Here is a 55,366-nt window from a genome sequence, read left to right as displayed (position 1 = left end):
CGGTACCGCCGGCCAGCCGGGCCGGCCTGCCGGCCAGTTCGGCGACGGGCAGGTGCATCGGCACATCGTCGACGTTGAGGGCGACGATCAATGCCTCGTCGCCACATCGGGTTTCGTATGCGTAGCAACGGTTTTCCAGGTGCAGCGCCCGGGTCGCCGCCTCGTGCAACCACGGGTTGCGGCGGCGCAGCCCGATCAGGAACTGGTGCAGAGTGAGCGCTGCGCGGCCGTCGTCGTCGAGATCTGCCGGGGGCGAGCCGAATTCGGGGCGCACCGCGTCGTCGCCGCCGGCCCGCTCTTCCTTGACCCCGCGGTATCCGAACTCGTCGCCCGCGTAGATCGTCGGCACCCCGCCGGTGGTGAACAGCAAGACCAGAGCGTGCGCGACGTGCTCGGCACGGTCGAGTTGGCTGGCGATACGGGTCACGTCGTGATTGCCGACGAACGTCTGGGGTGTGAATCGGGCCAGGAAGTCGTTGTGGCGCTGCAGCGCCCAGTCCAGTTCGTGAAAGTTGCCGTCGTTGAGGCTGCTCCAGACGGCCTTCCACAACTCGTACTGGGTCACCGAGTCCACCCCGGATCCCTCGACGAACCCGACGTAGTCGCCGTGGATGACCTCGGCGACGAACCATGCGTCGGCGTGGCGTTGCCGAACCCGCGGCAGTACCTCGGCCCAGAACGACTCCGGCACCGCGTACGCCGCGTCCAGGCGCCATCCGTCGGCGCCGCGGTCGAGCCAGTGGTTCATCACGTCCGCGACGTAGTCGACCACGTCCGGACTGTGGTGGTTGAGCGTGATGAGCTCGCCGTGGCCTTCGAAGGTGTGGAAGCGCCCAGGACGTCCGCGAAACCAGCCCGCCGCGCCGGCGTCGCCGTCCTCGGCCGAGCGGTAACGCTCGAAATCGGTTCCGACGTGGTTGAACACGCCGTCGAGTAGCACCCGCAGCCCACGCTGGTGAGATTGCGCGATCAGCTCGTCGAAGTCACCGTCGTCACCCAGACGCGGGTCGATGCGGTAATGGTCGGTGGTGTCATAGCCGTGGGTGCGCGATGCGAAGACAGGGCCGAGCGCGATACCCGACGTACCGAGTTCCACTGCGTGGTCAAGCCAGTCGATGAGGCGGCGCAGCCGGTGCTCGCCGGGTCCGGGTGGGGTGTCGGCTGGGAAGGCGCCGACGAATCCGAGCGGATAGACGTGCCACCAGATCGCGTGGCGAACCCAGGACGATGCGCTCATGGCCGAAACCTCGCGGCGTAGAGCGCCATCATCTCGTCGCGGTACTGCGGTGCGGGCCCGTCGGCGACGAGATCGGGGGCCACCGCGGTGACGGGTAGCGGCGCGACCGGGGGCGGCGGCGCCTTCCACTCGACGAGCCACTGGGCCAGTTGAGCGCCGGAGACGGCAAACACGATGCGGCCCAATCCAACCCAGGCGTGGGCGGCCGCACACATCGGGCAGTGCTCACCGGAGGTGTAGACGGTTGCGGCGGCGCGCTGCTCCGGTGAGAGGTGCTGCGCCGACCAGCGGGCGATCGCGAACTCGGGGTGGGCGGTGGCGTCCCCGCCGGCGACGTGGTTGTGGTCTTCGAGCAGCGCCGCGCCGTCGTCACCGACCAGGACCGAGCCGAACGGTTCGTCGCCGGCCTCCAGCGCGGTGCGGGCCAGTTCGACGCAACGGCCGAGCCATTTGGTGTCCTCGTCGCTGAGCGCCACGCTGTCTCACTCTACGCAGCAGCCCGGCGCCGGGAGCGGGTCAACGGGTAGAGCGCCAACCCGATCAGCAGTGCGGTCAGGTGACCGACCGTGGTGAAGGTGGCATGAACGACGACCGGCGCGACGAAGCAGCCGAGAGCGAGCAGCAGATAGACCCACCGCCAGGGCCTGGCAATGCAGTAGGTGAGGATGCCGATGATGCCCGCCACCACATAGCTGACTCCGACGTCGCGCGCGTTGAGATATCGCGGTGAGACCATCGACTCCTGGATCTGCCAGTACAGGAATCCCTCGCTGACGTAGGTGGCGACGATGTGGGCGATAAGCCCGGCGACCACGAACCGCAGCGAACCCAGCCGATGCTCCGCCGGCGCCAGGAACACGCAGAACACCGCCAGGTAGAGCCACCACCAGGCGGCGCCGTCGAGCCACAGCAGGCTGGTGATCAGCACCCGGACCGGGTCGGATGCCAGGTGATGCAGGTTGGTGGAGTCCTTGCGCAGCAGCACGATCAGATGCCAGCGCGGCAACAGATGCTGGGCGACGGTGGTCATCAGGAGCAGCGCCAGCCAGCTGAAGGTCACCGGCGCACCGCCCACGAACCGCGCCAGGCGGTGCCTAAGCTCGTCGACCACTCGTCGACGATACGTGGGCCTCAGCCGCAGCAGCTCTTCTCGAAGACCTCCATGCGGCAGGCGCACGAGGCCAGGATCGGCACGTCGGCACGCGCCTTGGCCAGTTCGAGCTGGCGGCCGATGATGACCGCTTCCTCGGTGCGGCCCAGCCGCTGCAGGCATTCGTGGTAGCCGTGCAGGCTCCACACGTTGCCCGGGTGCTGACACGACCGGCTCAATGTTGGGTCCAGACCAAGGTCGGCGGCATACACCTGGGCGGCCTCTGAGACGTGGCCCTGCTCGAGCAGCAGCGCACCGTAGGCGTGCCGGGTCGGCTGCATCCAGCCCCACGGCTCGTCGTAGGGCAGCGCGTCATCGAGGTCGATGGCTCGCCGCAGGTGGGCGTAAGCCTCGTCGTAGTTGCCCTCGCGGTAGCTGATTTCGCCGTCGAGCATGGCAGCGCCGACCGCCAGGATGTCGCGGCTGGTGTTGTTGAACAGATACCGGGACTCCGGGATGCGGGCGTACGCCGCCGTGAAGGCCTCACGTTCGGCCACGGCCGCGGCCAGCTGACCCTTGGCCGCGTGTGCCACTCCGCGACCGTAATGAATGGTTGCGGTTGTGCTGCAATACAACTCGGGATCGTCGGGCAACGGCAACGCGATCAGGTCGTCCCAGCGGCCGAACCGGATCAGCACGTGCACCCGCAGCGGCACGAACGCTTCCAGCCAGTCCGCCATCGGCGGCGAGGAGATGGACAGCAGTTCGGGGGTCAGCTGCTCAGCCAGTTCGTCGGCGGCCAGCAGGGCGGTCCGGGACTGTCCGGAGAACATCGCCGAATACACGACGAAGTGAAGGTCGTGCGCGCGGTAGAGGGAGTAGAAGTTCAGCGGGCCCTGGCGCTCGACGAACAGCCGATCGGCGCGCACCGCGGACTGGTTGGCCAGCACCGAGGATCGGTACTCACCGCACAGCACGTCGATGTGCGACGGCATGTGTTCGAGGTGACCGGCATCGGGCACCAGCCCGCGCAGCAGGTCCGCGGCCGGCAGCGCGTCCTCGGGGTGTGCCGACATCTCCATCGCGTGGATGTAGAGGTGCAGCACGCCGGGATGAGTCCGCCCGGCCTCGGTGGTCAGCGCACGGTCGAGCAGACTCTTGGCCGCCACGACGCGCGATCCCGGCGCCGGTTCGCCGGTTCGGCTGTCCCACAACGCCCATGCGGTCACATTGACCAGTGCGTCGGCCGCCAGCGCCAGCACGTCGACGTCATCAGGGTGGGCGGCCGCCACCTTGGCCATCGCGTCGGCGTAGGCGATGTGCCCGGCCGCCAGCGCCTCGGCGTCGTCGGGGTCGTCGGTGGGGAAGCGGGCGGCCAGGGCCGCGATCAAGGCCTGCTCGACGACGCCGGCCCGGCCGTCGGCGGCCAGCCGCAACTCGGTGCGGGCCCGGGCCAGGGATGCGGCGAGATCGACGGGGTCGAACGCGTCCCACGCCTTGTTGTAGTTCGGCCCGATCGCGTACGCGATGCCCCACCGGGCCAGCGCCAGGTCAGGATCCAGGGCCAGCGCACGCTCGAAGCACGCGATCGCTTCCTCGTGGTTGAAGGCGTAGGCCCACACCAGGCCGCGGTCGAACCACACCTGTGCCTGCGCGGAGGGGGTGTCGACGGTCCGGTGATAGGAGCCGAGGTCGTAGTACGGCTCGGCATCAACGAGGTGGACCGTCATGGCGCTGAGGATAGGTCAGCCGCGTCGATCCCGATACCGTTGCAACCTGGCAGAACGAAAGGATTCGAGCATGATTCGCTGCGTGCGTCTGTTCACCGGCGCTGACGATCAGTCTCACGTCCAGATCGGCCGGCTTGATCTGGCCCCGGGCCGCAACGACGATCTGGTCTCGGCGGCGATGGCCGCCGCCCGCGTGACGGCCGAGGAGACGGTCAGCGGTGGCACGCTGGCCTGGCACACCGCCCCGGTGCGTCAGCTCGTGATCACGCTCGCCGGGACGTTGGTGTTCACCACCCGCGACAACGAGGAGTTCACCCTGCATCCCGGTGACATCCTGCTCGCCGAGGACACCGTCGGTTCCGGGCATCAGTGGCGCCTCGTCGGCACCGACCCGTGGTGCCGGCTGTACGTCGTGCTGGCCGATGGCGCGCAGGTTCCCTTCGTCGCTGATCGAAGTCCCGGCGCCGCGCCTACACCGTGATTGGGTTGCTGAGCCGGATACCCAGCGCGGTGAGAACCGCCGAAAGCCACTGCGGCACCGCCGGAGTGGTGGGCGTGTTCGGTGTGTCGATGATCTCGTACGAACCGAAGTTGGCCTTCGTGTCCGGGCTGTCGAACTGCACACCGGTCAGCGTGAACGTGGTGTCGTCGACGACCACGGTGAACGTTCCGGTCACCCGGAAGACGGGCTGTCGAGCGGTGATAGTGGTCGTGTACCCGGGCGGCGTCGTCACCTCGATGTCTTCCTCAAACGTCTTGGTGTTGGTCCACGTATGCCCGTATGCGGTGCTGATCTCGGCGTTGATGGTCTTCGTCAGATTGCTGAACGATGCCTTCGCGGTGATGTTGAGGCTGTCGGTCTGGCTCACGACATCGATCAACTTGAGTGTCCGCTTGATGGGGTTCACGCCCCGATTGATGATGGGGCTGGCCACGTTGCGTGGCTCGCTGAGCGCCCTGGTTTCACTCTCGGGCTTGAAGTCGCAGCTGGCCTTGCCGCCGTCCTTACACAGTGCCTCGATGATTCTGGCCTGCGTCTGAGCTTGATCCGGCCCGATAACGGTGTTTCCTCCAGCCGCCTGCAACACGACGACCGACTTGCCCTCCGCCGAGCAGCGGTCACTTCCGCCGACAGCGCCGCATGTAGAGGAAGCGCCGTTGAGGGGGCCGACAGTGAGGTCGGCGGTGACGATCGTGCCATTGGGCCCGGTGGTGAGCACGGGTTCGACGGTGGTTGATTGGAAGAAGTTGTAGATCACTTCGATTCGTGCCGTGCCTCCCACGGGAATCACCGTGCCGGGTTTGGGCAGACCGTTCTCTGGGAGTTCCGATGTGCCGTAGCCCGCCACCGTGAGCGGCTTGTTGGTGAGGTTGTAGACGGTGTAGCCCTGAGTCGTTGTTCCCAGTAACCCGCCCACGATGCCGAGGAGTCGATCACCAAAGGATGTCGATGTGGTGTCCACGGCGTCGAACAGACCTGCGAGATTCGTCGCCGGCGCGTTCACGAACCTGATGTTCTTCTTATCCGCGACGCATCGCTGACCGCCGCCGGTAGTCGCACAGGTGGACGAGGCTTCGTTGAACGGTCCGACGGTGAGGTTCGACGTGAAGATCGTCGCACCCGCGTCCGTGGTGAACAGCGCCTGCACTCTTGTCGTCTTGAAGAAGTTGTAGATCACCTCGAACCTGAGGGTCTGGTTCGGGGCGACGACGGTGTCAGGTGCGGGTCCGCCGCCGTCCGGACGTTCCGTTGTCCCATATCCCACGAATGTGACAGGCTGGCTGCTTTCGTTCCTGAAGACAAATCCTTGGGTTGTCGTTCCCAGTAGGGGCCGAAAGAGCGCCCGCACCAATACTTCCAGTGGCCGCGGTTCAGTCGGCGACGTCGGGGTCCCGGACAGCGCGAGGAGACCCGAAACCATGCCCACGAGTGGGTCGCCAGGCGCCGCTGCCGAAGACATTGCCGACGCTGCTCCGGAAGTGCTTACGGCAGAGGGTGATACCGGCGCCAGCGACGTGGAACGGGCGACTTCGGCTACCGGCGCGTCGGTCTTCACCGGGCCGCTCGGCGAAGTCGTCGGGGTCACAGCGGCGTCGAGGCCTGTCACGGAGCTGGCCGTTGGCGCCGAGATCCGCTCGTTCTCAACAGGTTCTGTCGGCGAAACCGGACGGGCCGATGGCGAGAGCGAGATCTTGACGAGACGCTTCGTCGATGCCGCATCTGACGTTACGGCCGCGCCACTGCGACCGCTTCTCGCAGCGTGGGCCGTCACGCTCGCCGGTGATTCCGTCTTGCGGGCAGGACCAGCCTTGGCGGCCGAGTGCGCCGCCGACGGAGATTCAGACGAGTTCGCGCCGTCCGACTCGGCCGCCGCAGACCACGGACAGGCCGCAATCGCCAGGCCAACTCCGCTGGCGAAGACGGCTGATGTGAGACGGGCTCTGGTAGCTGATTGCACGGCGCACCTTCCGGGCATGCGAGGCGTATTGGCAACAGCGTAAATTCGCGCACCGTTTCCTGCGCTCTGCCGGCCGGTCCGTCGATGATCATTCACCGACCGGACACGCCGTCGTCAATCTGTCGCCTCAGGTCGGCCCATCGAGGACCGTCGATTCCCGCAGACTTAATGCCCGGCGACGATATCGGCCTCGTCGACGGTCACCGGCTCGTTGGCCCCCGGCAGGAACGAGTACGCCACGCACACCACCGCGAAGAACAGATACCCAAGGGCCACTTGCGGATTTGCGGCCCAGGAGATCTCCGGTGCGTGAATCAGCCCGATGAAGGACAGCGCCGCGGCGACGACCGCGGCAAGCGCGGCGAAGCGGAACTTCTTGTCCAGGATGAACGTCACCATGGTGCCCAGCAGCAGGCCGACGAGAATCGCACCCTCGCCCAGGGTCTGCAGTCCGTCGTAGACCACGCCCGCACCGCCGAGTGCGTCCATCCCCACCTTGCTCGCCGAGGTTCCGGCCGCGTTCAGGGCGTTGTCGATCAGTCCGCTGGCCCACTGCGCCAGGTTGGGCAGCAGGGCGGCGACGACGGCCACAGCGTGCAGGCGCGGCACCGCCTGGAAGGCCTGTGCTCCGATCAGCAACCCGATGTAGAGCAGGATCGGCACGATCGCCGGCACCGGGAGCAGCGCGGCCAGCACACCGAAGAGGCCCAGGAAGCACAGAACTCCGATCACCACACCACTGGCCAGTGAGTAGCCGACCCGACCACCGGCGTCCTTCCAGCCCGGGTGGCCGATGTAGACCGCGGGCGGGAACGGTGAGCCGAACGCCGAGCCGATCACCGCGCCTGCGCCGTCGGCGATCAGCACGCTGCGCAGGTTGTAGTTGTCACCGGCAGCCGCGGCGCTCTCGACGTTGCTCATGGCCTCGGTGAAGTTGTAGACACCCAACGGAATCGCGGTCCCCAGCAGCGGCGCCAGGTGCGACAGCCCGGAGAACAACAGGTCGATGCGCAGGTCGGGGATACCGATGGCGATGTCGGAGACGGCTTGGCTGACGTCCGGTGCCGACATGAAGCCGCCGGCCCAGCCGATCGCGGTACCGACCAGCAGCGCGACGAGGCCGACCGGGATGTTGCCGGGCAGCTTCACGTCGGTGAAGAAGCCGATCAGGATGATGGCCAGCACCGGCAGGCCGATCCAGGCCGCCTCCCACATCTGCGCAGCCGGTCGCATCGAGATGAACGTGATCGAGATGCCGGCCAGCGTTCCCAGCATCGCCGCGCGCGGGGTGAGCTTGCGGATATAGGGCCCGACGAAGCCACCGATGATGACGATCACGCCGATCATGAATGCCCAGGCCAGGCCTGACTTCCACGCCTCGATGGGGTCCTTGGTGGCCAGATACACCGGCAGCATGACGACGAAGACGACGATGAACATGTGCGGGACGCTCGGCCCGTACGGCAGCGCGGTGACATCGCTGCGGTTCTCGCGCTGCGCGAGCCGTCGCGCCAGGAACGTGTAGTAGAGGTTGCCCAGCACGAGTGCCACACCGAGTGCCGGCAGGACGGTGCCGAGCACGTCGTCGGCGGGCAGCTTGATCACGCCGATCATCAGCGTGGTGAGCGTCAAGACGTTGACCAGGATGTTGAAGCCCAGGCCGAAGAAGGCGTTGAGATCGCCGCGGGTCCACCACGCGATTTTGACGTCGTCGGGTGACGCTGCGGGCTGATCGGTCACGTCAGTGCTCATCCATGGTCTCCTGGGCGCGTGTAGGGCTACCTGCAGATTCTCGACGAACAGATTCCGAACACGGTACGGCTGTGTGTCAATCGTGTTATTCGCTGACGGGAGTGCCAGTTAGACACCCGCGGTAGAACCGTGTTCTAGTGCAGGGGTGCTGGAATTTACCGTCGAGGACATCCCCGCCGAGGAGGTCGCTCGGCTGCGCGCGATCTACGAACCGCTGACCGAATCCGTGCGTGAGCTGGTCGACGCCACTATCCGCACCGAGGCCGACGCCGAGACCGTCGCCGCGGTCAAGGCCGACGTCGACGCGGCCGTCGCGCGGCTGCGCAGCCGGCAGATCGACGGGGCCTTCGGCGTGCGCCGCACCGCTGACGGGGAGAGCATGGGCTGGGGCAACGCCGTCATCGGCGTCCGCAATGCCCTGGCCCCGCCCCTGGCGGTGCACCGCGAACCGGACGGGCGGCGGTGGGCGGACTTCCACCTCGGCGCGGCCTACGAGGGCCCGCCCGGACATGTTCACGGCGGGGTGTCGGCGCTGATCCTCGACCACGTTCTCGGCGAGGCCGCCAGCCCGGACCGCAAGCCGCGGTTCACCGGCAGCATCACCATGCGCTACGTGCGGGCCACCCCGCTGGGGCCGCTGCACGCCGAGGCGGCCATCACCCGCACCGACGGGGTCAAGACCTTCTGCGCCGGTTTCATCTCCGACGCCGAGGGCATCACCGTCGAGGCCGAAGGCGTCTTCATCATCCCGCGCTGGCTCAGGGATTGAGCTACTGCTTGCCCATCGCCAGCTTCAGCCGATCCTTGGCGGTGATCAGGTGGTCGTGGCTGTCGTCGCCCAGGTCGATCTGGACCCAGTCGATCGTGCCGGTGAACTCGTTGTGGCTGGGCCCGTAGTCCGGTGACGCCGGCGAGCCGGTGTCGCGCCCGACATCGCAGGCCTCGTCGGCGGAGAAGCCCATCGGGATGGTGATCTCGACTCGGCCCGATCCCACCGGCTTGCCGTCGTGGAAGAGGGTGACGGTGCCGCCCTTGGCCAATCCGCCTCCGTCATAGGCGAATTCCATCCGCACCTGGTGCTTTCCGGCAGGCAGCGGCGTATCGGCGGTGACGATGAAGTGCTGGATGCCGAAGAAGTTGTAGCAGTACTTCAGCTTTCCGTCGTGGACGTAGAGCGACCAGCCGCCCACCTGGCCGCCCTGGGTGGCGATGACGCCGGAGGCGCCGTCGTCGGGTACGACGAGGTCAGCGGTCACCGAGTGCGACTTGTTCTTGATGTTGACCACGCAGCTCTCACTGACCCGCATGCCGGAGAACAGCAACTGGCTGGTGCCCCGGATGAGCTGGGGCCGGCCCGCGATGTCGGGGTTGATCCGCTCGAAGGACCGGTCGTCGAGCGGGACCACGTTGTACTTCACCGCTTCGATGAGCCACAGACGTTGCAGCTCAGCCAGTTTCTCCGGATTCTCGGCCACCAGGTTGCGGGATTGGGTCCAGTCGTCGGGCCCGTACAGCTCCCAGACGTCGGCGTCGAAGGCCGGCGGCTGGTCGACCTTCCACGGGGTGCGGTGCTTGGTGCAGGCGGTCCAGCCGTTGTGGTAGATGCCGCGGTTACCCATGATCTCGAAGTACTGGACCACATGGGTCTCGGGTGCGGCGACGTCCCGCAACGTCCCCAGCATACTGACTCCTTCCAGCGGTGCCTGCTGGATTCCGTTGACGCTGAACGGAGCCGGGATACCGGCAGCCTCCAGGATGGTGGGGGCGACGTCGATGACGGAATGGAACTGGTTGCGGGCGCCGCCCTTGTCGGCCAGCCCGCGGGGCCAGTGCACGATGGTGCCGTTGCGGGTGCCGCCCCAGTGCGAGGCCACCTGCTTGGTCCACTGGTAGGGCGTGCACAGGGCGTGCGCCCAGCCCACCGCGTAGTGGTTGTAGGCGTCCGGGGTGCCGAAGTCATCGATCTTGGACAGCAGAAACTCTTCTGTCTCCACACCGCCCATCCCGTTGAGCACCGTCATCTCGTTGAAGCAGCCCTGGGGCGTGCCCTCGGCGGAGGCGCCGTTGTCGCCGATGATGTAGTAAACCAGCGTGTCCTCGAGTACCCCGAGATCCTCGATGGCGTCGATCACCCGGCCGACCTCGTAGTCGGTCTGCTCCAGGAATCCGGCGTAGATCTCCATCTGGCGGGCCAGCACCGGCTTGAGTTCGTCGGACATGTCGTCCCAGGCCGGAATCTCGTCGTGCCGCTTGGTCAGTTCGGCGTCGGCCGGGATGACCCCGAGCTTCTTCTGCTCCTCGAAGATCTTCTCCCGCAACACATCCCAGCCCGCGTCGAACTTGCCGCGGTACTTGTCCGACCATTCGGCGGGCACATGGTGTGGCGCGTGGGTGGCACCCGGGGCGAAGTACATGAAGAACGGCTTGTCGGCCATCAGCGCCTTCTGCTGACGGACCCAGGTGATGGCGTGGTCGGCGAGGTCCTCGGTCAGGGTGTAACCCTCTTCCGGGGTGCGCGGCGGCTCGACCGGGGTGGTGCCCTCATAGAGACCGGGGTAGTACTGGTTGGCCTCGCCGCCGATGAAGCCGTAGAAATACTCGAATCCCGATCCGGTGGGCCACTGATGGAACGGGCCGACGGGGGAGACCTCCCACACCGGAACCTCGTGACACTTGCCGAACTGGGCCGTCGAATAGCCGTTGAGCTTCAGCGTCTCGGCGATCGGTGCCTTGTTCTTGGGCCGAATACTGCTGTTGCCCGGCGCGGAAGTGGCCATCTCGGTGATCGCACCCATCCCGACCGAATGGTGATTGCGCCCGGTCAACAGCGCCTGGCGGGTCGGGGAGCACAGTGCGGTGGTGTGAAAGCGGTTCAGCTTCAACCCTTCCCCGGCCAGCCGCTCGGCCACCGGGGTGTTGCACGGTCCGCCGAAGGCCGACGAGGCGGCGAAGCCGACATCGTCGATCAGCACGATCAGGACGTTGGGGGCGCCCTTCGGGGGCCGAAGTGTGGTGATCGGCGGGTAGCTGGTGTCGGGATCCTTGGCGTCGTACGTCGTCAAACCGACATGCTGGGTGTCGGGGATGGGCAGGACATCACGGCGGACGGCGTCATGATCCGGCATTGCTTCTCCTTGACCTGTGACTGTGGCGAAAGTGCCGCCAGAGTACGCCGCAGACCTATGGAATCAGCCGGATTGGCGCGCCTCAGTGGACGTCGTCGCCGACGGCGTACGCGTAGCTCAGATGTCCTGTCACGCGTTCGGCCAGCTGACCGAGTGTGAGAGCGTGCCGGGTGATCGCCTCGATCTGGGTGAGGAATCGCGCCACCCGATCGTCGCCGGCGAGCGCCGCACCCTCGAGTCGCAGCCCTTCGGCGGCACACCCGAGCCAGGCTGCATCCAGTCGCCACGGCACACCGGCGCCCACCAGGGCGGTCACGTACTCGTCGGCGGCAGCACCGAGCATTCCCGCCAGCCCATCCCCGCCGGACGTGACGTCGGAGTCCAGCACCGCGATCGCGACGGCCAACGCGGCTGCCTCACGGCGGGCCGTGTCGAGCAGCTCGGCGGTCTCGGCGGTGGTCACGCGGGTGGAGTCGGCGGCGTTGTCGAAAACCCGCCGCGCCGCGGTGGCCCGCCGGCGAAGCTCATCGCGTTCGGCGGTCATGCCCGGCGCTGCGGACACGAATGCGCTGACGTGGGCAGCCGCATATTCCAGGTGCGCGCGCAGCATCTCGCTGATGCCGCGGTACAGCTTTGCCTTCGCCGGGTCCGGCAGCAGTGCATACATCCACACCGCGATCGCCGCACCCAGGGCGGCGGCGAACAGTCTGTGCCCCAGCAGATCTGCCGCCGCAGTCGGCGCCTGCATCAGGATCGCCAGCGCGCCGACGACAACCGTCGAGATGCCCCACGGCCCGCGCGCCCGCACCGCCCAGCCGGCGGCCAGGAACACGACCGCAAGGAGCGCGATCAGCGGCGGGATCGGATGCCAGAGCACGGTGATCGCGGTGGCCGCCGTCAATCCCACGGCCGCGCCCGCGATCCGCTCCAGCGATCGCATATAGGTCCGCGGACATCCCGGGCGCAGCACCACCAGGGTGATCAGTGGTATCCACACACCTTCGGGCACAACGCGAACCGAGATCAACACCAGCGCCGCACCCACCCCGATGGCCAGGCGCACGGCGTGGCGGAACACCGGCGAACTCCACCGGATCTCGCGCCGCAACATGTCGAGGACGCGGGGCTGCCGCCGCGCGCGCGGGTCGTCGACACCGAACCGGGTGGCCACGGCCTGGTGTAGCTGACCGCGCAGCCGGCACGACGCCGCCGTCGCGTTCGACAGCGCGACGCTGTCGAGCGCGCTCAGCGCCTCGACCGCATGGGCGCAGCCCTGCCGGCGTGGGTCGCCCAACGCGGTCAGGACGTCGACGGCCGCGCGTAAGGACATCAGGCAGTCCGGACAGTCAGGGCAGGCGCTCACCGACATCACGCGCAGCGTCGCCACGATCCGGTCGGCGAGCCCGCCGCGGGCGGCCGGGCCTGGATCGGGGGCGGCAGGCAGAGTCCCCGGTGCGGCGATCACGGCGCGGGCGAAGTCCGCCACGGCACGATAGTGGGCGGCCGCGGCGCGTTCAGTGGCCCGCTCATGGGGGCGCCAGCGGGGGACGAGCAACAGGTGTGCCAGACCGAACCCGAACACCATCGCACCGGTGGCGATCGTCGCCGGTGCGGAGGCCTCGACGGTGCCCGCGGTCAGAACAACCACCACCAGGCCCACACCGACCAAGCCTGCACCGCCGCCGAGCGTCCACATCAGGCCGGCGGCAAGGCAAACAAACATTGCGAGAACTATCAGTGCCGGCGGATAAGCGCCAGAGGGTACTGCGAGCAGCACGACTCCGGTCAATATCGCCAGGAAAACTGCTCCCGACCGTCGAGGATTCGGCGCCCCGGGGTCACTGAGCGCCGCACCCAGGGTCGCCATGGCGGCGCCGACAGGCACCACCGCGTTCGCGGGACCCCACGTCAATACCACCCAGATGGTCGTGAATAGCACGGCCAGGCCGCGAAAGGCCGGACCGGCGCCGCCCGACAGGCGGTGACCCCCGCGCCAGATCATCGGCCAATTGTGGACTGCGGAATTGAAAAGCGAAAGTGGTATGAATTCATTGTTGGCAAATTCGTTATCCGGCCGCCGGTATACCTGCCAGCGAATGCGCAGCGCAATTCGCTGGCAGCGCGTGACTTTGATCGCGCCATTTCGAATACCAGCTGAGTGAGACTGCACGCCGACAACGCCGCGGCGCCCGCTAAATTCGGGCCAATGGAAAAGGTGATCGTCACGCTGCGGACCGGTACTGCCGACAACGAATGGGCCCGGCGCCTCAGGGGGCCGATCGCCGATGAACTGCTCGGTCTGGGGGTGGCCGGTCTGACGGTCAACGTGCGCGACGCCGAGGTGCGGGACGCGCTGATGACGCTGACCACGTTGGACCCGCCTGTGCAGGGCTTCGTCACGCTGTGGACCCAGCAGTACTACGGCGCCGCGGTGAGCGCCGCCCTCGAACTGCTGGCCGAGCACGCCGAGGTCGTGGCGGCCTATCTGGTCACCGAGTCGGCGCCGATGCCGCCACCCCGCACGCTGCCGGGCGAGCGGACCGCGGCACTGGCCAACATCGCCCTGCTGCGCCGCCCGGCCGACATGGACGAGCAGACGTGGCTGACCCGATGGCACGGCAACCACACCCAGGTCGCCATCGACACCCAGTCGACATTCGGGTATGTCCAGAATTACGTGGTGCGCGCACTGACCCCGGACGCACCCGTCATCAACGCGATCGTCGAGGAGCTGTTCCCCAACGACGCGGTGACCAGCCTGCACGCTTTCTTCGGCGCCGCCGACGACGATGAACTGCGCAACCGGATGGAGCAGATGGTCGCCAGCACAGCTGCTTTCGGCGCCAACGTCAACATCGACGCCGTACCCACCAGTCGGTACGTGTTCCGCGAACCGTTTGGAGACTGACGATCATGCCCACTCTCGACGAGGCCGTCGCGCTGGCCCGATCCGACAACGGGTTGGCTGTCGTGTCGACCCTGCGTGCCGATCACACCATCCAGTCCACGCTCATCAACGCCGGAATCCTGACGCACCCGGCCACCGCAGAACCGGTGCTCGGCTTCGTCACCTACGGCCCGGTGAAGCTGGCCAATCTGCGGTCGCGACCCGCAGTGACATTCACCTTCCGCGACGGGTGGAAGTGGGCGACGGTGGAGGGCCGCGCCGAGCTGGCGGGCCCCGACGACGTACCGGACTGGCTCGGTGGAGCCGACCGGTTACGGCTGCTGCTGCGTGAGATCTTCACTGCTTGCGGTGGCACACATGACAATTGGGACGAGTACGACCGGACGATGGCCGAACAGGGCCGCGCCGCCGTCCTGGTCTCACCGACTCGCATCTACTCCAACCGTTAGGCTCCTGCCCGTGACGCTGCTCATCGACGACGAGAACCGGGTCCGCACCCTCACCCTCAACCGGCCGGACGCACTCAACGCCTTCAACGAGGCGCTCTACGACGCCACCACCGAAGCGCTTCTGGCGGCGGCCGATGACCCGGAGGTCGCGGTCGTGCTCATCACCGGAGCCGGGCGGGCGTTCAGCGCCGGCCAGGACCTCGGCGACATGCAAGCCCGCATCACCGATCCCGACTTCCCGTCGGGTAAGCACGGTTTCCCCGGATTGATCAACGCGCTCACGGACTTTCCCAAGCCACTGATCTGTGCGGTCAACGGCGTCGGCCTGGGTATCGGCGCCACCATCCTCGGGTTCGCCGACCTGGCGTTCATGTCGAGCACCGCGCGGATCAAGTGCCCGTTCACCAGTCTGGGTGTGGCCCCCGAGGCCGCATCGTCATATCTGTTGCCGCAGTTGATGGGACGGCAGAATGCGGCCTGGCTGCTGATGTCCTCGGAGTGGGTCCATGCCGACGAAGCGTTGCGCATGGGACTGGTCTGGCGGGTCAGCGAGCCCGACGAACTGCTCGCCGATGCCCGCAAGCACGCCGATGTCCTTGCCTCCCGGCCGATTCCGAGCCTCATCGCGGTCAAGAAGACGATCACCGAGCCCATTCGCTCTGAGATCACGGCGGCCACCGCCCGCGAATACGCCTACTTCGAGAAGCTCATGGGCGCGGCGGCCAACACCGAGGCGCTGGCCGACTTCCACCGCGGCCGCTCCACCTAGGTCAGCGCAGGCCGGCACCCACCAGTGCCGCAGCACACGAACCGCAATCGGAGACCTCGGCCCGGCCACGGTGCGCGGCGATGATCGCCTGCACAGACTTGCGGCAACGCCCGCAGTCGCGGCCGGCGCCGCAGGCCGCGGCGACCTGTTTGGAGGTGCAGGCTCCGGCGGCGACCGCGTCGTTGACGGCCTGACTGGTGGCACCCGTGCACAGGCAGACGTACATCAGCACCCGCCTCCTCGTGTCGATGTCGGTCGCACGCCGCCATGTTAGCGCAGGCTTACTTAAGTTAGGTAGCCCTACAACACTCCGCTGCCAAACACAGCGTCCGTTACGACGGCTGCACTAGATTGGGATGGCACAGCCAGCCACTCGAAATAAGCCCAGAACCAGCCCAGGAGACATGCCATGCAGGGTGACCCCGAAGTACTGCGACTGCTCAACGAGCAGCTCACCAGCGAGCTGACCGCCATCAACCAGTACTTCCTGCACTCCAAGATGCAGGACAACTGGGGCTTCACCGAGCTGGCCAAGCACACCCGCGAAGAGTCGTTCGACGAGATGCGTCACGCCGAGGCCATCACCGACCGCATCCTGCTTCTCGATGGCCTGCCGAACTATCAGCGCCTGGGCTCGCTGCGCGTCGGGCAGACGCTGCGCGAACAGTTCGAGAGCGACCTGGCCATCGAGTACGAGGTCGTCGCCCGGCTCAAGCCCGCGATCATTCTGTGCCGCGAGAAACAGGACTCCACCACGGCCGTGTTGTTCGAAGGCATCGTTGCCGACGAGGAACAGCACGTCGACTACCTCGAGACCCAGCTCGAACTGATGGACAAGCTCGGCGTGGAGCTCTACTCCGCGCAGTGTGTGTCACGCCCGCCGAGCTGACCGTCACACCGGGGCGGTCCGACCCATGACCACGACGGCCGCGGCGACGACCGCCGAACCCGAATCCAGCAGCGCAGGCATCAGCCCGCAGCGGCGCAACCTCATCTTCGTCGCGATCCTGCTGGGCATGCTGCTGGCCGCACTCGACCAGACCATCGTCGCGACCGCGCTCCCGACAGTGGTGGCCGACCTCGGCGGGGCCGGACACCAATCGTGGGTGGTGACCAGCTACCTGCTGGCCTCGACGATCACCACCGCCGTCATCGGCAAGCTCGGCGACCTGTTCGGGCGCAAGACGGTGTTCCAGATCGCGATCGTGTTCTTCTTCGCCGGCTCGGTGCTGTGCGGGCTGTCGACGTCGATGTCGATGCTGGTGGCCTCGCGGGCCCTGCAGGGCATCGGCGGTGGCGCGGTCATGGTGACCGCAATGGCCGTCATCGGCGAGGTCATCCCACTGCGGGAACGCGGCCGCTACCAGGGCGCACTCGGAGCCGTGTTCGGCGTCACGACAGTGATCGGCCCGCTGCTCGGCGGGTTCTTCACCGACCACCTGTCCTGGCGGTGGGCGTTCTGGATCAACGTGCCGGTCTCGGTCGTCGTGTTCATCGTGGCCGCTGCGGCCATTCCGCGGCTGGCCCGCAGCGGCAAAGCGGTGATCGACTACGCCGGAATCCTTCTCGTGGGTCTTGGCGCCTCGGGCCTCACCCTGGCCACCAGCTGGGGCGGCAGCACCTATCCGTGGGGTTCGCCGATGATCATCGGCCTGTTCGTCGCCTCCACGCTGGCGCTGGCGATCTTCGTCTGGGTCGAGTTGCGCGCCACCGAACCCGTGCTGCCGATCCGGCTGTTCGCCAGCCCGGTGTTCACGGTGTGTTGCGGGCTGAGCTTCGTGGTGGGTTTCGCCATGCTCGGTGCGCTGACATTCCTGCCGACCTTCATGCAGTTCGTCGACGGAGTCTCGGCGACCACCTCGGGTCTGCGCACACTGCCGATGGTGGTCGGCCTGCTCATCACCTCGATGGGCAGCGGCGTGCTCGTGGGGCGCACCGGCCGCTACAAGATCTTCCCGGTGGTCGGCACCGCCACTATGGCCGTCGCGTTCGTGTTGCTGTCCCAGATGAATGCGGCCACCCCGATCTGGCGGCAGTCGCTGTATCTGTTCATCCTCGGCACCGGCATCGGGCTGTGCATGCAGGTGCTGGTGCTGACCGTGCAGAACACCGTCAACTTCACCGATCTCGGGGTGGCGACCTCGGGGGTGACATTCTTCCGCACCATCGGCAGCTCGTTCGGGGCGGCGATCTTCGGCTCGCTGTTCGCCAACTTCCTGCAGGACCGGATCGGGCCGGCGTTGCTGCTCAGCGGCGCCCCACCGGAGGCCGCCCAATCACCCCAGGCGCTGCACCGGCTTCCGGCCCAGATGGCCGCTCCCATCATCGAGGCGTACGCCGACTCGCTGGGCACGGTGTTCCTCTGCGCGGCGCCGGTGGCAGCGGTGGGGTTCGTACTGGCGCTGTTCCTCAAGGAAGTTCCTCTGCGGGAGATGGAAGACGTGCTGGCCGTCGATCTCGGCGAGGGCTTCGGTATGCCGTCGGCCGAGACACCCGAGGAGATCCTCGAAGTCGCCGTTGGCCGGATGATGCGCGACTCCCCGGACCTGCGGCTGCGGTCGCTGGCCCAGCGACCCGGATGTGACCTCGACGTGGCGGCGCTGTGGGCGCTGCTGCAGATCTACCGCAACAAGCAGGTGTTCGGCTCGGCCCGACTCACCAATATCGGCGAACGCCTGCGGGTCCCGTGCGAGGTGCTCGAGCCGACGTTCGCCCGCCTGGTCGAGCAAGGCTATGCACTGCAGACCGGCGACGAGCTGTGGCTGACCCAGGCCGGCGCCCGGGAGGTCGACGCGGTGTCGGCCGCGCTGGTGCGCAAAATCGTTCACCGGCTTGCCAAGTCGACGAACTTCGAGGGCCGCCCGGACCGGATGCAGGTCGAGGCGGCACTCGAGCGGATCGCCCAGCGGATGCTGGTGCAGCGGGAGTGGGACCGCGACGAGATGCACGCGCCGGCGACCACGACAACATAACTAGAACGTGTTCTCATTTTGCCCGCCGCGGCGTACCATCGCGCCATGAGCCGAATCGGGAATTTCGCCGACGACGACGTAGCAGGCTGGGCGGTCAAGTCTCCGCAGCTGGGCGCCGCCATGGCGGCCTTCAGCAGCGCCGTGTACAGCGACAAGAACCGACTGCCGTTGCGGGTCCGGGAGGTCGCCCGTGCCGTGATCGCCGTCGACAACGAGTGCGTCTTGTGCCAGAACACCCGCGACGCCGACGGTCCGGCGGCCGGGGTGGACGAGGACCTCTATGAGCACGCCGCGCAATGGCGCACCTGGCCCGGTTACAGCGACCAGGAACGCATCGCCGCCGAGTTCGCCCACCGGTTCGGCACCGAACACGCGAAACTGCGTGACGACGAGGACTTCTGGGAGCGTGCCCACCAGCACTTCTCCGACGAGCTGCTGACCGACCTGACGATCTCGTGCGCCATGTGGATCGGGATGGGCCGGATGCTGAGCACCCTGGACATCGGCCAGTCCTGCATGATCACGCTGCCCAGCCGCGGCTGACCGCACCGAATCTGCGCACTCCGGCGCGGCGGTCGGCAGAATGACTGCCATGACCTCACCGCTCGCCCACCTCGAGGCTGATGGCGTGGACACCGTCCTCGGAACCGTCGTCAACCCCGCCGGTCTCACGCACGCCAAGACGGTGCCGATCCGGCGCACCGCCGCCTTCGCCGACCCGGGTCTGGGCGCCAGCCCGGTGTGGCACGGCTTCGCTATCGACCGGGCCGGCATCGCATTCTCCGAAGGCATCAGCGTCGTCGGCGATGAACGGGTGCGTATCGACCTCGACGGCCTGCGAGTTCTCGGCGACGGACTCGCCTGGGCGCCGGGGGCGTTCTACGACCAGGGCGGCCAGCCGATTGCGTCGTGCGCGCGGGGAACGCTGGCGCGCATCGAATCTCGGCTTGCCGGTGCCGGACTGCAGGCCTTGATCGGACACGAGATCGAATTCCTGCTCGTCGATCCGGAGGGCAATCGGCTGCCCGGAAATCTGTGGGCCCAATACGGGCTGGCAGGGGTGCTCGAACACGAGGGATTCGTACGGGACGTGATTGTCGCCGCCAACGCAGCCGGGGTCGGCATCGAACAACTCCATCCCGAGTACGGCCTCAACCAGTTCGAGATCTCGCTGACGCCACGCTCCCCGGTCGCCGCCGCCGACCAGTTGATCCTGACCCGGATCATCATCAGCCGGGTGGCCCGCACCTACGGGATGCGAGTCAGCCTCTCGCCGGTTCCGTTCGCCGGCAGCGTGGGTTCGGGTGCACACCAACATTTCTCGCTACTGCGCGGGGACACCCCGGTGTTCTCCGGCGGTTCGGGGCCGCACGGCCTGACCGACGAGGGGCAGGCCGCGATCGGCGGGGTCATCGCGGGCCTGCCCGAGGCGCAGCTCATCTTCTGCGGATCGATCGTGTCGGGGCTGCGCATGCAACCCGGCAACTGGGCGGGCGCCTACGCATGCTGGGGTACCGAGAACCGGGAGGCCGCCGTTCGCTTTGTCAACGGCGGACCCGCCAATCCCTACGGCGCCAACGTGGAGGTGAAGGTCGTCGACCCGTCGGCCAACCCCTACTTCGCCTCGGCGGCCATCCTCGGGCTGGCGCTCGACGGCATCGAGCGCAATGCCGCACTGCCGCAGGAGATCCCCGTCGATCCGGCGACGCTGTCCGACGCCCAGCGCAGCGCCGCCGATGTCGTCGCGCTCTCGGCTGAGCAGGGTACCCAGATCGCGGCATTGGACGGCTCGGCGCGGCTGCGCGCCATTCTCGGTGACCCGGCGGTCAATGCGCTCGTGGCGGTGCGCCGCTACGAGCTCGAGACCTATTCGCATCTCGACGCCGAGGCGCTGACCGACAAGTTCCGGATGGCATGGAGCCTATGAGTGTCTCTGAGTGCCTGTGAATTCCGCACTCGCTGAGCACATCTCCGGTCTGCGTCTGATCGACAACCACGTCCACGGCTACTGGTTGTCCGACGTCGATCGCCGCCGGTTCGAGAACGGGCTCAACGAGGCCAACATCGAACCGATCGCCGAGTTCGACAGCGGCTTCGACACCCAGATCGGGATGGCGGTGCGGGCGCACTGCGCACCACTGCTCGGACTCGCCAGGCACGCGCAGGCACAGGACTATTGGCGTCGTCGTTCGCAGTACGGGGAGAGCGAACTGGCGCGGCTGTTCCTGCCGGCCGCCGGAGTCAGCGACTGGCTGGTGGACACCGGCCTGCCGGGCGTCGCCGATCCGGCCGAGATCTCCGATTCATCCGGCGGCTGGGTCGGCGAGATCGTGCGCATCGAGCAGGTGGCGGAGCAGGCTGCAGCGGCGCCGGGGGAGTATGCCGGGGAGTTTCGCCGGATCCTGCACGAGCGGGGCGGCGCGGCGGTGGCGACGAAGTCGATCCTGGCCTACCGCGGTGGGTTCGACGGCGACCTGTCCTGTCCGGCCCCGGCCGCTGTGACCGAGTCGGCGGCGCGCTGGCGCGACGAAGGTGGCCGGCGGCTGCGAGACCGGGTACTGCTGCGGTTCGGACTGCATGAGGCCCTGCGGCTCGGCAAGCCGCTGCAGTTACACGTGGGCCTCGGCGATCGAGACTGCGACCTGCACCGCACCAATCCGATGCTGCTGCTGGACTTCCTGCGCAGCAGCGGCGACACCCCGGTCGTGCTGCTGCACTGCTATCCCTATGAACGCGAGGCCGGTTACCTCGCGCAGGCGTTCAACAACGTCTACCTCGACACCGGGCTGAGCATCAACCATCTCGGCGCCCGCGCGCAGGCATTCCTGGCGCGGACCCTGGAACTCGCCCCGTTCCGGAAGATCCTGTATTCCTCGGATGCCTTCGGCCCCGCCGAGCTGCACTACCTGGGAGCACGGTTGTGGCGCAACGCAATCAGCGCTGTGCTGGGCGAGTTCGTCGAGCGCGACGAGTGGAGCCTGCCCGATGCCACGCGGATCGCCGGCCTGATCGGGCGCGACAACGCCCGGCGTCTCTACGCCTTGGACGGCTGACGGCTACCAGGCGGGAACGTCGAAGTGCACCCACTTCGTGGCGCCGGGCTGCCCGACGCACTGCAGCGGGATACCGGGAACCTGAACTTGCAGAGTGTTGCCGCTGAGCCGGGTCTGCGCGGTGGCGCCGGGTATCGAACAACGAATCGCCGGCGCGGCTTCACCCTGAAGCGGCCCGGTGGGCACGAACTTCCCGGCCGTAGAGCAGATCAGCGTGTTGCCGGCGGGATCCAGTCCGAACACGAAGTTGATGCTGGGCGTACAGGGGGCGCCTGCGGTCACGTTGCGTGCGACGTTCGGCAGGCAGCTCGCCGAGTCGCATGCGGCCGAGGCCGGGCCGGCCAGCGAGAGCGGCGCCGTGAGGAAACCGGTGATCGCCGCCGCGACCATGAACTTGCGCATGTCTGCCCCTTCGACGATCGAACGCTCCGCCAGTCGAGGGTAACGCCGGGCATTACTGCGTGTGCGGGGTTAGACGAGTCCCGTGGCGTCGAAGATCCACGACATGTCGGCTTCTGCGAAGTCCTCCAGCCAGGACGGCGGCGCGAAGCTGGTCAGCCCGTTCATGTCCCAGTAGTCCTTCCACAGGGTGATCTTGCCGTCGACCACCTTGTGCACCGTGACGAAGCGCAGCACACCCTGTTCGCCGGTCTTGAACGTCCACGTCTCGGAGTGCTCGTACATGGCGTCCACACCATTGCTCACCAGCACACCGTCGTGATTCTCGTAGCCCGCCAGCGCCTCCAGGCCGACCTTGAGACGCTTGACGATGTCCTCCGGGCCACGTGCGGCGGCCGCCGCACCGACCGGCATGTCGACGTAGATGCAGTCCTCGGACACGAAGGTCTTGACCGCGTCCCAGTCGCGGGCCGACAGCGCCTTCCACATTCCCAGCACCGTCTCGGCGATGACGGGGGAGACGGTCTCAGTTGGCATGTGCTAGCTCCGAATTCGTGGTTGTGGCGGTCGGTGCGGGGGTGGGCTTGCCTGCGCGAAGGAAGCTGCCTGTGCGCTCAGTGCCGAGTACCTCGGTGGGTTCCCCGTTGCGCACCACGGCCCGCCCACCGATCAGGACCAATTCCACGGTCTCGTTGTTGCGGTTGACCATTCGCGGCAGGCCGGCGTACTGCTCGACGGGCTCCTCGGCGTACTCGTCGAGCTGGCCGTCCAGCTGGTCGGGATCGATCACCACCAGGTCGGCGCGGTCACCCAGACGCAGATGCCCGGCGTCGATCTGATACCAGTCGGCCAGCTCGCCGGTCATCCGGTGCACGGCGCGCTCGAGGGTCATGAACGGCGTTCCGGTGCGCTCGGCGTCGCGCACGTGCCGCAGCAGCCGCAGCCCGTAGTTGTAGAACGCCATATTGCGCAGGTGCGCGCCGGCGTCGGAGAAGCCCATCTGAACGCCGGGGTCGCGGGCCAGCTTCTTGAGCACCTCGGGGCGGTGGTTGGAGATCGTCGTGCGCCACCGCAGCTTGGTGCCGTGCTCGAGCACCAGATCCAGGAACGCGTCGACCGGGTGCAATCCGCCGCGGTCCACACCCACCTGGCCGAACGACTTGCCGACCACGGATTCGTCCGGGCAGGCCACGATCTGGGCGTCGAAGAAGTCGCGGTGCCAGACCCGCACCCCGAACTTGCTGTCGTAGTCCTTGCGGAACTGGCGGCGGTAGTCCTCGTCGGCGAGTAGCGCGTTGCGCTCGACCTCGTCACGCAGGTGCAGCGCGGCCGCCCCGGAGCCGAACTCCTCGAAGACCACCAGATCGATGCCGTCGGCGTACACCTCGAACGGCACCGGCAGGTGCTGCCAGCGGAAGTCGGCGCCCAATGCGTTCACCACGCGTGCGAGCGGGCCCAGCATCATGATCGCCAACGGATTGGACTTGACGTCAGCCGCCGAAAGCAGACTGGTCTTGAGCTTCTTCCGTAGTACCGGAAGTGACTGTGCCACTTGGGAAGCCAGGTTCAGTGGGTTCTGGATGTCGGGGCCGGACTGCAGCACCCGGCCGCGCTTGCGGACCAGTGACTTGAGCCGGCGTAACTCGCGCGGCTTGGCATAGGTCGACGGCAGGGTCCGCGAGCGGCAGGTGTCGCCGTCGATCTTGTCGAACAGCAACTGCATCGAGGACAGGCCGACGAAACCGGCATCGAGGGCGTCGACGAGCATCCGCTCCATCGATGACTGCTCACTTGTGGTGGGCCGCTGATCTTTCCGGGTCGCCCGGTCCAGACCCATGGTGGCGGTGCGCATGTCGGAATGGCCGATGAACGCGCCGATGTTGGGGCCCAGCGGACGCGATTCGAGTGCCTGCACGTACTGCTCGGCATTGCTCCAGGTCTTGGCCTCGTCGACGGCACGGATGACGTGTTCGCGCGGAATGGCCTCGACCCGGCCGAACAGATCGCCGGCCTGAGAGCCGTCGACGTAGAGCGTCGACAGCGAGCACGACCCGAGCAGCACCGTCGTGACGCCGTGGCGTACCGACTCCGTCAGCCCCGGCCCGCCGAGCACCTCGACGTCGTAGTGGGTGTGGATGTCGACCATCCCGGGCAGCACCCACTTGCCGGTGGCGTCGACGACCTCCGCGCCGGTCTCGTCGAGCGGGTGGGGGGTGACGGCAACGACACGGCCGTTCCGGATGCCGATGTTGCGGATCGCCGAGGGCGCACCGGTTCCGTCGAACCACCGGCCATTACGGATGATCGTGTCGTAGGTCACCGCTCCATAGAACAGTGTGGCCGAACGGGTGTCAACGACTTAGTAGACAATTTCTTCGATGTGTTCACAGCATCTGATCAGGCGTCATGTGCAGGGGTACCCACCACGCGCATACTCGGGGAGGTGACTGAGTTCAAGCGCTACATCGCCGAAGAGATCGCAACCGACCACGTCGACGGCCTACTCAGCCGTCGTGAAGCGATACGCCGCCTAGCCCTGCTGGGAATGGGCAGCGCCGCAGCAAGCGCCCTGATCGCCGCCTGTGGCCAGAACAGGCCCACCACTGCGGCGACGTCGACCTCGGCGTCGACGCCGACCTCACCCGCGCCCGGGATGGACGCCGCCGTCCCCACCGCGCCGGCACGCTGGGCGGGTCCCCGCGGTCAGTTGTTGGGCCAGTGGGCGCAGGCTGCCGCCCCGCGCGGTGCCGTCCTGGTCATCCACGAGAACAAGGGACTCAATGACTGGGTGGGTTCAGTGGCCGGCCGGCTGGCCGGCGTGGGCTACTCGGCGCTGGCCATCGATCTGCTCTCCGAGGAGGGCGGCACCCCGACGTTCGGCGACCCGGCGGCCGCGACCGCCGCGCTGGGCAGCATCGCACCGGAGCGGTTCGTCGCCGACCTGCGATCCGGACTCGACGAGCTGGCGCGCCGGGTACCCGGCCAGAAGGTGGCCGCTGTCGGGTTCTGCTTCGGCGGCGGACTGGTGTGGCGACTGCTGGCCGCGGGGGAGCCGCGGCTGTCGGCGGCGGTGCCGTTCTACGGACCGCTGCCCGACCAGCCCGACTTCGCCGGGTCGAAGAACGCGGCGGTGCTGGGGTTCTACGGTGCCCTCGACCAGCGGGTGACCTCGTCGGAGCCCGCCGCCACCGCAGCACTGCAGCGGGCCGGCCTGGTTCACGAACTCGTGGTGGAACCCGACGCCGACCACGCGTTCTTCAACGACACCGGGCAGCGCTACAACGCCGCGGCGGCCGCGGACGCGTGGCGACGGGTGCAGGACTGGTTCGGCCGCTACCTGGCCTGAGGGAGTTCACCCGGCGTTCAGGACCCGGCAGTCCGCGGGTTGGCGCACCAACATCGGCGCGCGATCGGATAGTTCCATGATGCGCGTCGCGCAGGTCGCCAACTTCTACGGCCCGCGCTCGGGAGGCCTGCGCACCGCGGTGGACCGGCTGGGCGCCGAATACGTCGCCGCGGGCCACGAGGTATTCCTCGTGGTACCCGGAGCCGAGTCGAGCACCGTGCAGTTGCCGACGGGAGTCATCCGAATCACAGTGCCCGCCAAACAAATTCCGTTCACCGGCGGATACCGTGCGGTCATGCCCACACCGATCGTCGGAGTCCTGGACCGCCTGGGCCCGGACGCGATCGAGGTGTCGGACCGCTTCACGCTGCGTTCGCTGGGTCGGTGGGGGACGCGCCACGGTGTGACCACGGTGATGATCTCCCATGAGCGCCTCGACCGGCTTACCGGCCAGCTCATGCCCACACCGCTGGCACGCAGGCTTGCCGACGCCGCGAACCGTCGAACCGCGGCTCACTACGACACGGTGTTGTGCACCACCGCCTTTGCCCGCGAGGAGTTCGACCGGATCGGGGCGCGCAACGTCATGACGGTGCCGCTCGGCGTGGATCTGGAGACCTTTCATCCGCGGCGGTTCTGCGCCAGGACCCGCCGCCGGTGGGCAACCCCCGATCAGGTGCTGCTGGTGCACTGCGGACGGCTATCGGTGGAGAAACGAACCGACCGCAGCATCGATGCGCTTGCCGCACTGCGTGATTCGGGTGTCGACGCCCGGCTGGTGATCGTCGGCGACGGGCCGCTGCGAGCCCGCCTGCAACGGCAGGCCGCCGGGCTGCCGGTGGACTTCACCGGCTACGTCTCCGGCCGCGACGCCGTGGCGACCCTGCTGGCTTCGGCCGATGTGGCGCTGGCACCCGGACCGCACGAGACGTTCGGGCTGGCCGCGCTGGAAGCCCTGGCCTGCGGAACGCCGGCCGTGGTATCCCGAACCTCGGCACTGGCCGAGATCCTGTCCATCGACAGCGGCGCCAGCGCCGACAACGACCCGCGCGCGTTCGCCGGCGCGGTGGCCACCGTGATCGGCCGGCCGGAGCCCTATCGGCGATCATGCGCGCGGCGGCGCGCCGAGAACTTCACCTGGCACCGTTCGGCGGCGGGCATGCTCGTCGCCCTGGGCGGTTTGGCGCATCGCCGCGACGGGAACGCCGCTATGTGACGGTGCCGCGTCGGCGACACCGCGCGACGAAGGAGCCCAAGATGGCCACCAACACAATCGTCTGGATCGTCATCGGCGTGATCGCTGCGGTAGTCCTCATCGGCGCCATCGCCTGGCTGGCCCGCAACAAGCAGGCCACTCGCCGCCACGCTCAGGCCGAAGAGATCCGCGAAGAGGTCCGCGAGGAGCACCAGGTGGTGCAGCGGCGCGAGGCGATCGCCGAGGAAACCGCCGCCAAAGCCCGCGCCGCACAAGCCGAGGCCGAAGCCAAGGCGGCCGAGGCGCGCCGCCTGCAGGCCAACGCCGAGCAGAATCAGACCGAGGTCGCGGCGCGCCGCGACGCTCTCGACGAGCGCCTCTCACACGCCGACTCGATCGACCCCCACGCGGCCACCGACGGCGTCGAAACACCGCGTCGCCAGAGCTGACAACCAACCCGCAGCAGGAGACGCCCGGTCAGTCGCGCGACGGGATCAGCCCGGCGGTGCCGAGGCTCACCGGTAGTTCGGCCCAACCCCGCAGCACCCGGGTGTCGCGGCGGGTGCCCAGGCCGGCCAGTTGCACTTCCGGGAAGTGCGTGAAGAACCGGCGCAGCCCGACCTCGCCTTCGGTGCGGGCAAGTGCGGCCCCGAGGCAGAAATGCCGTCCACCGGAGAAGGCGAGGTGCTTGCCGGCGTTCTCGCGGCGCACGTCGAAACGGTGCGGGTCGGTGAACACCGCGGGGTCCCGGTTGGCGGCGGCCAGATAGGTCACCACCAATTCGCCTGCCCTGACCGTCGTTCCCGCGATCTCGGTGTCGGTACGCGCCACCCGTGCCGACAGCTGCACCGGCGACTCCAACCGCAGGATCTCTTCCACAGCATTCGGCCACAGCGAGGGATCGGCTGCCAGCACGGCCAATTGGTCGGGGGAGTTCAGCAACAACCGAATTCCGTTGCCCAGCAGGTTCACCGTGGTCTCGAACCCGGCCGCCAGCACCAACCCGGCGGTGGCCTGCAGCTCGGTCTCGTCGAGCAGCGCACCGTCGTCGGCGACCTGGATCAGCTGGCTCATCAGGTCCTCACCGGGATGCTCGCGCAGCGTGCGCAGATGAGCCGCAAGCCACGAGTTGAACCCGGCGATGCCGTGCTGCACCCGTTGGTACTGCTGCCACGACAGGCCCACGTCGAGGCTGGGAGCGGCCAGCTCACCGAACTCCAGCACCAGGGGCCGGTCACGCTCGGGCACCCCGAGGATGTCGCTGATCACGGCGACGGGCAGCTGCGAGCAGTACCGGGCCACGATGTCGACGACACCGCGGCCGTCGAGCCCGTCGAGCAGTTCCCCCGCGGCGTCCTCGACGCCGTCCCGCAATGCGGCCACCGCCCGGCTGGTGAACACCGAGGACACCGTCTTGCGGTAGCGGGTGTGTGTCGGCGGTTCGACCGCCAGTAGCGACGGCGGCCGCAGCGGGTGCAACAGACCGTCGCGGGTGCGTCGTTCCAGCCAGCGCAGCGGCGCCGGCAGATTGGCGCCCAGCGAGATCACCCGGAAATCCTCGGAGCGCAGCACGTCGTTGGCGATCGCGTGGTCGACGGTCAGATAACTCACCCGGGACCGCACCAGCGGACCCAGTGCCCGCAGCTCGTCGTAGAACGGCACCGGATCGGCACGCACGGCGGGGTCGGCGACAAGGCGGGCCTGCGGGTCGCCCCGGCGGGCCGAGAACCCCGCCACGGCGCGCACCACGCCGTGCATGGCGAACCAGTGCAGCCGCTGCTTCATCGCGGCGGGGTCCAGCTCACCGGCAGCCGCTTGATCCCGTGGATGAACGCCGAGAGCAGCATCGCCGGCTCCTCGGTGACCGCGATGTCGGGGATGTGGTTGTGCAACTCCTCGAACAGCACCGCGATCTCGCGGCGGGCAAGGTTGGCGCCCAGGCAGAAATGCGCTCCGCCGCCGCCGAATCCGACGTGGTGGTTCGGGTTGCGGGTGACGTCGAAGAGCCACGGGTTGTCGAACTTCTCCTCGTCGCGGTTGGCCGAGGCGTACCACATGGTGACCTTGTCACCCTCGGCCATCGTCACCCCGCTCAGTTCGATGTCGCGGGTCACGGTGCGCCGCATGTAGATCACCGGGGAGGCCCAGCGCACGATCTCCTCGACCGCGCTGGGTGTGGTGGCCTCGAAGTCGCCCCACCAGGTCCGGCGCTGATCTGGGTAGCGGGTCAGGGCCAGCACGCCGTGACTGATCGCGTTGCGGGTGGTCTCGTTGCCGGCGACGGCCAGCAGGATGAAGAACGACGCGATCTCGGCGGAGGTGAGCCGCTCCCCGTCGACCTCGGCGGCCACCAGTGCGGTGGTCAGGTCCTCGCGCGGATTGCTGCGGCGGTCCTCGGCAAGGGCGGTGGCGTAGGCCCCGATGTCGATGGCGACCTTCATGAACTCGTCGAAATCGGTGGTCAGATCGGGGTCGCCGAAGCCGAGAATGATGTTGGTCCAGTGGAAAATTTGCTGATGGTCGGACTCGGGGATGCCCATCATGTCGCAGATCACCTGCAGCGGCAGGGGCCCGGACAGTTCGGTCACCAGTTCGCCGTTGCCGTCGGGGTGGTTCTCGATCATTGACGCCACCAGGCTGCGGGCGCGGTCGCGCACCGAGGCTTCGGTGCGGGCCACGACCTTGGGGGTGAACGCGCTGCGCACGATACTGCGCAGCCGGGCGTGCCGCGGGTCGTCCAGGGCGATCATCGAGCCGAAGTACTCGGCGACCTCGGGGATCTGGTCACCGATGGTGATGTTGGGGTAGGAGCTGAAGATGTCGGGGTGGCGGCTGGCGTAGTAGACGTCGTCGAGTTTGGTCAACGCCCAGTGGCCGGGGCCGGCCGGCACGCCCTCGTACTCGACCTCGTGGAAGAACGTGATGGGGGCCTCGCGGCGCAGGGTCGCGAACGCGCCGTCACGCAGGTTGTCGTCTTGTTGCCAGAACTCGAAGGTGCCCAGATTGATGTCGCTCAACGCGATGTCCGGTGGCGCCTGACCGTTGACTCGAGTGGCGATGCCCATGTGGATTCGTGCCCTCCTTGGTGGCTGTGGGCTCGACACTAGAGTCCGGCGCTGTGAGCCGTGATCGTTTCGGAGGTAGGGCAAGCTTGCGAATCGATGACGCGGCATCGAGCCGTGAACGCGCTCAGGCGGGGCGGCGGACCGGGCCCACGTTGACGACGTCGCGGCCGGGATCGAAACGGTAGCCGTGTCCGCGCACCGTGGTCAGGGCGCGGGCGTAGGGACCGAGCTTGGCGCGTACCCGGCGGACATGGGTGTCGACCGTGCGGTGTGAGATCGCCGCCGCGATCTCCTCGTGGTCGCCGTCCCAGACCTCGCGCATCAGTTCGGAGCGGGTGACCGCCCGGCGCGGGAAGCTCGACAGGTAGGCCAGCAACTCGAATTCGCGGAAGGTCAGGTCGATCCGGCGACCGTCGACGAGGACCTCACGTCCGGGACGGTCGATCACCAATCCGGGCCGCTGCTGGCCAGGGCTGTCCACGGGGCGGCGCACCTGCGTGTTGCCCACCGTGATCACCGCTTTGCGGGCCCGGACACCGGGAATGGAATGGGACACCAGGTTGCCGAACTCGTCGGCGAGTTGCGCTGCGCGGGTGGAAATCTCACCGTTCGCCGCGGGTACCTCCAGAACGAGCACCACCCGGACCGAGGCGTCGGAGCGCGGTGTGGGAGGCAGGGGCCCACCAGCTTGGTACACGCCGACCACTGTGCGCCGCCGGGGCTGCCCGAAACAGGTTTAGCGTCGACGTGAGCACAACTGTGCGCTCAGAACGCCGGCACCAGCTGTCCGGCATAGGTGGTGGCGATGAACTCGCGGGTGGCCGGCGAATTGAGGGCGGCACCCAGGGCCCGAATCGGTTCGCTGTCGTGGTTGTCGTGGCGGGCCACCAGGTACTCGGCGTAGCGCGGGTTGTCGCGGTCGCAGCACAGCGCGGCGCGGGTGTCCACGCCCAGTGCCACGGCCTGGTAGCCGAACAGGAACACCAGGTCGAAGTCCTCGACGACGTCACCGAGCAGCCAGCCGCTGATCTCCTTGAGGATCAGCCGCAGCGGATTGGCGCGCACGTCACGCACGGCCAGTGGCCGGCCCTGCACCGGCGAGCACTCCAGCAGGCCCAGGTGTTGCAGCATCGCCAGCGACCGGCCGACGTTGACCGGGTCCGACGGCAGGGCGACCTCGGCGTACTCCGGCACTGCCTCGATATCGCCGACATGGCAGGAGTAAACGCCGAACGGTTCGATGTGAATCGGCACGACCGGGACCAGGGTGGCGGCGCTGCGGCGGTTGAAGTCCGCCAGGAAGGGCCGGTACTGGAAGAAGTTCGCGTCCAGCCGGCCCGCGGCCAGCGCGGTGTTGAGTTCGTCGAAATCCTCGAGCACCTCGATCTGCAGATCGATGTTGCCGTCGAGCAGATCCGCCCGGACGTGGTCGAGAATCTCGGCGTGCGGCACCGGTGTTGCACCGACCCGCAGCCGCTGTTTGCCTCTGGGACAGAGATTTCGGATCGAATGTGTCATCGTCGTAGGCCCGAACATCGCATGTCCCGACAGTACCCACCGCGGCCGTCGCCGCAACGCGTGAATTCCGTTATGTGACGCCATGTTACGTCGGGTGCCGCACGGTGACGTCAAACCTGGTGTGAGCATGGCCCGGTCCTTAGCGTTCCTGCCATGTCCGAAACCATTGTGTCCGCGCGCGATCATGTCATCGGTGCCGGTGACCGCACAGGGTCCGACGCCGAGGCCGAGCTGCTGCGCCGGTTGAACGACGGCACGCTGCGCGAGATCGAGGTGGCCTGGAGCGATCCGTTCGGCCACGCGGCCGGCAAGCGCATTCCCGCCAAGCAGTTCCTGGAACGGGCGCGGCACGGATTCGCCTTCTGCGAGGCGGCTCTGGGCTGGAACACCGACGGCACCGTCATCGACGGCCTGCGGCTGACCAACTGGGACGACGGGTACTCCGACGTCCACGCCATCCCGGACTTCTCGACGTATCACCCGCTGCCGTGGCGGCCCGGCGTGGGCCACGTGATCTCAGATATCAAGCGGCCCGACGGCACGCCCTCGCTGCTCGATCCGCGTGGGGTGCTGCGCCGCGTGCTGGCACGGCTGGCCTCGCTGGGCTACACCGCGAAGGTCGGTGTCGAGTTCGAGTTCTATCTGCTCGAACGCGACGGGTCGCCGGTGCAAAATGACATTCACGCCTACTCGCTGGAGAACGCCAACACCCTCGACCCGCTGCTGACCGACCTCTACGAAACACTCGACGCCTTCACCCGCCTGGAGGGTGTGCAGACCGAGTACGGCCCCGGCCAGGTGGAAACCAACCTGGTCTACGCCGAGGCGCTGGACGCCGCCGACGACAGCGCCCGGCTGAAGTACGCCGCCAAGGAGGTCGCGCGCAAGCACGGCAAGGTTGCCAGCTTCATGCCCAAACCGTTCTCCGATCAGTCGGGAAGCTCTGCGCACCTGCATATCTCGTTGTGGCGCGACGGGCAGCCGGCTTTCGCCCCAGTCGACGGCGCCGAGAACGAGCTGGAGCTCTTCGCGATCGCGGGCCTGCTCGAGCATCTGCCGTCGATCACCCTGTTCGGCGCGCACTCGGTCAACGCCTACCGTCGCTACACACCGGACTCCTTCGCCCCGGATACGGTCAACTGGAGCCGGGACAACCGCAGCGCGGCGATCCGGTCGCTGGTCGAGTCACCGGAGGGCACCCGCGTCGAATTACGCACGGGTGCATCGGATTCCAACCCGTACTGGTTGGTGGCCTCGGCCCTGGCCGCCGTGGTCGCCGGAATCGAGGCGCGTCGGTTGCCGCCGCCCGGTGGCGAGGGCAATCTCTACGGCAAGGGCTCGCCGCTGCCCGACTCGCTGGGCACCGCGCTGGCGCTGGCCGCCCAGGATGACACGATCCTGGAAATCCTTGGCGCGGATTCGGTGACCGACTTCATCGCGATCGCCCGCAGCGAATGGCAGTCCTACACCAGCCACGTCAGCGACTGGGAACGCCAGCGCTACCTGACCACCTCATGAGCGGGCCGCGATTCGGGGTGTGGGCGCCGGTCTACGGAAACCACGGCGCCCGCGAGCATCCGGACGACAAGCCGGACCCCAGCTACCGGCGCAACCGGGACCTGCTGTTGCGTGCCGAGCGAGCCGGGTTCGACGCGACCCTGCTGGCCCAGCATGTCATCCACCCCAGCAACACCGAGAACGACGTCCTGGAGACCTGGTCGACGCTGGCCGCGCTGGCCGAGGCCACCTCCAGCATCGAGCTGATCGGTGCCATCAAGCCACTGTTGTTCAACCCGTTGGTGTTCGCCAAGATCGCGGCTAACGTCGCCGACATCTCCGGTGGCCGGCTGTCGATCAACGTGGTCACCGGGTGGTTCCTGCCCGAGCTGGAGGCGCTGGGCCTTGGCCTTCCCTGGGACCCGCTGCAGCACGACGACCGCTACGCCTACACCCAGCAGTGGCTCGACACCGTGGTGGATCTGTGGCGCGGCAAGCACGTCTCGATCGGTGACGGACTCGGCCAGCAGGCGCTGGTTCGCCCTGTCCCGCAGGAGCTTCCACCGATCTACGTCGGCGGGGAGTCAGAGCCCGGCCGAACGCTCGGGGCGTCCCGCGGTGACGTGTACTTCATCAACGGCAGGCCGTTGGCCGACACCGCGGAGCTCATCGATGACCTGCGCCGCCGACCACGCGACCGCGGGCCGCTGCGGTTCGGCCTGTCGGCGTTCGTGATCGCCCGCGAGACCGAGGCGGAGGCCAAAGCCGAGGAAGCGTATCTGCAGGCACTCATCGACGCCGAGGAGCGCCCGGAGATCTCCGGCGGCACCGACCCCAACACCGCCATGTACCAGGTGCTGGCCGGCACCCGCCGCATCGGCTCCAACGGCGGGACCCTGGCCGGTCTGGTCGGCAGTTACGAGCAGGTGATCGAGCGGATCGATGCGTTCCACGACGCAGGCATCGAGCTGTTCATGCTCCAGTTTCAGCCGATCGAGTCCGAACTGGACCGATTCGCCGACAACATCATCGCCCACTACCGCTGAGAAGGATTCCGACCCTATGACCGCGATCTCCGAGGCGGCGCGCCCTGTGGCGCCGCGCCCGCGTTTCACCACCGAACCACTCGGCGGGTCACCGGCGCAGCGGCTCGACCGGCTCACCGCAGTCGCCGAGGCACTGCGGGAATCCGACGCCGCCGCCGAGCGTGACCGGGTGCTGCAGTACGACGGTGTCGAGGCGATCCGCGGCACCGGTGTGCTGACGCTGCGGGTTCCGGCCCGCTACGGCGGACCCGGCGGTTCGGTGCGTGACGTGCTCACCGCCGTGATCCGGATCGCCCGCGGGAGTTCCAATGTGGCCCAGGCACTTCGGCCTCACTTCGGGTTCGCCGAACGGCTGTTGAGCAACCGGGCGACCGAAGCTGAACGCGCAGAATGGTTTCCACGCATCAACAGCGGGATCATCGTCGGCAACGCGATCACCGACGCCAAGGGCAAGACACCGTCGGGTGCGGACACCACCCTGCTCGCCGACGGCGACGGCGTGCTGCGACTCAACGGCTACAAGTTCTACTCGACCGGCACTCTGTTCGCCGATCTCATCGCGGTGTCGGCCAGCGACGATCAGGGCCGCGACCTGCAGGCCATCGTCCCGGTGGACCGCGACGGCGTCGAACTCTTCGACGACTGGGAGGGTTTCGGGCAGCGCACCACGGCCAGCGGCGGCACCCGATTCACCGATGTCGAGGTCCGCCCGCATGAGGTGACCACCGTCTCCGACGGCAATCACCTCGGCCACAGCACCGCATTCCTGCAGTTGTATCTGGCGGCGGTGGCCGCCGGGATCGCCGCGGCGGTGCGGGACGACGCCATCTGGTATGTGCAGAACAAGGCCCGCCCGGCGGCGCACTCGCTGGCCGACTCCGCCGCGGACGACCCGTTCACCCTGCACGCCGTGGGCGAGATCTCGGCGCACGCTTCTGCCGCACAGGCCCTGGTGCTGGGTGCCGCCGACGCGCTCGATGCCGTGGTGGACTCCGGGCGGGTCGACGACGCCGACGAGTTGGCGCGGGTGGCGATCGTGGTCGCCGAGGCGCAGTTGATCGCCGAGCGGCTCACCCTGGCCGCCGCCGAGCGGCTCTTCGACACCGGGGGAGCATCAGCCACAGCGCGCTCACTGAACCTCGACAGGCACTGGCGCAACGTGCGGACCGTCTCGACGCACAATCCGTTGGCCTACAAGGCACACGCGGCCGGAAACTACGCCGTCAACGGCACGTGGCCGCCGGCCAACGGGTACTTCTGACGTTCTGATTGAGCCGCGCCCAGCCGGGAAAGCTGAGTGCATGGCTACCTACCGAGTGATCGACCCCACCGGCACCGTCGCCGAGACCAAGGACATCGACAGCGCCGAAGACGCACATGCCTGGTTCGCCGACTCCGCGGGCAACTACCACGAGCTCGGCTGGCGGATGGAGGTCGAGCACGACGGGCAGTGGAGCTTCTTCGACAGCAGCGAGGGAAGCCCCGACTAGGACTCCCAGCCCATCTTGCGGGCGAACGCGATCGCGTCATCGGACGCGGTACCCAGCTCCTTGCACCGCTGGATGTAGCCGCGCACCATCGGCACGAAGTTCATCGGGTTGTAGGCGTCTTCCTCGTAGCTCCACAGCCCGTCGCCGGCGTACTTGAGCACCGAGATGTTGGGCGCTTCGTGGATGCTGCCGTCACCGGGATCGCGCATCCGGTTCTGGAATTCGCAGATCACCCAGCCCTTCTCCTCGTCGACCGAATGCCAGGTCGACGGATAGAACGGCATCTCCCGGCCCGGGAAGGTGCTCATGGTCTTGACGATCCAATCGCGGATCTGCTCGCGGCCGGTGAACGTCCCGTAGGAGTGTTCGACGTAGGTGGCGTCCTCGGTGAACTGGTCGGCGAACCGCGCCCAGTTCCACGTCTCGCCGATTCCCACGACAACCTGCTTGTGCGCGGCGAAAGCCGACTCCAACTCATTACGCGACCACTGACCCATGAAGGGGTTCTACCAAACCCGCGGCTGGCGCGAACTAGCTTTCCTCGACAACCTTCTTGATCCGCTCCAGCGTCTTGCGCATGTCGCGCTCGTTGCGCCGCCCGCGCAGGTATCCGGCGAACACCCAGAACACCCGCAACACCGGCGAGGCCTCGAGCCGGAACGACTCGGTGACGTCAGTGCCGTCACCGCTGGGTTCCAGGCGGTAGTGCCAGTTGTTGACGGCGCGGTCGCCGGCCAGCACGGCGAAGCCGAATTCGCGGCCGGGTTCGCATGCGGTGACCCGGCAGGTGGTCCAGTACACCGGGCCGATCTCGTTGCGGCGGACGTGGCCACGGAACTTCGCGCCCAGTGCCGGGCCGGTGGCACCGTCGAGCCACTCGGCTTCGAACACCTCCGGAGAGAACCGTCCGGTGTTGCGGACATCGGAGATCAGATTCCAGATCGTGTCGGCCGGAGCGGCCATGTGCACTGTGACGGAGCCATCCATTGGGTGATCCTAGGCGCACCCACCCCTGGGCGTAGCGTCGGTCAGGTGGGCATCGGGTTACGGCACCGAGTCGGCGTCGACCGCTACGTCGCCGCTCCCGCACCCGTGGTGTGGCAGATCCTCATCGACACCGACTACTGGCCGCAGTGGGGGCCGTCGGTCAGCGGCGCCACCCTCGACGACGGGCAACGGCAGTTGCACGCTGGATCCACCGGGCGGGTCAGGACCGCGGTTGGCGTCGAATTACCCTTCAGGGTAACGGAATTCGAGTCCGGTAGGCACTGGTCCTGGGCGGTGTCCGGACTAGAAGCCACGACCCATGACGTCGTCGAAGAAGGCGACGGGTGCCGGCTGCGGTTCGAGGCACCCTGGTGGGCGACGCCGTATCTGGCGGTGTGTGCGGTCGCGCTGGCACGAATCGACCGATTGGCACGCGCCCACCCCGGCTAGGACGAGGTGACGTAGGGGATTTCCGGCTTCAGGAATACGTCGTTAAGAGTCACGGTGCGCAGATTGCGGGACCGGATGATGTCCACCAGCGCTGGATAGACGTGCGTGACGGGCAGATGGTTGAGGTGCCCGATGACGATGTTCTGCTGGATGAAGTACTGGTCGGCCATCGTCACGATGTAGTCCTCGGTCACCGGGACCGAGTCGGCCAGCGAGCCCGACCACATCGTCGGCACCCGGTAGCCCTGGTCGGCGGCGATGCCGTCGACGAGGTCGTTGTGATTTCCGTACGGCGGCCGGAAGTACGGGGTGGCGTCGGCGCCGTAGGTGTTACGCAGGAATCGGTCGTTGCGCCGCAACTGGTCGGTGATGTCGTTGGCGTTCAGTGTGGTCAGGTCGGGGTGTGACCAGGTGTGGTTGCCGAGCTGAATCTGGCCGGAATCGACCAGGGGCCGCAGCATTTCGGCGTTGTCGCGCCACGAGTCGTAGACCCCGTTGACGAAGAAGGTGAGCCGGATACCGGTGTCCTTGGCGAGCTGGGTGTAGGCCCGGACCACCTCGCTGTTGACCCCGTCGTCGACGGTGAGCGCCAGCAGATCACCGTCGCCGGGCAGCTTGGCCAGTTCGCCACCGCCGGGCAATGGCACGCGGTTGGCGATCGACGGCGGCGGCAACACCCGGCTCGATCCGATGGGCGGCGGCGGTGGCGGAGCCTGTGCGGCGGCCTGCGAGCTGCTCCCTGAGATGCCGATGGTGCGGGAGGCCCCGACCAGGGCGGCCGATGCCAGCAGGCCGACGACGAACTGGCGCCGGGTCACCTCAGGCACAAGTCCCACCCGTCACACCAGTCACATCTCTAGGGTAAGCACGCCGGGCCGGGAAAACGGGGAACCGCGCGCCTGTGTCGCCCGCCGTGCACCGGCTAACGTGGGATGACCCGATGATGACGAGGTGTGGCAGTGAAGATCCGGTTCGGCGTAAGCCTGGGCACCGGAACCGCCGTGGACGAACTGCCGGCCGTGGTCGACCGGCTGGAAGCCGACGGCGTCGACTCGCTGTGGTTCTCCGAGCTGGTGTACACCGCCGCCGTCGACCCGTTCGCCGGGATGGGCTTCACCCTCGGGCGTAGCACCCGGCTCAAGGTCGGCACCTCGGTGGCCGTATTGCCCGGCCGCAACCCCGTGCTGGTCGCCAAACAGCTGGCCTCGCTGGCCGCGCTGGGGCCCAAACGCGTGCTGCCGGTATTCGGGCTGCGCCCCGCGTCGGCGGCCGAACGTGGCCTGTTCCCGGTACCCGACGGCCAGCGGGCCGCGGTGTTCGACGAGGCGCTCGAACTCATCCGGAAGCTGCTGACCGGCGACGAGGTCACCTTCACCGGCCGCTTCTTCGACGTCGCCGGCGCAACCCTGGGCATCCGCCACCAGGCACCGGTCGACATCTGGCTGGGCGGATCCGCACCCGCGGCGTTTCGCCGGATCGGTCGCTTCGCCGACGGCTGGCTCGGCAGCTTCCTGACCCCCGCCGAGGCACTGGCCGCTCGGCGCAGCATCGAGCGCGAGGCCGCCGCGGCGGGACGGGAGATCGAAGCCGACCACTTCGGCCTGAGTCTGGCGGTGGGCGACGGCGAACTGCCCGACGAGGTGATTGCGGCCGTCCGCGCGCGCCGGCCCGACGCCGACCCCGCCGATCTGCTGGCTGCTGACTGGCCTGCGCTGCATCGCCAACTCGACGGGCTGATCGCCGCGGGGCTGACGAAGTTCGTGATCCGGCCGTTCGGGGCCACCCCCGCCGAAGAGTTCATCGACCGTTTCGTCGCGGAGCTGTTGCCCCGCCAGAACTGACGCCGATAACACGGTAGGTTTGGTTGACACCGATAACAGCGCCAAGGAGTTGCGATGTCCAATCATTTCACCGGCCTGAGCCTGGGTCCGCCGTTGGGAGACCAGCGCCTGGACTTGTGCGACCTGTATGCCTTTGTCTCCCCGGCCGATCCGAGCCGCACGGTGTTGATCCTCAACGCCAACCCCAACGCCGACGCCCTGCACCCCGATGCGATCTACCGCCTGGCGATCGACAACAACGGCGACCTGCGCAATGACATCGCGTTCAGTTTCGTCTTCTCGGTGCCCGAAGACGGCACGCAGACCGTCGACGTGTTCCTGGCCGTCGGCGACGAGGCGGAATCCCCACTGGCCGTGGGGGAGAAGATCTTCGAGGCCGTCGAGGTGTCCTTCGGACACGAGCCCAATGTGGTGCAGTCCGGCAGCTTCACCTTCTTCGCCGGGGCGCGCAGCGACGCTTTCTTCTTCGACTTCGACGGAATCAAGAACCTGTTCGACACCACCGGCGGGCGCAACTTCACCTCACCGCATCTGGGCGGGACCTCGCCGTGGACCGGCGTGGACTCCAACACCGAGGCCAACGTGTTCTCCATCGCGATCGAGCTGCCGACCGCCGAGCTGGGGGCCGACCCCGACATCCGCATCTGGGGCCGGTGCAGCCTGCAACGCGACGGCGAACTGATCCATGTCGACCGGGCCGGTCATCCGTCGGTGAGCAGCTTCTTCAACACCGACGACACCAAAGAGGAGTACAACGCCAGCGTGCCGGTGCACGACCGGGAACGCTGGATCGAGCAGTTCATCCACCTGATGGGACACACCGGCGACTACACCCGCGACGAGGCCATCGCGGCCATCGACGCCGAGGGCACGCTGCCGGACATGCTGACCTTCGACCCGTCCAAGCCCGCCAAGTACCCCAACGGCCGGGTGTTCACCGACGACGTCATCGACTACCGGTTGGCGTTCCTCACCAAGGGGGACTGCCCGCCCACCGGGTTGTCACCGCACACCGACACCCTGGACGTCTTCCCGTATCTGGGGAATCCGCACCCCGCCGGTTAGCCGGCGGGGCAGTACGAACGGGTCGCCACGTCGAGCGCGACGCGGTAGAGGTCGTCGAAGCCTCGCGCTGCGGTGACGACGGATTTGGCGTCGGCCAGATCGGTGGCGCATTGCGGTGAATGCAGGACCGGCCACTGCAGCGCGATCTGATCGACCATGCGGTGGTTGAGGGTGTCGATCGCCGTACGCGACGCCGACAGGTCCGGCGCGGCCGATGGGGCCGTCGCGGGGTCGAACTTCCAGCCGGCGAAGCGGCTGTACTGGATGGCCTCGGTGGCGTTGATCTGGTCAGTGAACACCGTGGTGACGTAATCCTTTGGGACGCCGCCGGTTCCAGCCTCCGACGACACCTGGGCGAGGACCTGCGCGACCCTGGACGGGTCGGTGATCGGCCCGCCGCTCAGCCATTTCGAGGCCGCCACCGGATCTGCGGTCTGCAGCCGTTGGGCCGCCGCGTCGACCAGGTCGTACAGCGGTTCGCCGGGGTCGGCAGCGGCGGGTGCGGCGGCGGCCAGCGCGGCCAGTACCGTCGCGGCGGCGAGGAGTCGACGAGTCATGGCATACATCTTGCACGCCATTGCCCCCGGCGCTGACGATGGCGTTAACTGTGTCGGTGACGGACTGGAGCGGTGCGGACTACGAGCGCGTCAGTGCACTGCAACGCTCGGTGGCCTCGGAGACGCTGGCCGAACTCGTCCTCGACGGCAGCGAATGGGTCCTCGACATCGGCTGCGGCGACGGATTTCTCACCCGTGAGATCGCCGCTGCCGCGCCGACCGGCTTCGTCGTCGGCATCGACGCCTCACCCCGGATGGTCGCCACCGCACACCGCGTCCATCCGACGGGATCCTCATGGCCCCGATTCGTCCGCGCCGACGCCCGCCGGCTGCCGTTCGGGCGCTGCTTCGACCTCGCCGTGTCGTTCAATGCGCTGCACTGGGTTCCCCAGCTCGACGAGGCGCTGGCCGGGATCGCCGCCGTGCTGCGCCCAGGCGGCCGAAGCGTGCTCCAGATGGTGTGCGCAGGGGAGCGCCCGAGTATCGAATCCACCGCTATGGCAGTCGCCGAACACCCGCGCTGGTCGGGGTATTTCACCGGTTTCAGCGCACCGTTTCGGCACCTCGACCCGGCGGTGTTCGCCGATCTTGCCAACGGCTGCGGGCTACGCGTCACCGCGCTGACCGTCCGCGACCGAGAGTGGGACTTCGGCTCCCGCGAGGCGTTCACCGCATGGTGCGCGGTGGGAACCACGGCCTGGACCGACCTGCTACCCGAAGGGCAGCGCGCCGAATTCGTCGAGGACCTGGTGAGCGCCTACGAACCGGTGACCGGACGCCCCGGGCTGATCCGGTTCATGCAGATGCGCGCCGAACTACACACCTGAGCCTGCTCAGCCGACCGGTCCGCTGGCCAGCACGATCGGCGCACTGCGCGGGGCGCCGGTGCGATCCACCCAACTCAGCGTCACGGTGTCACCGGGATGACGCGAGTCCATGACGTCGGACAGGTTCGACGCCGAGTTGACGGGGATGCCGTCCACCGCCGTGATCACGTCCCCACTCATCAGTCCCGCGCGGCGGGCCGGAGTGTCGGGAAGCACCTGACGGACCACGGCACCCGAACCGTCGTTGGCGTCGGCGATGCCGACACCGATGAAGGCGGTGTCGCCGAGGTGGATTCCCGGTGCCGGTGCGCCGCTGCGGATCTGGTTGGCCACGCCCAGTGCCCGGTCGATCGGAATCGCGAAGCCCTCGCCGCCGCGCACCCCGCCCATCCGGTAGGTCAGCGTGGCCGCGACGTTGACGCCGACCACCTGCCCGGCGCTGTTGACCAACGGTCCGCCGGAGTCGCCGGGGCGTACATCGGCCGCGACCCGGATCAGGTCGTTGAGTTGTCTTGAGCCTCCGCCTGATTCGTCGGAGGCGCGTACCGAGGCCCCGATTTCGGTGACCGTTCCGGGTGCGAAACTCGGTGCCCCGCCCGCGCCGCCGGCATTTCCGATCGCCGCGATCGGGTCGCCGACCGCCACCGAGGAGGAGGTGCCCAGTGTGGCGACCGGTAAGTCGCCGGCACCGCGCATCCGCACCAGTGCGATGTCGTTGGCCCGGTCGTAGCCGATGACGTCGACCGGGTAGGTCCGTCCGTTGGCCAGACTGGTGGCGGTGATCTCGGTGGCGCCTTCGATGACGTGGTTGTTGGTGAGCACCTCGCCGTAGGGGTCGAGCACGATGCCGGTGCCCGCGCCGACGGCCCCCTGGTAGTCCAAGGTGGTGTTGATGTCGACCAGACCAGGGGTGACCTGGCCCATTACTGCCGACTGGTCCAGCGGCGCCTGCGGCGCGACCGGCGGCAACGGGACCGGTGTGGCGTGGGCCGGGGCCGCGAGCAACCCTGGCGCCAGAACAAGCGCGGCCAACATTGCCGGGATACGGCGACCGCGACGAAGTGGCTGCTGTGCGTCCATGTCTCAACTCTGCCTGAAAAACGACGCCCGTGGCAGCAAGCGGCCCGGATCGTTGCTGGGCGTTTTGCCATTGTTTTGTCGGTCACACTTTCGGGCAATCCACTACAGCGCCATTTCGCGGCGCACCCAGAGCGGCAGAACGGATGCGAATTGTGAGCACCTCGGAAGGATCCGGACAGGCGCCCGACGCGACCCCTGACCTCGACGTCCCGGCCAATAAGACCGAACCGAACGACGAGGCCAAGGCCAAAGCCAAGGAGATGGCGAAGGCGTACGACGAGCGTCCGACCGCGGTGCTGCCGGGGTCGAACGGCACGATCACCGGCACCGCGGTCAACGATTGGCTCGATGACGACGGAAATCCAATTTACGGTCGCGACAACAACATCGACGGTCGCGGACAAAGCTGACAAGACACTGACAAGTGCTTTGCTCGGGTGGGGAGTCGCGAACTAGTCACGTAAACTTCCTGCGGTACGACACGAGGGGAGTGCGGCCGGTCTCGCGGGGGTAGGTCGGTACGAGTCGCAAGAACAGGACAGACCATTGTCGAAATCGCCCGCAAGTATCACCCATATGGAGCCGCACTTCGACGACGTGCAGCACCATTACGACCTCTCCGATGATTTCTATCGGCTATTCCTGGACAGGACCCAGACCTACAGCTGTGCCTTTTTCGAGCGCGAGGACATGACGCTCGAAGAGGCGCAGATCGCCAAAATAGACCTCGCGCTGGGCAAGCTGGGATTACAGCCCGGCATGACGCTGCTCGACGTGGGCTGCGGCTGGGGTGCGACGATGATGCGCGCGCTGGAAACCTACGACGTCAACGTCGTGGGCCTGACGCTCAGCAAGAACCAGGCCCTGCATGTCCAGCAGCTCTTCGACGACTCCGAGAGCACCCGATCCAAGCAGGTCCTGCTCGAAGGCTGGGAGCAGTTCCGCGAGCCCGTCGACCGCATCGTGTCGATCGGCGCTTTCGAGCACTTCGGTACCGACCGCTACAACGCGTTCTTCAACCGCGCCCACAGCCTGCTTCCTGATGACGGAATCATGTTGTTGCACACCATCGTTCAGCCGAGTTCTGAGGAGATCAAGGAACGCGGACTGCCCATCACCATGCGCCACCTGAAGTTCTTCAAGTTCATCGTGGACGAGATCTTCCCGGGCGGCCGGCTGCCCAGCGTCTCGGTGGTCGACGAGCACGCGACCAGGGCCGGATTCACGGTCAACCGCGTTCACCCACTGCGACTGCACTACGCCAAGACGCTGGATATCTGGTCGGCGGCCCTGCAGGCCAACGAGGAAGAGGCTGTGGCGCTGCAGTCCCGCGAGGTCTACGACCGGTACATGAAGTACCTGACCGGCTGCGCCGAGCTGTTCCGCGACGGCTACACCGATATCTGCCAGTTCACCCTGGCCAAGGGCTGATGTGGTCGCAGCAGGCCCTTGGCCCCCCACCTCGGGTGAACCACCGAACACGTCGCCGGCACATCCCCCTCGTATGCCGTGACTCGGTGTTCGACCTGACGCTATGCCGTGCGAGTGCGCTCGGTCCCGGGCCGAATGGCAGAAGCTCTAGGGCCGTTGGTCCCCGGTGTTAGCATGCGCGCGTTGCCATGGTGGCTGAGGAGGGCGAGGTGGTCCGCATGATCCGCGCAGTGGCAATGGTGGCGGCGGTGCCGGTGATCGCGTTCGCCGCGACGGCACCCGCGACCGCCGACGTCACCCAATACATGTTGCCCAGCTGCTACGACCCGAGTCAGCCGATCCAGGAGAAGCCCGAGCGGGTGGTCTACGGCTGTGATTCGACCAATGTCATGCAGAACATGACGTGGACGTCGTGGGGTGCCGACGGGGCGCGGGGGACCGGTACCGACGACGCCGTGCTGTGCCAGCCGAACTGCGCGCAGGGTCCGCACCTGGTGAACCCGATCGTCGTGCACGCCTGGAATCCGGCGCCGGCCGGCAAGCCGGGCTGCCCCGAGAATGTGCTGTTCTACGGCGACATCACCGTCGCCTACCCGGCGGGTGTTCCGCCGTGGGTGGTCCCGGGAACAACGTGGGGTGCCGACGTGGAATACACCTATGTCGACGGCATGCCCGCGGTGCACTTCTTCGACCAGCATCCGTTCAGCTGCACGCCGTTGAACTGATGCCAGCAGCGAGTCCCCTTCGCTCCCGGCCCGTCATCGCGTTGATCGCGGCGGCGCTGTCGCTGTCGCTGGTGCTAGGCGTGAGTTACCTTGCGCTGCATGAGTTTCGGGAGACGCGCGGCGCCGCCGTCGAACCCGTCGCGCATCCGATGACCGACGAACAGTCGAAGGCGCAGGTGCTCGAGCCGGCCAGGGACATTGTCGCCGCGGGCGGACTGAAGGGGGTTTCGGGGACCTACATCCTGATGTCGTGCCAGAGTCAGGACGACCCGCCCTATCAGGGCGCGATCTACCTGAACTTCGATGTGCCCGGGGTGATGGCGACGCCGAAGTTCTTCCGCTCCATCGCCGCCGCGATGCGCGCCAGGGGTTTCGCCGAGGCACTGCCCCCCAACCGCCATCCCGGCGGTCACGCCTTCACCAGGGACGGTGTCGCCGTCCTCTACTACCGCAACGACGACAACTCCACCCGCGGCACCATGCAGATTTACGGGGAGTGCCGCAATGTCACCGACCACCGGCTAGACACCACCGGCTGGGTGGATATCACCACCGCCCTGCGGCGTTGACGCGCTGAGCTGGCGAAACAACTTCCGTCCCGGGGAATTGGGGACTTTGGTCCCCGGCGTGCCGGGACTTCTATCCGTGTCTGCTACGCAGAGTCACAGATACGCTGCCAGCCATGACCTACGTGATCACCAGTGCGTGCGTGGACGTCAAGCACAAGGCATGCATGCAGGAATGCCCCGTCGACTGCATCTACGAGGGCGACCGGACCATGTACATCAACCCCGAGGAATGCGTCGAGTGCGGCGCCTGCAAGATCCTCTGCGAGGTCGATGCCATCTACTTCGACTCCGACCTGCCGGAGGAGGAGATGAAGTTCCTCGCCGACAACGCGGCCTTCTTCAATGAGATCCTGCCCGGCCGTCAAGCCGCGATCGGAAGCCCCGGAAGCGCGAGCGACGTGGGCCCGATCGGTATCGACACCCCGATGGTCGCGGCACTGCCGCACAACGAGCACGCCGCCGCACAGGTCTGATCTCCTCAGGTCGACGTCGGTGATTCCGCGTCGGCGAACTCGCTGAACGCCTCGAAGGCCCGCGCTCCGTACACCGTGGCCGGGCCGCCGTGCATCAGGATCGCCACACCGATCGCCTCGGCGGCCTCTTCCTTGCTCGCACCGGCACGGACCGCGGCCTTGGTGTGAGAGGCGATGCAGCCGTCGCAACCGTGCACCACGCCGATGACCATCGCCATCAGTTCCTTGACCTTGGGCTCCAACGCCCCGGCGGCCATCGCCGCACCGCTCATCTCGTTGAATGCGCGATAGACGTCGGGGATCATCTGCCGAAGCGCACGATGCGCAGGGCGGAGATCGTCGAGGACCTGGTGGTAGTGGCCGTGTTCCATAGTGCGACTGTATACCCGTACAGGTATTCGAACTGCGCATTCCCGTGACCCGATCGAGCCCTTTCCGTGGCCCGATTGCGCTCGTTCGCCGGTATACGCAGCGGCGGGTAGGCTCCACGGAGGTCGACATAACCGCGTTGCCGCCCATGGCGTTGCCGACGCTCTCCGCGAAGTATCGCAGCTGGCCCCGAGAGGAGTGCTTCTTGGACACCGTCCTGGGTCTGTCGATGACGCCGACCACCGTCGGGCTGGTCCTGGTCGAAGGCGACGGAGCCGATGGTGCGACCAAGAACCATGACGCGTTCGAGGTACGCCGCGGTGGATACAGCCCCGTCACGACCTCGGAGTTCGTGGCCGAAGCGCTGTTGCGGACGCAGGCGATCGCCGGTGGGCAGCAGCTGCAGTCGATCGGTGTGACGTGGAGCGATGACGCCGCCGTCGAGGCATCGATGTTCCTGGATTCGCTGGCCGACTCCGGATTCCACAATGTCGTGCCCATCCGCCTGCCCGAGGCCACCGAAGCCTTCGCCCGCGGCATCGGCCAGGTGATCGAATCCCGCGTGACGGCAGTGTGCGTCGTGGAGCCGGACGCCGTCGTCGCGCTTGTCGTCGACACCATCGCCGACACCACGGACAGCGTCGTCAGCTATGACCTGGAAACCGAACGGGATCTGATCGGCTGGCTGGCCGACGTGCTGGCCCGTGACGGCTGGCAGCCCGACAGTCTGGTGGTGCTGGGCTCCGGCGAAGAACTCGACCAGATCGCCAGGGAGCTCGAAGCGGTCCTGGGCATCCCGGTGTTCGCCCCTGCCGAGGCCGAACTTGCCCTGGCCCGCGGTGCCGCCCTGGCCTCGGTCAACAGCATCGGCCTGTTCGACGACCCGCTTTTCGTCGTGCCCGAGCGGCCGCAGCGCCGCCGCCCACTGTCGCACAGCGCGCCGGTGGCGATGGTCGTCGGCGGGGTGCTGACCTTTGTGGTGTCGGCCTCGGTTGCGGTCGGCCTCGCGGTGTTGCCCGAGAGCGACTCGGCGAGCGCCGCGCATCCGGTCGTCACCTCCGCCGAAACTCCCGCGGTACGCCCGGTCACCGCGCCCCTGGCGCCGCCGCCGCAACTGGCGCCGCCCGCTCCCGAGCAGGTCCAGCTGCCGGCCCCGGAGGTCGCACCCGACCCCGCACCCGAGGCTGCCCTGACCGAGGAGTCGGTGTCCGACATTCCGGCCCAGGCTCCTACGGAGGCTCCGCCGGCCGCCCAGCCGGTCGAGGCGATGGCCCCGCCGCCTGCCGACCTCCAGCCCACGGTGCCGCCGGTGCCGACCTCCAAGCCCTCGCTGCGCACCCGCATTCTGGAGCGCCTGTCCGGCCTGCGCGACGGCAACGGGTAACGGCGGACGTCGTTTCGCTGATAGACCAGCGTGGTACATCTGCAGCGACTGCATCTCACCGTTGTGGCACGTGCCGCGCGTATTCCCAGGCGGACTAGCTGCCAGGAATTAGACTGTGACTTTGCTGATCTCCACGAGGACGGGAGCTAATGGTCAGAGCAATTCGACGGGCACTTGCCGCCGCAGGCATCGCGGTGTTGGCCATGTCAGTCTCCGCCCCCACGAGTACCGCCTCGATCGCACCGTCATTCGGCGACGCCACCGTGGCCTCGGTCCAGCCGACCAACGGCCAGACTGTCGGCGTGGCGCACCCGATCATCGTGACGTTCACTAAGCCGGTGATCGACCGTTCGGCGGCCGAACACTCGATCACCGTGACCGCGCCGGCCAGCCTGTCCGGCCGGTTCGATTGGGTGCAGGACAACGTGGTGCAATGGGTGCCGGACCAGTTCTGGCCCGCCCATTCGCAGATCACCATGATGGCGGGCGGCATCCCGCGTAGCTTCGGCACCGGTGCCACCGTGCTGGGCGTCGCCGACATCTCGGCGCACACGTTCACCGTCAGCGTCGACGGTCAGGTGGTCCGGCAGATGCCCGCCTCGATGGGCAAGCCCAAGCACCCGACGCCCGTCGGCTCGTTCACCGTGCTCGAGAAGCAGTCCTCGGTGGTCATGGACTCCCGCACCATCGGCATCCCGCTGAGCGACCCGGAGGGCTACAAGCTCACCGTCGCCGACGCGGTGCGCATCACCTGGGGTGGGGTGTACGTGCACTCGGCGCCGTGGTCGGTGGGATCGCAGGGCTATTCCAATGTCAGCCACGGCTGCATCAATCTCAGCCCGGACAACGCCTCGTGGTACTTCAGCCAGGTCAACATCGGCGACCCGGTCGTCATCAACGCCTAGCGACCGTCGGCCCCGGCGTGCAGGTTTCTGGCCGTCGGTGAGGTCGGCACGGTTGCCGGGTCCGGGTAGGTGCGCAACACCCGGTCGGCGGTGCCTGGCGTGGTCACGCCGAACCAGTAGTGCTCGTTCTTGAAGTGATGCAGCCGGTGGTCACGCCAGATCGCGCGGTAGACAACACTTTTCGGCTTGTAGTCGGTGTGGATCAGGTAGTGGCACCACTCGTAGAGCAGGCCGAACACCAGGATTGTCACCAGGAACGTCAGCCCCATGGCTGTTCTCGGGAACGCCAGCAGTGCGATGAGCACGGCCGAGACCAGCGCGCCGATCAGCGACTGCAGCGGAATGAATACCAGCGGGACGTCGCGGGGCGCGACGTGATGCTCACGGTGTTTGCGGGCCAGCACCGGGTCGACGACGAGCCGTCCAACCCGGCGTGGCCGCCAGTGCAGGACGACGACGTGGATCATCCACTCGAAGAACGGGAACACCGCCGCGGTCGCCAGCGGGACGAGTGCGTCGCTGGGCTGCCAGTCGCCGACAGCGACCCGGGCCACAGCGGCGGCCACCACCGCGCCACCGAGCAGCCACGGCGTGGGATGGCGCATGAATTCGCGCGCCGCATCGGCCAGTGTCATACCGCGCATGAACCAAGCATGTCCTGCCGAGTCGCATTGGTCAAGTGGTCAGACCACTGCTATTTCGGGTGGCGCGCCGTGAACCGCACGGTCACCTCGTCGGCGACCTTCATCGTGCCCATCAGCAACGAATACGGCTTCACCCCGAACTCGGACTGGATCACCGGGACTTGCGCCGTCATCACCCAGACGCCGCCCTCGTCACGTACCTCGAGGTCGACCACCCGAGGCTGAGCGGTTCCGTGGATCTCCACCTCACCCGTCATCCGGTAGCCGCCTTTGGTCTTGGCGACGCCGTCGGCGTGGAACCGGATCTGCGGGTGCTTCTTGACGTCGAGGGATTTCAGCGCGTTGGCGCGCACCACGACCTTCTCCGGACCGGACAGCGGCGTGACACCACCCTCGCCCTTGAGCACCTGCAACGAGTCGACGTCGACCACCAAGTCCGCGGATACCGGCTTGCCGGCACGCCAGCCCACCGTCGCCTGCCAGGACGCCATGGCGATGGTCAGGCGGTGGCCCATCTTCGCCGCAGGCCCGCCGACATTAGTCAGTATCTGCAACTCGCCGTCAGCAGCGGTCAGTGTCCACGAGTCGCTCACACCCCGACTGTATCGGCCTGTGCGCCACCGCTCTTGCTCCCACCGGTGTAGTCGACCTGCCAGTGCTTGATCCCGTTGAGCCAGCCCGACCGCAGCCGCTCAGGTTTGGCCAGGGCTGTCAGGTTGGGCATGTGGTCGGCGATCGCGTTGAACATCAGATCGATGGTCATCCTGGCCAGGTTGGCACCGATGCAGTAGTGGGCACCCGTGCCACCGAAACCGACGTGCGGGTTGGGGTCCCGAAGGATGTTGAAGGCGAAGGGATCCTCGAACACCTCTTCGTCGAAGTTGGCCGAGCGGTAGGACATCACCACCCGCTGGCCCTTCTTGATCTGCACCCCACTGAGTTCGGTATCCACCAGCGCGGTGCGCTGGAATGACGTCACCGGGGTGGCCCACCGGACGATCTCGTCGACCGCGGTCTTCGGGCGCTGTGCCTTGTACAGCTCCCACTGGTCCGGGAAATCGGTGAAGGCCGTCATGCCGTGGGTGATCGAATTGCGGGTGGTCTCATTGCCGGCCACCGCCAGCAGGATGACGAAGAAGCCGAACTCGTCGTCGGAGAGCTTGCCTCCTTCGACGTCGGCCTGCACCAGCTTGGTCACCAGATCGTCGCGCGGGTTCGCCGTCCGGTCGGCGGCCATCTGCATGCCGTACATGATCAGCTCGCCGGCGGCGCCCTGCGGGTCGTTACGGGCGAACTCGGGATCCGCTTCGCCGACCATCTGATTCGACCAGTCGAACAGTTTCTTGCGCTCGTCCTGGGGGACACCCATCAGGTCGGCGATGGCCTGCAGGGGCAGCTCGCACGAGACCTGTTCGACGAAGTCGCCGGAACCTTCCGCCGCGGCGGCCTTGGCTATCGCCTGGGCCCGTTCGGCCAGATTCGCCCGCAGCGTCTCGACGGCCCGCGGTGTGAACGCGCGGGAGACGATCTGGCGCAGGTGCGTGTGATGCGGCGCGTCCATGTTCAGCAGGATGAACTGGCCGGTGTCCTTGTGCGAGACGGCCGAGTTGTCCGGGTAACGCGGCAGGGCGGTGTTCTCCAGACTGGAGAAGACGTCACTGCGCCGCGAGATCTCCTTGACGTCCTTGTGCTTGCTGACCACCCAGTAGCCCTCGTCGTCGAAACCGCCGACATTTCTGGGCTGCTCGTTCCACCAGATCGGGGCGACCCGGCGCAGTTCGGCGAGCTCCTCGACGGGCAGTCGCTCGTTGTTGAGATCGGGGTCGGTGAAGTCGAAACCAGGGGGGAAATTGGGACCGGGCTGGGGCATTGAAATGCGCACCTCCATACGACGTCTTCTAGTGCCCGACATCCATGCCTACACCACAGACGGGAGCACCGTGGCGGCTTGTCGCAAACTGCCAACTGAAACCTGTTCTATGGGCACACTGCGACGCCTCGACGACCGCACCTAGCCGAGGGTGATGGCGTTCTCCGGGCAGGCCGCGACGGCCTCTCGAGCGCTGTCGGCGAGGTCGTCGGGTACCTCATCGAGGATCACCTCGGCGTACCCGTCGTCATTGAGGGCGAACACCTGCGGGCAGACCGTGGTGCACACGCCGTGGCCACGGCAGCGGTCGTCATCGATGTGGGCTTTCATGGCAGATCGAACTCCAGGTGCAACTCGGTGAGGCCACGCAGGATGTAGGTCGGCACGTACCGGTAGGTGCGGGCGCCGGCCGGCCCGTGGTGGCCCTCGCTGATTCGGATGTCGGTGGTGCGGTCGAGCAGGCGCTCGATGGCCACCCGGGTCTCGGCGCGGGCCAGCGGGGCGCCCGGGCAGGTGTGGATGCCACGACCGAACGCGATGTGCTGGCGGGCGTTGGAACGCGCGGCATCGAAGGTGTCCGGCTCGGTGAACCGGCGCGGGTCACGGTTGGCCGCGCCGTTGACGACCATGAGGGTGGATCCGGCCGGTATCTGAACGCCGCCGAGGCTGACCGCCTGCGTGGACATCCGGAAGTCACCCTTGACCGGGCTCTCGTAGCGCAGCGCCTCTTCGATGAAGTTGCCGACCTTGGATCGGTCGGCCCGCAGCATCTGCTGCACGTCGGGCCGGTCACCCAGGATCTGCAGGGCGGCGCTCAGCAGGCGCACCGTGGTCTCCTGGCCTGCGGTGTACAGGTTCGCCGCCACCTTGGCGACGTCCCCGGGATCGGGGATCGAACCGTCCGGGAATGTCGCGGCAGCCATCTCCGACAGCACGTCGCCGCTGGGATTGGCGCGACGGTCGACGACGTAGGCGCTGAACTTCTCGTAGAGGTACTCCAGCGGCGACTGGGCCAGGCTCTCGCCCTTGACGCTGCCGATACCGCCACCGTGGTGGTCGCCTCGTTGCATCTCGGCGAGGAACTCGTCACGGTCGGCATCGGGCACACCCAGCAGATCGGCGATCACCATCAGGGTGAACGGCTGGCCGAAACCGGAGATGAACTCTGCACCGGGGCCGGTCAGATAATCGTCGAGCGCCCGGTCGACCATGGTCCACATGGCGTCTTCGTTCTCTTTGAGGCGCTTGGGTGTGATCAGCCGCATCAGCAGCGCACGGTGGTCGGTGTGCACCGGCGGGTCGAGCGTGGGCAACTGGTCGTTGAACGGCAGCTCATCGCGATGTGCCGCAATGAGTTCGGCCACGTTGTCGCGGCCCTCCACCGGAACCGGGAAGCCGGGGAACGGACCGGTGACCGAGATGCACGACGAGAACCGGTCGGCGTCACCGGCCACCTCGCTGGCCTCCTCCCAGCCCGTCACCATCCACACCCCGTGGTGCGGTTCGCGCGCCACCGGGCAACGCGCCTGCAGGGCTTCGAGATAGGGGTAGGGGTCGGCGACCACGTCGCGGTCCATGAAGAAGTCCAGGTTGTCGACGTCAGTCATCAACTGTCCTTGTGCCGGGCGATCGCCCATACGATCGGCTAGGTCGATGCTAGCCGATCGTATGGTAGATTGCTAGCCGATCGTAAAGTAGCCGCCTTGCCGATCGGCAAGCCACACGGGGAGATGTCGACCATGGTCGCCACAGCTGTCGCCAGCGGTCCGCAGACCGACACCCGGCAGCGGCTCATCGACGCCGCGATCGCGTTGTTCATCCGCCACAGCTTCGCGGGGACATCGCTGCAGATGATCGCCGATGAGCTTGGCATCACCAAAGCTGCTATCTACCATCACTTTCGGACCCGCGAGCAACTGCTGACCGCCGTGCTCGAACCGATCTTCGCCGCCATCACCACCATCGTCGAGGACGCCGAGAAGCACCGCGGAGCACACGCCAGGGCCGAGCGGATGCTCACCGGATACGCGCGGGTTGCGGTCGACAACCCGATGTTGGTTGCGGTGCTGGCGAACGACCCCGGCGTCCACAGCGTGGTGAAGTCCAACCGGACCTGGACCGACATGATCGCGCGTCAACTCGCTTTGTTCGCCGATCTCGACCCCGGCCCGGAAGGGCTGATGCGGGCCCGCTTCACCTATGCCGGGCTCGCCGGTTCAGCCGACCCCCGACGCGGCGGCGACCGCGACTGGCTGCAGCGGCAGTTGGTGGAATCCGGCAGACGCACGCTCGGCCTGCGCACGCCGCGCCGAACTCACTAGTCCACCAAGACAATTCGTGCACACGGCGACACCGTCGCCGGAAGGGAGACAATCGTGTCCAGGACAGCAGTGGTGACTGGGGGCGGCTCGGGAATCGGCGCGGCGGTCGTCGCTCGGTTACGCGCCGACGGCTACAACGTGGCCGTCGTCGACCTCAACCCGTCAGAGAGCGACTTCTCCTACGTCGCCGATGTCACCGACCGCGCCCAGCTCGACGCGGCCCTGGCCGAGATCCGCGGTGCACTGGGGCCGGTGACGATCCTGGTCAACGCCGCGGGCAAGGACAGCTTCCGCCGGTTCACCGACATCAGCTTCGGAGAGTGGCAGCGGATCATCGACATCAACCTGCACGGGGTGTTCCACACCATCCAGGCCGTGTTGCCCGACATGATCGAGGCCGGGTGGGGACGCATCGTCAACATCTCGTCGTCGAGCACCCACTCCGGCGTCCCGTACATGTCGGCGTACGTGGCCGCCAAGTCCGGTGTCAACGGACTGACGAAAAGCCTTGCGCTGGAATACGGTCCGGCCGGCATCACGGTCAACGCCGTACCGCCGGGCTTCATCGACACCCCGATGCTGCGCAACGCCGAAGCACGGGGCAATCTCGGTGACATCCAGGCCAACATCAACGCCACACCGGTGCGCCGGATAGGTAAGCCCGAGGACATCGCCGCGGCGTGCGCGTTCTTCATCTCCGAGGAAGCCGGCTACATCACCGGGCAGATCCTCGGCGTCAACGGCGGGCGCAACACCTAGATTTCAGTTACCGGATTTCGGCGTCGTCGCCGTGACCGAGGTGGTGACGGTGACGGTCGTGGTGCTCACGGTGGGCGACGCACTGCCCGACGTCGTCGCCGATGTCGCGGTGCTCTCACCGGAGAAGCTCGGCTGCTGGAATTCGAGCCACGAGTCGCGGTAGATCACGTTGTCGCCCTCGGAGACCAGGAACACCGTGGGGGAGATGGAGTAGGTGACGCCGTCGTTGTTCGCCACGACCGTGCCGTCGGACCCACGGCTGGCCGACACCTGGATCGCGGCGTCATCACGCAGCCGCACACCGCGGTACTGCAACGTCGCGTCGGGGTTCACACAGATCACCGCGAGCGACCGCTCGGTGCGACCGTAGGCCATCAGGGTTTGGCGTTCGTCGCAGCGCGCCTTGGTATTCACATACCCCTTGCTGTCGGCCTTGTAGGTCGCCGTCCCGGTGGTGGTCGTCGTGGCGGTTCCGGTGGTGCTGGGCGCTGTGGTCGTGGTGGTCGTTGTCGCGGTGGTGGAGGGCGCCGCCTGGGCGGCAGGCAGCGTGTCGGGGGCGCCGGCCGTCACCGTCACTGCGATCACCAGGCCGGCGGCAGCCAGGACCGCGCCGGCACCGGTCAGCGCCCACACCTTTGCGCTGTGCGCAGTGGGCGCATCCTGATCGAGCGGGTCGTGGACCGACATGGGACTTCCTCCGGCGGCAGGGGTGTGTGCACTAAGCGAACCACCTTCGCCGCGGATTTCGATGCTGGCCGGACGGCGTTTCGCTTGTCAGTTGCCCGGCGCCGGAACTGCCCGTCGATCGCTACGCTCGATCTGGTGAATGGGCAACGTTTCGTCTTCACCGGACACATCGCCGGGCTGGGCACCGCCTCCGGGGTGCGGCTGGTCATCGGCCGGTGGCCGGTATCGCCGTTCGGGTCCTTCGCCGACGTGATGATCCAGACCGCCGACGATGAGCGAATCCTGCTGGCGCCCAGCGCCGAGATCGCCGACTTCGTCGCCTCGACCTACGAATTCGACCGCATCGAGCTGGGCGAGGTGACCGCGGACCTCACCGCAGCGCAGTTGACGGTCGGGGCACCGGGCCTGCAGCTCGTCGTCACGCTCGGCGGCGCTGCGCCGATCGACAGGCTGCTGCGACTGGTGCCGGCCCGGCTGGCGACCGAGCCTCGCTGGCTCGCCGCGATCAACCCGGTCGCCGGGCTGATCGTGCCCGGCGTGCGCACCGCGGGCAGCGCCGGCAATGGCCGCCGTGAGTACTACGGGGTGCGGCGGTCCCGGCGTGTGGTGAACGCCACCGGCAGCTTCGGGGGCCGCGACCTCGGCGGTCTGGCGCCGCTGCTGCCCGCGGTGAGCTTCGGGTTCTCCTCGGCACCGCCGGATCCCCAGATCGTCTCGGTGACCACGACAATCGACCTGCCGGCCTCAGCGACCCGATGACCCCGGCTTGGGGGCGTGGGTCAGCACCGCCCACAACAGGCGCGCAGCCTGGCGGGCCGTGGTGTCGGGGACGATCGGTGCGCCGACCGCGGGCTGTTCGGCCGGCGAGCCACTGATCAGCTCCATTAATGCCACCGCCAGCACCCGCAGCTTGACGTTGGATTCATGGCTTGCCCGGCGCAGGGTCGTCCACGCCGTTTCGGCGTCACATCCCAGCGCGCCCATGATGACCCCTTTGGCCTGTTCGATGGCGCCCCGGGATTGCAGCACGGCCATCATGTCGGCGACTGCCGTCCCGTCCTGGGCGCCGACGGTGAGCATTGCTGCCGACACCAGCTGTTCGTAGCCGATCAGTGTGTTCACCGTCGCTGCCGTCGAGGGCCGGTCCGATGTGCACGACAGGACCACGGTGCCGTCGCCCTCCCACACGCCGGGAACGGCCACCGAGCCGGCGGCCCGTCGCCAGACCTCGCTGTGTTGGGGCGCGCGATCCAGCACGGCCTGCAGGTTCAGGTCCGGCCAGCGGTCGTCGGAGAACAGATCAAGACTGAGCACCGGGACCT

General features: G+C 67.5%; 60 protein-coding genes (2 of these 60 only partly in view). 31 read left to right on the top strand and 29 right to left on the bottom strand.

Annotation, left to right across the window (positions count from 1 at the left end):
• The 4 genes in view from OG976_RS00895 to OG976_RS00880 are tightly spaced (at most 20 nt apart) and all read right to left on the bottom strand, a layout consistent with a single transcriptional unit that may run on beyond the window.
• Positions 1-1,237: the 5' portion of an alpha-amylase family glycosyl hydrolase gene (locus tag OG976_RS00895; RefSeq protein WP_328356621.1), read on the bottom strand. 74 nt of this gene lie to the left of the window's left edge; the window shows 1,237 of its 1,311 coding nt (coding positions 1-1,237); its start codon is at positions 1,235-1,237; its stop codon lies beyond the left edge, outside the window.
• Positions 1,234-1,713 carry a nucleoside deaminase gene (locus tag OG976_RS00890; RefSeq protein WP_328356618.1) on the bottom strand — a complete coding sequence of 160 codons (480 nt, stop codon included), beginning with the start codon at positions 1,711-1,713 and terminating at the stop codon, positions 1,234-1,236. The genes OG976_RS00895 and OG976_RS00890 overlap by 4 nt, the downstream gene beginning before the upstream one ends.
• Before the next feature lie 11 nt (positions 1,714-1,724).
• Complete coding sequence (locus OG976_RS00885; RefSeq protein WP_328356616.1) at positions 1,725-2,348, bottom strand: rhomboid-like protein; 624 nt, start codon at positions 2,346-2,348, stop codon at positions 1,725-1,727.
• Between the two features lie 20 nt (positions 2,349-2,368).
• A complete protein-coding gene (locus OG976_RS00880) occupies positions 2,369-4,057 on the bottom strand; it encodes a tetratricopeptide repeat protein (protein ID WP_328356614.1) in 1,689 nt (562 codons plus the stop codon).
• A gap of 70 nt (positions 4,058-4,127) precedes the next feature.
• On the opposite strand from OG976_RS00880, the gene OG976_RS00875 reads away from it, so the two are divergent.
• Positions 4,128-4,538, top strand: a complete 411-nt coding sequence (locus OG976_RS00875) for a cupin domain-containing protein (protein WP_328356612.1) — start codon at positions 4,128-4,130, stop codon at positions 4,536-4,538.
• Here the strand turns inward: OG976_RS00875 and OG976_RS00870 are convergent.
• Together OG976_RS00870 and OG976_RS00865 are read right to left on the bottom strand one after the other, a co-directional pair.
• A complete protein-coding gene (locus OG976_RS00870; RefSeq protein ID WP_328356607.1) occupies positions 4,528-6,114 on the bottom strand; it encodes a hypothetical protein in 1,587 nt (528 codons plus the stop codon). The two genes, OG976_RS00875 and OG976_RS00870, sit on opposite strands and share 11 nt — an antisense overlap.
• Before the next feature lie 567 nt (positions 6,115-6,681).
• On the bottom strand, positions 6,682-8,268 hold the full coding sequence (locus OG976_RS00865; RefSeq protein ID WP_328356604.1) for a regulator: 1,587 nt from the start codon (positions 8,266-8,268) through the stop codon (positions 6,682-6,684).
• Positions 8,269-8,413: 145 nt separating this feature from the next.
• Here OG976_RS00865 and OG976_RS00860 point away from each other — a divergent pair, with 145 nt between their 5' ends.
• Positions 8,414-9,037: a PaaI family thioesterase gene (locus OG976_RS00860; protein ID WP_328356601.1), complete on the top strand. Its 624-nt coding sequence runs from the start codon at positions 8,414-8,416 to the stop codon at positions 9,035-9,037.
• Position 9,038: 1 nt separating this feature from the next.
• On the opposite strand, the gene OG976_RS00855 is transcribed toward OG976_RS00860, so the two are convergent.
• The gene (locus OG976_RS00855) at positions 9,039-11,393 is read right to left on the bottom strand and encodes an arylsulfatase (RefSeq protein WP_328356597.1); all 2,355 of its coding nucleotides are present in this window, start codon (positions 11,391-11,393) and stop codon (positions 9,039-9,041) included.
• 82 nt (positions 11,394-11,475) lie between these two features.
• Entirely contained in the window at positions 11,476-13,116 is a 1,641-nt protein-coding gene (locus OG976_RS00850; RefSeq protein WP_328356594.1) for an FUSC family protein, read from the bottom strand.
• A gap of 483 nt (positions 13,117-13,599) precedes the next feature.
• Here OG976_RS00850 and OG976_RS00845 point away from each other — a divergent pair, with 483 nt between their 5' ends.
• The 3 genes from OG976_RS00845 to OG976_RS00835 are packed head-to-tail and all read left to right on the top strand — an operon-like array spanning position 13,600 to position 15,519.
• Positions 13,600-14,301: a hypothetical protein gene (locus tag OG976_RS00845; RefSeq protein ID WP_328356591.1), complete on the top strand. Its 702-nt coding sequence runs from the start codon at positions 13,600-13,602 to the stop codon at positions 14,299-14,301.
• A 5-nt stretch (positions 14,302-14,306) separates the two neighbouring features.
• Positions 14,307-14,750, top strand: coding sequence for a TIGR03618 family F420-dependent PPOX class oxidoreductase (locus tag OG976_RS00840; RefSeq protein WP_328356588.1), 444 nt, complete (start codon positions 14,307-14,309; stop codon positions 14,748-14,750).
• Positions 14,751-14,760: 10 nt separating this feature from the next.
• Positions 14,761-15,519 carry an enoyl-CoA hydratase/isomerase family protein gene (locus OG976_RS00835; protein ID WP_328356585.1) on the top strand — a complete coding sequence of 253 codons (759 nt, stop codon included), beginning with the start codon at positions 14,761-14,763 and terminating at the stop codon, positions 15,517-15,519.
• A gap of 1 nt (position 15,520) precedes the next feature.
• Here OG976_RS00835 and OG976_RS00830 read toward each other — a convergent pair whose 3' ends face one another.
• Positions 15,521-15,745: a (2Fe-2S)-binding protein gene (locus OG976_RS00830; protein WP_328364066.1), complete on the bottom strand. Its 225-nt coding sequence runs from the start codon at positions 15,743-15,745 to the stop codon at positions 15,521-15,523.
• A 183-nt stretch (positions 15,746-15,928) separates the two neighbouring features.
• On the opposite strand from OG976_RS00830, the gene bfr reads away from it, so the two are divergent.
• The 5 genes from bfr to OG976_RS00805 are packed head-to-tail and all read left to right on the top strand — an operon-like array spanning position 15,929 to position 21,544.
• A complete protein-coding gene (gene bfr / locus OG976_RS00825) occupies positions 15,929-16,408 on the top strand; it encodes a bacterioferritin (protein WP_328356582.1) in 480 nt (159 codons plus the stop codon).
• A gap of 25 nt (positions 16,409-16,433) precedes the next feature.
• Positions 16,434-18,491 (top strand): MDR family MFS transporter, encoded by a 2,058-nt coding sequence (locus OG976_RS00820; RefSeq protein WP_328356578.1) that lies wholly within the window; start codon positions 16,434-16,436, stop codon positions 18,489-18,491.
• Positions 18,492-18,536: 45 nt separating this feature from the next.
• On the top strand, positions 18,537-19,034 hold the full coding sequence (locus OG976_RS00815; RefSeq protein WP_328356575.1) for a carboxymuconolactone decarboxylase family protein: 498 nt from the start codon (positions 18,537-18,539) through the stop codon (positions 19,032-19,034).
• Between the two features lie 40 nt (positions 19,035-19,074).
• On the top strand, positions 19,075-20,418 hold the full coding sequence (locus OG976_RS00810) for a glutamine synthetase family protein (RefSeq protein ID WP_328356572.1): 1,344 nt from the start codon (positions 19,075-19,077) through the stop codon (positions 20,416-20,418).
• Positions 20,419-20,428: 10 nt separating this feature from the next.
• The gene (locus OG976_RS00805) at positions 20,429-21,544 is read left to right on the top strand and encodes an amidohydrolase family protein (RefSeq protein WP_328356569.1); all 1,116 of its coding nucleotides are present in this window, start codon (positions 20,429-20,431) and stop codon (positions 21,542-21,544) included.
• A 3-nt stretch (positions 21,545-21,547) separates the two neighbouring features.
• Here OG976_RS00805 and OG976_RS00800 read toward each other — a convergent pair whose 3' ends face one another.
• The 3 genes from OG976_RS00800 to OG976_RS00790 all read right to left on the bottom strand — a co-directional run bounded on the left by OG976_RS00800 (position 21,548) and on the right by OG976_RS00790 (position 24,263).
• Entirely contained in the window at positions 21,548-21,946 is a 399-nt protein-coding gene (locus OG976_RS00800; RefSeq protein WP_328356566.1) for a hypothetical protein, read from the bottom strand.
• Positions 21,947-22,015: 69 nt separating this feature from the next.
• The gene (locus tag OG976_RS00795; protein ID WP_328356563.1) at positions 22,016-22,480 is read right to left on the bottom strand and encodes a nuclear transport factor 2 family protein; all 465 of its coding nucleotides are present in this window, start codon (positions 22,478-22,480) and stop codon (positions 22,016-22,018) included.
• Entirely contained in the window at positions 22,470-24,263 is a 1,794-nt protein-coding gene (locus OG976_RS00790; RefSeq protein ID WP_328356560.1) for an N-acyl-D-amino-acid deacylase family protein, read from the bottom strand. Before OG976_RS00790 ends, OG976_RS00795 begins: the two co-directional genes overlap by 11 nt.
• 123 nt (positions 24,264-24,386) lie before the next feature.
• On the opposite strand from OG976_RS00790, the gene OG976_RS00785 reads away from it, so the two are divergent.
• From OG976_RS00785 to OG976_RS00775, 3 genes are all read left to right on the top strand, one after another.
• Positions 24,387-25,289, top strand: a complete 903-nt coding sequence (locus OG976_RS00785; protein WP_328356556.1) for a dienelactone hydrolase family protein — start codon at positions 24,387-24,389, stop codon at positions 25,287-25,289.
• Between the two features lie 79 nt (positions 25,290-25,368).
• The gene (locus OG976_RS00780; protein WP_328364063.1) at positions 25,369-26,505 is read left to right on the top strand and encodes a glycosyltransferase; all 1,137 of its coding nucleotides are present in this window, start codon (positions 25,369-25,371) and stop codon (positions 26,503-26,505) included.
• Positions 26,506-26,546: 41 nt separating this feature from the next.
• Positions 26,547-26,933 (top strand): hypothetical protein, encoded by a 387-nt coding sequence (locus tag OG976_RS00775; protein ID WP_328356553.1) that lies wholly within the window; start codon positions 26,547-26,549, stop codon positions 26,931-26,933.
• Between the two features lie 28 nt (positions 26,934-26,961).
• Here OG976_RS00775 and OG976_RS00770 read toward each other — a convergent pair whose 3' ends face one another.
• The 4 genes from OG976_RS00770 to OG976_RS00755 form a co-directional block, all read right to left on the bottom strand.
• Positions 26,962-28,269 (bottom strand): cytochrome P450, encoded by a 1,308-nt coding sequence (locus OG976_RS00770; protein ID WP_328356550.1) that lies wholly within the window; start codon positions 28,267-28,269, stop codon positions 26,962-26,964.
• Entirely contained in the window at positions 28,266-29,549 is a 1,284-nt protein-coding gene (locus tag OG976_RS00765; protein ID WP_328356547.1) for a cytochrome P450, read from the bottom strand. Before OG976_RS00765 ends, OG976_RS00770 begins: the two co-directional genes overlap by 4 nt.
• Before the next feature lie 124 nt (positions 29,550-29,673).
• Positions 29,674-30,246: a winged helix-turn-helix domain-containing protein gene (locus OG976_RS00760; RefSeq protein WP_328356545.1), complete on the bottom strand. Its 573-nt coding sequence runs from the start codon at positions 30,244-30,246 to the stop codon at positions 29,674-29,676.
• Between the two features lie 68 nt (positions 30,247-30,314).
• Entirely contained in the window at positions 30,315-31,067 is a 753-nt protein-coding gene (locus OG976_RS00755) for a MetQ/NlpA family ABC transporter substrate-binding protein (protein WP_328356544.1), read from the bottom strand.
• A 153-nt stretch (positions 31,068-31,220) separates the two neighbouring features.
• On the opposite strand from OG976_RS00755, the gene OG976_RS00750 reads away from it, so the two are divergent.
• The 4 genes from OG976_RS00750 to OG976_RS00735 are packed head-to-tail and all read left to right on the top strand — an operon-like array spanning position 31,221 to position 35,100.
• Positions 31,221-32,585: a glutamine synthetase family protein gene (locus OG976_RS00750; protein WP_328356542.1), complete on the top strand. Its 1,365-nt coding sequence runs from the start codon at positions 31,221-31,223 to the stop codon at positions 32,583-32,585.
• Positions 32,582-33,610 carry an LLM class flavin-dependent oxidoreductase gene (locus OG976_RS00745; protein ID WP_328356539.1) on the top strand — a complete coding sequence of 343 codons (1,029 nt, stop codon included), beginning with the start codon at positions 32,582-32,584 and terminating at the stop codon, positions 33,608-33,610. The genes OG976_RS00750 and OG976_RS00745 overlap by 4 nt, the downstream gene beginning before the upstream one ends.
• Positions 33,611-33,626: 16 nt before the next feature.
• Positions 33,627-34,871: an acyl-CoA dehydrogenase family protein gene (locus tag OG976_RS00740; RefSeq protein WP_328356536.1), complete on the top strand. Its 1,245-nt coding sequence runs from the start codon at positions 33,627-33,629 to the stop codon at positions 34,869-34,871.
• Positions 34,872-34,911: 40 nt separating this feature from the next.
• Entirely contained in the window at positions 34,912-35,100 is a 189-nt protein-coding gene (locus OG976_RS00735) for a hypothetical protein (protein WP_328356533.1), read from the top strand.
• On the opposite strand, the gene OG976_RS00730 is transcribed toward OG976_RS00735, so the two are convergent.
• Both OG976_RS00730 and OG976_RS00725 read right to left on the bottom strand, forming a co-directional pair.
• Positions 35,097-35,597 carry a nuclear transport factor 2 family protein gene (locus OG976_RS00730; RefSeq protein WP_328356525.1) on the bottom strand — a complete coding sequence of 167 codons (501 nt, stop codon included), beginning with the start codon at positions 35,595-35,597 and terminating at the stop codon, positions 35,097-35,099. The two genes, OG976_RS00735 and OG976_RS00730, sit on opposite strands and share 4 nt — an antisense overlap.
• Positions 35,598-35,631: 34 nt before the next feature.
• Positions 35,632-36,087, bottom strand: coding sequence for an SRPBCC family protein (locus OG976_RS00725; RefSeq protein WP_328356522.1), 456 nt, complete (start codon positions 36,085-36,087; stop codon positions 35,632-35,634).
• Positions 36,088-36,132: 45 nt separating this feature from the next.
• Between OG976_RS00725 and OG976_RS00720 the strand changes: the two genes are divergently transcribed.
• A complete protein-coding gene (locus OG976_RS00720) occupies positions 36,133-36,537 on the top strand; it encodes an SRPBCC family protein (RefSeq protein ID WP_328356520.1) in 405 nt (134 codons plus the stop codon).
• Here OG976_RS00720 and OG976_RS00715 read toward each other — a convergent pair.
• The gene (locus tag OG976_RS00715; protein ID WP_328364060.1) at positions 36,534-37,355 is read right to left on the bottom strand and encodes a polysaccharide deacetylase family protein; all 822 of its coding nucleotides are present in this window, start codon (positions 37,353-37,355) and stop codon (positions 36,534-36,536) included. The genes OG976_RS00720 and OG976_RS00715 overlap by 4 nt on opposite strands.
• A gap of 141 nt (positions 37,356-37,496) precedes the next feature.
• On the opposite strand from OG976_RS00715, the gene OG976_RS00710 reads away from it, so the two are divergent.
• On the top strand, positions 37,497-38,378 hold the full coding sequence (locus tag OG976_RS00710; RefSeq protein WP_328356517.1) for a TIGR03854 family LLM class F420-dependent oxidoreductase: 882 nt from the start codon (positions 37,497-37,499) through the stop codon (positions 38,376-38,378).
• Between the two features lie 54 nt (positions 38,379-38,432).
• Complete coding sequence (locus tag OG976_RS00705) at positions 38,433-39,443, top strand: DUF4331 family protein (RefSeq protein WP_328356514.1); 1,011 nt, start codon at positions 38,433-38,435, stop codon at positions 39,441-39,443.
• Here the strand turns inward: OG976_RS00705 and OG976_RS00700 are convergent.
• Positions 39,440-40,000 carry a chorismate mutase gene (locus OG976_RS00700; RefSeq protein WP_328356511.1) on the bottom strand — a complete coding sequence of 187 codons (561 nt, stop codon included), beginning with the start codon at positions 39,998-40,000 and terminating at the stop codon, positions 39,440-39,442. The genes OG976_RS00705 and OG976_RS00700 overlap by 4 nt on opposite strands.
• Before the next feature lie 56 nt (positions 40,001-40,056).
• Here OG976_RS00700 and OG976_RS00695 point away from each other — a divergent pair, with 56 nt between their 5' ends.
• Complete coding sequence (locus OG976_RS00695; protein WP_328356508.1) at positions 40,057-40,827, top strand: methyltransferase domain-containing protein; 771 nt, start codon at positions 40,057-40,059, stop codon at positions 40,825-40,827.
• Between the two features lie 6 nt (positions 40,828-40,833).
• Here the strand turns inward: OG976_RS00695 and OG976_RS00690 are convergent, their stop codons facing one another.
• Entirely contained in the window at positions 40,834-41,907 is a 1,074-nt protein-coding gene (locus tag OG976_RS00690) for a S1C family serine protease (protein WP_328356505.1), read from the bottom strand.
• A gap of 152 nt (positions 41,908-42,059) precedes the next feature.
• Here OG976_RS00690 and OG976_RS00685 point away from each other — a divergent pair, with 152 nt between their 5' ends.
• From OG976_RS00685 to fdxA, 5 genes are all read left to right on the top strand, one after another.
• A complete protein-coding gene (locus OG976_RS00685; RefSeq protein ID WP_328356502.1) occupies positions 42,060-42,317 on the top strand; it encodes a hypothetical protein in 258 nt (85 codons plus the stop codon).
• Between the two features lie 166 nt (positions 42,318-42,483).
• On the top strand, positions 42,484-43,338 hold the full coding sequence (locus tag OG976_RS00680) for a cyclopropane mycolic acid synthase family methyltransferase (protein ID WP_328356499.1): 855 nt from the start codon (positions 42,484-42,486) through the stop codon (positions 43,336-43,338).
• Positions 43,339-43,526: 188 nt separating this feature from the next.
• Entirely contained in the window at positions 43,527-44,063 is a 537-nt protein-coding gene (locus OG976_RS00675) for a hypothetical protein (protein ID WP_328356496.1), read from the top strand.
• A complete protein-coding gene (locus OG976_RS00670) occupies positions 44,063-44,632 on the top strand; it encodes a hypothetical protein (RefSeq protein ID WP_328356493.1) in 570 nt (189 codons plus the stop codon). The genes OG976_RS00675 and OG976_RS00670 overlap by 1 nt, the downstream gene beginning before the upstream one ends.
• Before the next feature lie 113 nt (positions 44,633-44,745).
• The gene (fdxA, locus tag OG976_RS00665; protein ID WP_328356490.1) at positions 44,746-45,105 is read left to right on the top strand and encodes a ferredoxin; all 360 of its coding nucleotides are present in this window, start codon (positions 44,746-44,748) and stop codon (positions 45,103-45,105) included.
• Between the two features lie 5 nt (positions 45,106-45,110).
• Here fdxA and OG976_RS00660 read toward each other — a convergent pair whose 3' ends face one another.
• Positions 45,111-45,476, bottom strand: a complete 366-nt coding sequence (locus OG976_RS00660) for a carboxymuconolactone decarboxylase family protein (protein ID WP_328356487.1) — start codon at positions 45,474-45,476, stop codon at positions 45,111-45,113.
• 203 nt (positions 45,477-45,679) lie between these two features.
• Here OG976_RS00660 and OG976_RS00655 point away from each other — a divergent pair, with 203 nt between their 5' ends.
• Complete coding sequence (locus OG976_RS00655) at positions 45,680-46,858, top strand: DUF7159 family protein (RefSeq protein WP_328356484.1); 1,179 nt, start codon at positions 45,680-45,682, stop codon at positions 46,856-46,858.
• Positions 46,859-47,007: 149 nt separating this feature from the next.
• Positions 47,008-47,763, top strand: a complete 756-nt coding sequence (locus tag OG976_RS00650) for a L,D-transpeptidase (protein WP_328356481.1) — start codon at positions 47,008-47,010, stop codon at positions 47,761-47,763.
• Here OG976_RS00650 and OG976_RS00645 read toward each other — a convergent pair.
• From OG976_RS00645 to OG976_RS00625, 5 genes are all read right to left on the bottom strand, one after another.
• Entirely contained in the window at positions 47,760-48,407 is a 648-nt protein-coding gene (locus tag OG976_RS00645) for a sterol desaturase family protein (RefSeq protein WP_328356478.1), read from the bottom strand. The two genes, OG976_RS00650 and OG976_RS00645, sit on opposite strands and share 4 nt — an antisense overlap.
• A 50-nt stretch (positions 48,408-48,457) precedes the next feature.
• Positions 48,458-49,000, bottom strand: a complete 543-nt coding sequence (locus tag OG976_RS00640; RefSeq protein WP_328356475.1) for a YceI family protein — start codon at positions 48,998-49,000, stop codon at positions 48,458-48,460.
• A complete protein-coding gene (locus OG976_RS00635; RefSeq protein WP_328356472.1) occupies positions 48,997-50,277 on the bottom strand; it encodes a cytochrome P450 in 1,281 nt (426 codons plus the stop codon). The genes OG976_RS00640 and OG976_RS00635 overlap by 4 nt, the downstream gene beginning before the upstream one ends.
• Positions 50,278-50,418: 141 nt before the next feature.
• Complete coding sequence (locus OG976_RS00630) at positions 50,419-50,607, bottom strand: ferredoxin (RefSeq protein ID WP_328356469.1); 189 nt, start codon at positions 50,605-50,607, stop codon at positions 50,419-50,421.
• Positions 50,604-51,887 carry a cytochrome P450 gene (locus tag OG976_RS00625; protein ID WP_442930576.1) on the bottom strand — a complete coding sequence of 428 codons (1,284 nt, stop codon included), beginning with the start codon at positions 51,885-51,887 and terminating at the stop codon, positions 50,604-50,606. Before OG976_RS00625 ends, OG976_RS00630 begins: the two co-directional genes overlap by 4 nt.
• A gap of 93 nt (positions 51,888-51,980) precedes the next feature.
• Here OG976_RS00625 and OG976_RS00620 point away from each other — a divergent pair, with 93 nt between their 5' ends.
• A complete protein-coding gene (locus OG976_RS00620) occupies positions 51,981-52,598 on the top strand; it encodes a TetR/AcrR family transcriptional regulator (RefSeq protein ID WP_328356464.1) in 618 nt (205 codons plus the stop codon).
• Between the two features lie 54 nt (positions 52,599-52,652).
• A complete protein-coding gene (locus OG976_RS00615) occupies positions 52,653-53,357 on the top strand; it encodes an SDR family NAD(P)-dependent oxidoreductase (RefSeq protein WP_328356461.1) in 705 nt (234 codons plus the stop codon).
• A gap of 3 nt (positions 53,358-53,360) precedes the next feature.
• On the opposite strand, the gene OG976_RS00610 is transcribed toward OG976_RS00615, so the two are convergent.
• A complete protein-coding gene (locus tag OG976_RS00610; RefSeq protein WP_328356458.1) occupies positions 53,361-54,044 on the bottom strand; it encodes a hypothetical protein in 684 nt (227 codons plus the stop codon).
• Between the two features lie 135 nt (positions 54,045-54,179).
• Between OG976_RS00610 and OG976_RS00605 the strand changes: the two genes are divergently transcribed.
• On the top strand, positions 54,180-54,803 hold the full coding sequence (locus OG976_RS00605; protein WP_328356454.1) for a hypothetical protein: 624 nt from the start codon (positions 54,180-54,182) through the stop codon (positions 54,801-54,803).
• Here the strand turns inward: OG976_RS00605 and OG976_RS00600 are convergent.
• Positions 54,789-55,366, bottom strand: partial view of an ANTAR domain-containing protein gene (locus OG976_RS00600; RefSeq protein WP_328356451.1) — the 3' portion only. It continues 235 nt past the right edge of the window; the window shows 578 of its 813 coding nt (coding positions 236-813); its start codon lies beyond the right edge, outside the window; the stop codon is at positions 54,789-54,791. The two genes, OG976_RS00605 and OG976_RS00600, sit on opposite strands and share 15 nt — an antisense overlap.

Source organism: Mycobacterium sp. NBC_00419 (genome assembly GCF_036023875.1).
In the GTDB taxonomy this organism is placed as follows: domain Bacteria; phylum Actinomycetota; class Actinomycetes; order Mycobacteriales; family Mycobacteriaceae; genus Mycobacterium.
This window is presented reverse-complemented; position numbering and strand designations above follow the sequence as displayed.

Excerpts from the sequence above, each read along its gene's own strand:
- OG976_RS00880 (WP_328356614.1), bottom strand. The coding sequence starts at position 4,057 with ATGACGGTCCACCTCGTTGATGCCGAGCCGTACTACGACCTCGGCTCC.
- OG976_RS00875 (WP_328356612.1), top strand. The coding sequence starts at position 4,128 with ATGATTCGCTGCGTGCGTCTGTTCACCGGCGCTGACGATCAGTCTCAC.
- OG976_RS00865 (WP_328356604.1), bottom strand. The coding sequence starts at position 8,268 with ATGAGCACTGACGTGACCGATCAGCCCGCAGCGTCACCCGACGACGTC.
- OG976_RS00855 (WP_328356597.1), bottom strand. The coding sequence starts at position 11,393 with ATGCCGGATCATGACGCCGTCCGCCGTGATGTCCTGCCCATCCCCGAC.
- OG976_RS00850 (WP_328356594.1), bottom strand. The coding sequence starts at position 13,116 with ATGTTTGTTTGCCTTGCCGCCGGCCTGATGTGGACGCTCGGCGGCGGT.
- OG976_RS00845 (WP_328356591.1), top strand. The coding sequence starts at position 13,600 with ATGGAAAAGGTGATCGTCACGCTGCGGACCGGTACTGCCGACAACGAA.
- OG976_RS00840 (WP_328356588.1), top strand. The coding sequence starts at position 14,307 with ATGCCCACTCTCGACGAGGCCGTCGCGCTGGCCCGATCCGACAACGGG.
- OG976_RS00830 (WP_328364066.1), bottom strand. The coding sequence starts at position 15,745 with ATGTACGTCTGCCTGTGCACGGGTGCCACCAGTCAGGCCGTCAACGAC.
- bfr (WP_328356582.1), top strand. The coding sequence starts at position 15,929 with ATGCAGGGTGACCCCGAAGTACTGCGACTGCTCAACGAGCAGCTCACC.
- OG976_RS00820 (WP_328356578.1), top strand. The coding sequence starts at position 16,434 with ATGACCACGACGGCCGCGGCGACGACCGCCGAACCCGAATCCAGCAGC.
- OG976_RS00815 (WP_328356575.1), top strand. The coding sequence starts at position 18,537 with ATGAGCCGAATCGGGAATTTCGCCGACGACGACGTAGCAGGCTGGGCG.
- OG976_RS00810 (WP_328356572.1), top strand. The coding sequence starts at position 19,075 with ATGACTGCCATGACCTCACCGCTCGCCCACCTCGAGGCTGATGGCGTG.
- OG976_RS00800 (WP_328356566.1), bottom strand. The coding sequence starts at position 21,946 with ATGCGCAAGTTCATGGTCGCGGCGGCGATCACCGGTTTCCTCACGGCG.
- OG976_RS00795 (WP_328356563.1), bottom strand. The coding sequence starts at position 22,480 with ATGCCAACTGAGACCGTCTCCCCCGTCATCGCCGAGACGGTGCTGGGA.
- OG976_RS00780 (WP_328364063.1), top strand. The coding sequence starts at position 25,369 with ATGCGCGTCGCGCAGGTCGCCAACTTCTACGGCCCGCGCTCGGGAGGC.
- OG976_RS00775 (WP_328356553.1), top strand. The coding sequence starts at position 26,547 with ATGGCCACCAACACAATCGTCTGGATCGTCATCGGCGTGATCGCTGCG.
- OG976_RS00770 (WP_328356550.1), bottom strand. The coding sequence starts at position 28,269 with ATGAAGCAGCGGCTGCACTGGTTCGCCATGCACGGCGTGGTGCGCGCC.
- OG976_RS00765 (WP_328356547.1), bottom strand. The coding sequence starts at position 29,549 with ATGGGCATCGCCACTCGAGTCAACGGTCAGGCGCCACCGGACATCGCG.
- OG976_RS00755 (WP_328356544.1), bottom strand. The coding sequence starts at position 31,067 with ATGACACATTCGATCCGAAATCTCTGTCCCAGAGGCAAACAGCGGCTG.
- OG976_RS00750 (WP_328356542.1), top strand. The coding sequence starts at position 31,221 with ATGTCCGAAACCATTGTGTCCGCGCGCGATCATGTCATCGGTGCCGGT.
- OG976_RS00745 (WP_328356539.1), top strand. The coding sequence starts at position 32,582 with ATGAGCGGGCCGCGATTCGGGGTGTGGGCGCCGGTCTACGGAAACCAC.
- OG976_RS00740 (WP_328356536.1), top strand. The coding sequence starts at position 33,627 with ATGACCGCGATCTCCGAGGCGGCGCGCCCTGTGGCGCCGCGCCCGCGT.
- OG976_RS00735 (WP_328356533.1), top strand. The coding sequence starts at position 34,912 with ATGGCTACCTACCGAGTGATCGACCCCACCGGCACCGTCGCCGAGACC.
- OG976_RS00730 (WP_328356525.1), bottom strand. The coding sequence starts at position 35,597 with ATGGGTCAGTGGTCGCGTAATGAGTTGGAGTCGGCTTTCGCCGCGCAC.
- OG976_RS00725 (WP_328356522.1), bottom strand. The coding sequence starts at position 36,087 with ATGGATGGCTCCGTCACAGTGCACATGGCCGCTCCGGCCGACACGATC.
- OG976_RS00705 (WP_328356514.1), top strand. The coding sequence starts at position 38,433 with ATGTCCAATCATTTCACCGGCCTGAGCCTGGGTCCGCCGTTGGGAGAC.
- OG976_RS00700 (WP_328356511.1), bottom strand. The coding sequence starts at position 40,000 with ATGACTCGTCGACTCCTCGCCGCCGCGACGGTACTGGCCGCGCTGGCC.
- OG976_RS00690 (WP_328356505.1), bottom strand. The coding sequence starts at position 41,907 with ATGGACGCACAGCAGCCACTTCGTCGCGGTCGCCGTATCCCGGCAATG.
- OG976_RS00680 (WP_328356499.1), top strand. The coding sequence starts at position 42,484 with ATGGAGCCGCACTTCGACGACGTGCAGCACCATTACGACCTCTCCGAT.
- OG976_RS00675 (WP_328356496.1), top strand. The coding sequence starts at position 43,527 with ATGGTGGCTGAGGAGGGCGAGGTGGTCCGCATGATCCGCGCAGTGGCA.
- OG976_RS00670 (WP_328356493.1), top strand. The coding sequence starts at position 44,063 with ATGCCAGCAGCGAGTCCCCTTCGCTCCCGGCCCGTCATCGCGTTGATC.
- fdxA (WP_328356490.1), top strand. The coding sequence starts at position 44,746 with ATGACCTACGTGATCACCAGTGCGTGCGTGGACGTCAAGCACAAGGCA.
- OG976_RS00660 (WP_328356487.1), bottom strand. The coding sequence starts at position 45,476 with ATGGAACACGGCCACTACCACCAGGTCCTCGACGATCTCCGCCCTGCG.
- OG976_RS00650 (WP_328356481.1), top strand. The coding sequence starts at position 47,008 with ATGGTCAGAGCAATTCGACGGGCACTTGCCGCCGCAGGCATCGCGGTG.
- OG976_RS00645 (WP_328356478.1), bottom strand. The coding sequence starts at position 48,407 with ATGCGCGGTATGACACTGGCCGATGCGGCGCGCGAATTCATGCGCCAT.
- OG976_RS00635 (WP_328356472.1), bottom strand. The coding sequence starts at position 50,277 with ATGCCCCAGCCCGGTCCCAATTTCCCCCCTGGTTTCGACTTCACCGAC.
- OG976_RS00630 (WP_328356469.1), bottom strand. The coding sequence starts at position 50,607 with ATGAAAGCCCACATCGATGACGACCGCTGCCGTGGCCACGGCGTGTGC.
- OG976_RS00610 (WP_328356458.1), bottom strand. The coding sequence starts at position 54,044 with ATGTCGGTCCACGACCCGCTCGATCAGGATGCGCCCACTGCGCACAGC.